Here is a 55,778-nt window from a genome sequence, read left to right as displayed (position 1 = left end):
TAGCCGGGCGGAGCAACGGGGGCCAGCAGCCGGGCGGAAAGTGATTAGTGGATAGTGATTAGTGGATGGCCGGGATAACCGCCGGCGGATGCCAGATCAGGCTCCGGCGCGCGCCACCGCGATCCACTAACCACCAATCACCAACCACGCGCCGAAGGCGCTCAACCGCGCAGCTTGCGGGTCAGGGCCTCGACGTCGCGGGCGATCTGTTCGTCCTGGGCGATCAGCTCTTCAATCTTGCGGACGCCGTGCAGGACCGTGGTGTGGTCCCGCCCGCCGAAGCGACGACCGATGTCCGGATAGGAGCGGGTCGTGTGCTGCTTGCACAGATACATGGCGATCTGGCGCGGGCGGGCGACCGAACGGGTGCGGCGCTCCGACAGCAGGTCGGCCTGCTTGAGGGTGAAGTGATCGGCGACGGTCTTCTGGATCTCGTCGACGGTGATGCGGCGCTCCGGGCCGCCGCGCAGGGCCGAGCCGAGCAGGCCTTGCGCCTCATCGACGGTCAGGGCCGACAGGCGGGTGGCGGCGACGGCGGCCAGGGTGTTCACGGCGCCTTCCAGCTCACGCATCGAGCCGGGGGTGCGATCGACCAGATGCTCGAGCACGTCGGGACGGACCTCGCCCGAGACGACGCCCAGCTTCGACAGGGCCTCGATGCGGTTGCGGGCCACGGCCAGCTTGAGCGAACGATCCGCCGGCTCGACCGGGCAGGTCAGGCCCGAGGCCAGATAGCTGCGCAGGCGCGGCTCGACCTCGGTCAGGGCCATCGGCGGCTTGTCGGCCGAGAGGATGATCTTCTTGCCGTCCTCGATCAGGGCGGTCAGCGTGGACAGCAGCTCTTCCTGGGTCGAGGCCTTGCCGCCGACGAACTGGACGTCGTCGATCAGCAGCATGTCGGCCGAGCGCAGGCTGTCCTTGAAGGCGGCGGTCGAGCGGTCCTGCATGGCGCGCACGAAGGTCGACAGGAAGCGTTCGGCGGTCAGGTAGACCACCCTGGCGTCCGGACGCAGGCGCTGGGCCTCCCAGGCGATGGCGTTCAGCAGGTGGGTCTTGCCGTAGCCGTAGGGGCCGCAGAAGAAGATGGGGTTGAAGTGGCCGTCGGCCCAGGCGGCGGCCTGACGGGCGATGGCCAGGGCGAAGGCGTTGCCCTGTCCTTCCACGAAGCTGTCGAAGGTGAGGCGGTCCTGCAGACCGGCGGCGCGCACGGCGCGGGCGCCGTCGGCCACCGGGGCGACCGTGGCCATCGGCATCGAGGCGTTGGGCATGGCCACGACATTGCCCGACATGCCGGCGATCGGGGCCGGGGGCGCGGCGCGGCCGGCGGCGACCTGGGAGGCCGGGGCGACCGAGCCCATCTCGGCGCGGCAGCGGACATCCAGACGACGGGCCTGCGGGTCGAGGCCGAGCCACAGCTCGTTCATGCGGCGCAGGGCGTTCTTGCGCACCCAGTCACGGGCATAGGCGGTCGGGGTGACGAGGATCAGCTGACCCGAACCGTCCACGCGCACGGCGGACGGCGCGATATAGGAGCTGAACGCCCCCTCGCCGATCTCACCGCGCAGCCGTCCGGCCGCCTCGGTCCAGATACGATCCGGATCCGTCATCCCCGCCATCATTGCGCTCCCCATCATCGGTCAGCCACCCGCCGCAAAAATCCATCACGCGACGCCCTTCTGAACCGGCTGATGCAGGGACGACTTCTCCGGCCCGGTGCAGCGGTGTCGCCGCCCGGATGGGGTCGTTCTCTCGATCAGACGGCTCACGCCGGTGCAGAACAGGGTTCCGCGCCGTCTTCATCCGTGTGGGGATGGAAGTGCGTCAGCCCCTTGAACTTACGCCCGGCGAAGGGCGGGTCAACGCTGATTCGAGACTCATTTTGCAGTTAAAATTGTTGACTCCGGCAAGTGCCGTCACAGCCTTGGGAAATCCGGATTTCGCCACAGAGGCGAGCGCCGTTCGGCGTGAAACCGGTTACCGGCGCACGCGCAAACGGCGAGGGAGCTTGCGCGCCCTCGCCGTTGAAATCGCTGATATTTACCATGACAGGCCCGTAAAAGGCCGTCCGGCGCCCGAAAATCAGGCGGCGGTCATCTTCTTCAGCTGCGCGGCCAGGCGCGAGACCTTGCGCGAGCCGGTGTTCTTGTGAACGACGCCCTTCGACACGGCGCGCATCAGCTCCGATTGAGCCTCGACGAAGGCGGTCTTCGCGGCGCCGGCGTCGCCACCGGTGACCGCTTCCTGGAACTTGCGCAGGAAGGTGCGGACGCGGGTGCGGCGCGCCTTGTTCACTTCGGTGCGGGCAGCGATCTTGCGGATCGCTTTCTTGGCGCCGGGATTGTTGGCCATCAGTCAAACCTTCGAACGGAAAACGCCGCGGAGCTCACGTCCACGGCGTGCGGAAATCTCAAGAGCGCGCGGCTATAGCGGAAAGGGTCGGCCCGGGCAAGCGGGACTCTGACTCGTTTTGCGGGAGACCTCATCCCCGCCGCCAGCGTTGCAGGTGGTCCAGCACATCGGCGACCAGCTGGTCGCGGGTGAAGCCGGTGACGTCGCGGGCGCGACCGGCGTCGTCCGAACGCGCGGACAGCCGCCACTCCATCACCCGACGTCCCTCGGGCGCATCGGCGGCGGTCAGGGCCGGGCGCGGACGACGAACGGCGCCCAGCCGATAGTGGAAGGCCCGCCCCCCGGCCACATCGACCGTCAGCGAGACGCCGTCCCCGTCGACCGCGACATCGGCGGCCAGCCCCTCGACGAGTAGGCCGTCCCGAACGCCCCCGAGCGCCGGAACGCCGGCGCGGGCCAGCTGGCGGTCGATCTCCTTGCGCGAGGCGGGCGAGAAGATGCGCTTGAGCTGCTCCGGCAGGGGCGGCGCCTCGGTCTCCAGGGTCCGCCCCGCCACATCGGCGTTCATCTGGCGCACCAGCCCGATCGCGATCAGGATCATGATGACGGTGAATGGCAGGGCCGCCACGAGCGTGGCCGCCTGCAGGGCGCCCAGACCGCCCGCCAGCAGCAGCAGGGCCGCCACCAGTCCCAGCAGCAGACACCAGTAGAGGCGCTGCCATTTCGGCGTCTCGTCCGCCCCGCCGGAGGCGATGGTGTCGATGACCAGGGCTCCGGAATCGGCCGAGGTGACGAAGAAGACCGCCACCAGCATGATCGCCAGGGTGGAGGTGACGGCGGCCCCGGGCAGCTGTTCCAGGAAGTGGAACAGGGCGGTCGACAGATCGGCCGTCACCGCCTGCGAAATGGCCCCGGCCGCCGCCCCCATGTCGAGGCTGATGGCGGTATTCCCGAAGACCGTCATCCAGAGGAAGGTGAAGCCCGCCGGCACCAGCAGGACGTTCAGGATGAACTCCCGCACCGTCCGCCCGCGCGAGATGCGGGCGATGAACATGCCGACGAAGGGCGACCAGGCGATCCACCAGGCCCAGTAGAACAGGGTCCAGTCCGCCATCCACGCCCGCGGCTCGTAGGCGTACAGGGTGAAGGTGCGCTCGAAGAAATGGTCGAGGTAGAAGCCGAAATTCTGGACCAGGGCCTTGAACAGGAAGCCGGTCGGCCCGACCGCCAGCACGAAGATCATCAGCAGGACGGCCAGGGTCAGGTTCAGCTCGGACAGGCGGCGGACCCCCTTGCCCACCCCGCTGAGCACCGACAGGGTCGCCGCCGCCATGACCACGGCGATCAGACCGACCTGCACCCAGGCGGTGTTGGGAATGCCCAGCAGATAGGACAGGCCGCTGTTCATCTGGGACACGCCGAAGCCCAGCGACGTCGCGATGCCGAAGGCCGTGCCCCAGATGGCGAAGATGTCGACCGCATCGCCCAGCGGCCCGTTCACCCGCCGCCCCAGCAGGGGCGACAGCCCCGACCGCAGGGTCAGGGGCAGGCCCTTGCGGTGGGCGAAGAAGGCCAGGCTGAGCCCGACCAGGGCGTAGATGGCCCAGGCGTGGACGCCGTAATGGAAGAAGGTGATGCCCATGGCCTCGCGGGCGGCGGCGAAGGTGCCGCCCTGTTCGGCGGGCGGGCTGATGAAATGCTGGATCGGCTCGGCGACCCCGAAATACATCAGGCCGATGCCCATGCCGGCGGCGAACAGCATGGCCAGCCAGGACAGGTAGGGAAAATCGGGCTCGGCGTCGTCGGGCCCCAGCCTCAGCCGCCCGGTCGGCCCCAGGGCCAGCACCAGCACCAGGCCGACGAAGCCGGCGACGGCGGCGATATAGAACCAGCCGAAGGTTTCGATCACCCAGGATTGGGCGGCCTGGAAGATCCGGTCCGAGGTGCCCGGGGCGATCAGGGCGAGAAGGAGGAGCAGCCCGATAATCAGGCTCGCCCCCCAGAAGACGCGGGGGTTCATCTTGGCTTTGAGCATGGAGCTCAAGCGTCGCCGTTGCGGGAGGGTTCCCGGGGGCGGGTGAAAAGAGGATGGGGGACCGTCAGAAGTCGGCGAAAGCCGCCTCGTTGACGGTCACCTCCTCGACCATCCTGACGGTCACGCCCAGCCCGCGATCCTTGAGCAGGTCGCACAGGGCGTCGCCGTCGACCAGATCGATGGCCGGCGCGCCGTCCCGGGTCGCCTCGCGCCGGGCGTCAGCCGTGAAGGTCCCCGTCGTGATGATCAGCCCCTTGTCCGTCCGCCCAACCATGGCGCCCCGGAAGTCCCGCACCGCCCCTGCCCCCACCGAGCCCGAGTAGCGCTTGCACTGGAACAGGACGTGGAAGGACAGCAGATTGACGCGCAGCACGCCGGTGCCGTCGATGCCGCTGTCGCCAGACTTGCCGGTCACCTCGACCTTGATGAAGCCAAACTCGCGCAGGAGGCGCTGGCAGAGGCGTTCGAAGGCGGCGGGGTCGAGCGCAAGCAGGAGGGCCATGAGCTGGTCCTTCCATTCGCCGGACGCGTCTCCCCCGCAACGCTCCCGGGCTCCGGCGCCTGGTCCCGGGCCTCGCGGACCTTTCGGCTGTAGCTGCCTGAACCTGCCGGATCGTCTCGGCGAACTCGGGCGGGGTAACGACCGCGCCTGCGGGCGTCAGGGTCCAGACGCCGCGCTGGCTGTTGTCGACCACGCCCGCCAGCTTGAGCCAGCTGCGGGCGAAGCCCAGCCGCCGGGCCACGGCCAGCTCACTGAACTTGCCCACCCGGACGGCGAGCACCTCCTCGCTGAGACCCATGTGCTGGGCCACGTCCTCCAGCATCTAGGCATTGCTCATCGACCGGCCATGCGCCTTCAGCCGCTCGATCATCGGCCACATGAAGGCTTCTGGGGGGGGGGGGGGGGGAGGTCGGTGATGGTGGCCATGATCTACCCTTCCGTTACGACGCGCACTTCTCGGCGAAGGTCCCGTCCGGACGCGGGACGCCAACCTCAAGCACGAGCAGAGCGAGTTCGCGTTAGCTGGTTATCGGCAACTCGATCTGCTTCATGATCCGGTCCGTTTCGAGCAGGACCTTGATGATCTTCTGATAGTGGCCGGTGTCGTCCCAAGACAGTGCCCGACCGCGTCGGTCCTTAAGCCACTTCTGGGCGGGCTGATATCCGCCGATCAAAAACCTCCATGAGATCTCAGGCACGGCGTCGAAATACTGCTCCGGGTTGATGTATACCCTGCCACCCTCGAACTTGGGATAGCCCGCCGCGACGACGTCGTCGCCATCGCCATGATAGGGATAGGGCGTCTCTCCGATGGCGGGCGTCTCCATAAGGTGGAGGCGGCGCAGTTGCTCGCCCTTATCGCTGACGTGGCGGAATACGTCCGGCGACGGCGGATAGGGGATGCGCGGGAAGTCGATCTTGAGGAACTCGGCATAGGTCGCGCGATAGTCTGGCGAGTGCAGCACGCCATAGATGTAGTCAAACACCTTGACCTCGCTGGGCCGAGCGTCGCCCGTCGCGGCGCGGAAGTCGTCGTCCGGCCCCGCCTGATCAGAGGGGTCTATTCCAGCGCCCGTGCAGATGGCGGTGTAGAGCTTGGGCTCGAGGTTGATACGGCGTTGCTCAAACGTCCCCTGCCGCGCGTCGCGCGTGGGATAGACATATAGCGGGATGGCATAATCTTGGCCTTTGTTGCCGAGATAGAAGGTGCCGTGGCACGCGATCTCATCGGTTACCAAGGCATAGGAATAGTCGTCGGTCACCGTCTGCCGCATTGTCATCAGTGACATATTGTCATGGTCGATAAGGTGACTGGTCAAGGCCAGCCTCGCATCGCCGCGCGGAATGATGCGGTTAACCGCCTCGACAGGATAATAAGTATAACGACGATCAAATACTCGATAATTGACGGGTCGAATGGCGTCAGGCCGGAACGGGACGAAGTTCGCGCGCTGTTGCTCGATGCGCCAGTCTTTGGTCTCCTCGATGCCATACTTAGACAACAGGGCCGAGCCATCCAGCGTCGCCATGTCCGCCACCATCCTCCGCACAGATTCCGTCTCGAAATGCCGCTTCACCAGTAGCGGGTCCTTACGGAATTTGACGCCCGACGATTTGAGAATCGAGGCATCGCCGAGCGAAAAGCTGTGTCGCGCGTACTGCTTGATCCGCTTCGACAGCGGGCGGAAGAAATTAAATGGAAGGGGATGGACCTCGACGCGGCCCTCGTCGCGATCAATTGTCCTCAGGAACAGCTCTTCGCCCTTTTGCGCGCGCGTACCCCAGAGCTCGTTATAAGTGACGGTAGCATCGGCAACGCTGTCGCTAGTCTTCACCGCCAAGATGACCGAAACGCCGACTTGGATGTCGAATACGTTCTCGTTTCCACGCCCCTCCGGCGCTCGCTCTTCCCTCAGTGCGCTGCCATGCAGGTCGAGTATGTGGATATGATCAAACGCTTTCAGCATGTCATGGCGCATAGCGCGATGGATTATGCCGTCAATATAGCTGTGATTGGTGATAAACCCCACGACGCCATATGAATTATTTTCAATGAAATATTGCGCTAGCCTCATGAATTTAACGTAATCGTCCGATAGTGGTTGGACATTTTGCTCATTAAGATCACGTTTGTACTGCGCAGTAAGGCTATTTATCCACTGACCGTGGTTGGAAGAACTAACAGAATACGGTGGATTTCCAATTACGCACATTATTGGTGCTTGGCGCTTCACTTCACTCGCCCCGCGCGCTTCCTCTGCCAGCGGCGGGAAGAAGAGATCGCGGACCTCGCGTTCGGCCGGCTCAAGAGAATTAGTGAGCCAGACCGATAGACGTGGCGGCTTGGCGCTGGGTCTATAGCCGCTCTCGGTCAGCTGCATGTCCAGCTTCAGGTGGCACATGGCGTAGCTGGCCATTAGCAGTTCGAATCCGTGCAGACGGGGCAGCAAATCCTGTTCGACATAGCCGGACCATTTACCCGGCGCGCGCTTCTTAACTCGGTCGGAAATCAGCTGAACCGCCTTGGCTAGGAAGGTGCCGGTGCCGGTGGCGGGGTCCAGGACCTGAACCTTATGGACCTCGCGCTTCTCGGTGACCGGCTTGCCTTTCTTGTCGTTCTGGCCGGTGTCCCAATCAATCATCACCTTGGACGTGTCGGCTAGGCCGTCGGCCAAGCCGAACTCTGTTTTCAGCACGTCATCCACCGCGCGGACGATAAAGTCGACAACCGGCTCGGGCGTGTACCAAACGCCACGGCTCTTGCGCTTCTTCGGGTTATAGGCGGCCAAGAAGTCTTCGTAGAAGTGAATGAAGGGGTCGTTGCGAGCCGTGAATTTGCCGAAGTCGCGGAAGAGGGACTGCGGGTCACTGGCGCGCATGACCTGAACCAGATCATCGACGATGTAGGTCAGGCGTTTGGGTAAGCCCGGACCGGCGACGTATTCGAACAGGCCCTTGAGGAAGGGGTTTGAGGCGGGCAGTTTCTCAAGCGCCTCCTGACGACTGAAGGTGGTCAGGTCGTCGTCGTGGAAACGGGCCGCGAACATGCCGTAGGTAATCGTTTCGGCGTAGATGTCGGCGAACTCGTCAGGCTCCAGCGCAGGCAGGAGGTTGGCCTTGAAGCTCTTGAACTGTCCGCCGAGGCCGGAGCGGTATTCGGGATCTTCGGCCAGCGCGATGCCAATCTCGTCCTTGATGATCGCCGCCTTGGCCGCCATGATTTCAGCCAGCCTGGCGGCGGATCGGATACTGATCGGCTTCTGCTCGGCAAACAGCCGAAGGTGCCGCTCCAGCTCTTCAAACTTCTCCGGATTGGGCTGGAAGCCCATGAGGAAGTCGGCGATTGAGACAAAGTGGATCGGCTCTCCGTCGCGGATGAACTCGAAGTCCACGCCGTTGGTGTAGAGCAGGTTCGGATAGGCCTTCTCGTACCGCTTGCGCTGTTCGATCGAGTAGCCTTTGAGCTTGATGACGTCCTTGTCGATGTCCTTGGCTTCGGCCCAGCCGATGGGCACACCGTCGCGCTGGAACATGAAGTCGGGCATGCCGCCTTCCGACTGTTTAGGCTCATTGATGACCGTCAGCGCCGGATCGATGCTCTGGAAAAGCTCATTGAGCGCAGGGCGGTAGCTATGCTCGGTGGCTTGGCCGCTTTGATACTGCGCCTGCACCTTCGCCAAATACTGATCTATCTGCATTTCTTCCGCCCCCACGAGCTGAGCACACATTAGCACGCAGCTAACGCCACTTGGCTTAGTTCGCCCGGACGTTGCAAGCGGGGTCTGCGGGTTTGCGCCTGGGGCCGGCGCCCCTCCACCCCGCGGCGCCCTGCGGGCGTCGCGCGGTCCCCTCCCCGTCGCGGGGCGACGGGGAGGAGACGGGGCGCGCTTACTGGCCCGTGAAGCTCGGCTTCCGCTTTTCGACGAAGGCGGCCATGCCTTCCTTCTGGTCGTCGAAGGCGAAGAGGGAGTGGAACAGGCGGCGTTCGAACTGGACGCCCTGGGTCAGGGTCGTTTCCAGCGCGGCGTTGACCATTTCCTTGTTGGCCATGACGGCCAGCGGGCTCTGGCTCGCGATCTTCGCGGCGATCTTGCGGGCCTCGGTCAGGAGGTCGTCGTGGGGGAAGACGCGGCTGGCGAGGCCGGCGCGCTCGGCCTCGGCGGCGTCCATCATGCGGGCGGTCAGGACCATGTCCATCGCCTTGGACTTGCCGACCAGGCGGGTCAGGCGCTGGGAGCCGCCGATGCCGGGGGCGACGCCGAGGTTGATCTCGGGCTGGCCGAATTTGGCCTTGTCGCTGGCGATGATGAAGTCGCACAGCATGGCCAGCTCGCAGCCGCCGCCCAGGGCGAAACCGTTGACCGCGGCGATGATCGGCTTGCGGAAGCGGGTGACGCGGTCGTGGCCCAGGGCGAAGAAATTGCCCTTGTACATCTGGGCGTAGGACTGGTCCGCCATCTCCTTGATGTCGGCGCCGGCGGCGAAGGCCTTGTCGCCCGAGCCGGTCAGGATCAGGCAGCGGACGCTGTCGTCATGCTCGACCGCATCGAGGACGTCGGCCAGGTCCTTGAACAGGGCCGAGTTGAGGGCGTTCAGCGCCTCGGGCCGGTTCAGGGTGACCACCGCATAGCCGTCGTCGTGACGCTCGATCAGGAGGTTGGCGTAGGTGTCCATCGGTTGAGCTCCGGCGGCGAAGAGTGGTGGCTGAAAGTGGTTAGTGGCTAGTGGTTAGTGGATGACGGTGCAACGGTCGATGAGCCCGGCTACCCACTAACCACTGTCCACCAACCACTGGCCGGGCTCCGCCCTTGTTGGCGTGGATCACCGTCTCGGCAGAAGCGCCAGGGTCAGGGCCGCGCGGAGCAGCTCGGCGATGACCACCAAGGCCAGCAGGGCGTTGGCGGCGATGACCGCCAGACGCGCGAAGCCCTGTCGCTCGAAGAAGATGTCGGGCCGCCAGCCAAACCCTGCGGCCAGGACCAGGGCGCCTGCGGCGGCCATCATCATGACCATGACGGCCATCAGGGAGACGTGGCTGGCCTTGAGCGCGGCGTTCAGGGTCGGTCCGTCGTCCAGCGCGCGCATGCGTCGACGGAACAGCCAGCCGATCAGGCCCGTCGCCACCACCTCGGCGACAACGACGGTGGCCAGCGCCCCCAGGAACGAGAGGATCATCGGGAACAGGTGACCATCCCGCATCACATTCAGGAAGTGGGCGAAATAGGCACCCCAGACGAGGACGCCGACGATCAGGCTGATCCAGAGGTGGGTCTTGCGCATGGGCGGGGCGGCCTTGGGTGGTGGATGGTCGGGGTCGGACGATAGCGGATGGGAGGTGATTGGTGACTGGTGATTGGTGGTTGGGTGGGCCCGACGTCCAAAGATCAGAGGACGATCCAAGCGGCCGCAATCACCAATCACCCTTTCCCAGCCGCCATCTCCGCCAGTTTCAGCACCGTGTTCCAGTTCCGCCCCGTCCCCATGCCGAGCATGCGGGGCGTGGCCTTTTTGAAGATCTCGGAGCCGCCCTGGCCGTTGGGGAACCAGAACCAGAGGACGCCGTCGACGGCCTTGACCGCCTCGCCGTCGCGGCACAGGGCCTGGACCGCGTCGAGGGCGCCGGGCCTGATCCCGTCCTTCATGACCATGGCCACGACCTTGGCCGGATGGGCGACGGCCTCCTTGGGGAAGGGATTGGCGGCGATCAGCTTTGACCACTGGTCGGGGGTACGGACCATGGCGACGATCTTCAGGCCGAAGGTCTTCTCCATCGCGGCCTCGATGTCGGCCTCGAGCCGGTCGGTGGCGAGAGCGCTTTCGACCACGAGATTGCCGCTGGCCTGAAGGGTGCGGGGGTTCTTCAGCCCCATGGCCTCGGCCATGGCCCGCTGCTCGCCGACGGGCGCGCGGACGCCGCCGGTGTTCATGCCGCGGAAGAGGATGATGCGGTGCATGGGGCGCCCTCTGGCGGTGGTGGGACGGGCTCGAAGATCTCGGACTGGAAGTGGTTAGTGGCTAGTGATTAGTGGATCGCTGGATCAGCTGTCGCGCCTGATCATTTCGCACCGGCGCTCGCGGCCGCCACCCACTAATCACTAGCCACTTCCCCGTCACCGCTTCTGGCAGGACGGGCAGTAGAAGGTCGAGCGGCCGGACTGGACGATGCGTTTGACGACGCCGGTGCAGTCTTCGCCCCGGCAGGGCTCGCCCTCGCGGCCGTAGACGTCGAAGCGGTGCTGGAAATAGCCCTGTCCGCCCTCGGCGTTGGCGAAGTCGCGCAGGGTCGAGCCGCCCGCCTCGATAGCGTCGTTGAGGACGTCGCGGATCCTGGCGGCGAGGATTTCGAGACGGGGTTTCGACACCCTGCCCGCCGCGGTCAGAGGCGAGATGCGGGCGCGGTAGAGGGCCTCGCAGACATAGATGTTGCCCAGACCGGCGACGAGGCGCTGGTCCAGCAGGCTGACCTTGATGTTCTGTTTGCGCCCCGCGAACACCTCGGACAGGTGGGCGCCGGAGAAGGCGTTGCCGAGCGGCTCGGGCCCCATGCCCGCGAACCACGGATGGGCCTCGACCTGATCGGTGGGGATCAGGCCCATGAAGCCGAAGCGGCGGGCGTCGGCGAAGCCCACGCGGTGGGTCGCGCCGTCCTTCGTGGCGCAGAAGCTCATGTGCTCATGCTTGCCGGCGATGGGGGCGGGCTCCTCGAACTCGCCCAGCTGGCGGCCGTCGAGGGTGAAGCGGCCGGTCATGCCGAGGTGGGTGACCCAGGTCTCGCCGGTGGACAGCCGCATCAGCAGATATTTGGCCCGCCGGTCGATCCGCTCGACCACCGCGCCGTCCAGCCGTTCCGGGAAGCGGTCGGGGAAGGGGAAACGCAGGTCGGGCCGGTTCTGGCGCGTGCGGTCCAGCCGGGCGCCCTCCAGCACCGGCTGCAGTCCGCGGCGGACGGTCTCGACCTCGGGAAGCTCAGGCATGACGCCTGCCTAGACCAGCCCGACGCCTGTGGGAACGGGGGTCGGCCGCATTCAGGGCGGGGCCGGACGAACCTCAACCGCAGCGACGCGAAACCGCCACAGGACCGCCGTCGGCCCTTCGCGCCGCCGACAAACGAGTCAGGCAGGCAGGGTCCGGGGACCATCAACATCGGGCAGGGCCATGAGCCGCACGATCACCGCCGTCCGCTCGCTGGTCGCGACGGGCTTCGGACCACGCCTGCGCGTCCGGGGACGCCGGAGCCACGACGCCGTATTCGCCGCGCTGTTCATGACGGCGCTGGCGACGGTGTGGTTCCTGACGGCGCCGACGGCCGATCTGGCGGTGAGCCAGATGTTCCATGTGGCGGGCGAGGGCTTCCCCCTGTCGCAGGCCCCGCTGCTGAAGCTGCTGCGCAGGTCGTCGTCATGGACACTGGCCCTAGCCCTGCTGGTCGCCCTGGGCGGACTGGCCCGGGCGGCCTGGATCGGGGGCTGGAGCGGTCTGGGCGCGGCCCGGCGCAGCTGGTGCGCGCTGGCCGGACTGGCGCTCGGCCCCGGCCTGCTGATCAATCTGACGCTGAAGGAATTCTGGGGGCGCCCCCGGCCGGTACAGATAGTCGAGTTCGGCGGCGACGCTCCCTATGTCCCCGTCTGGCAGATCAGCGACTGGTGCCGAAGCAACTGCTCCTTCGCCTCCGGGGAAGGCGCCTCCGCAGCCTGGCTGGCGGCCGCGGTCCTGCTGTTGCCGTCGCCCTGGCGCGACCGGCTGATGGTCCCGACCCTGATCTATGCGACCGCCCTGTCCCTGAATCGGGTGGCGTTCGGGGGGCATTTCATCTCGGACATTGTCCTGTCATGGTCGCTGACGGCGCTGGTGATGAGCCTGCTCCACGTCTGGATGGGGCGACGGACGACGTCGGGGATACAGCAATGGGGCCAGACGGTCCGCACATGAGGGCGCGCCGCCTCGCGGTCGTCGTCTTCCTTCTGGCGGTCATCGGGGTGACCGTCCTGCGGCTTCAGGGGCTGGAGGCGTCCCGCGCCGGGCTGGCCGTCGACGAGGCGCAGTACTGGATCTGGGGCCAGTCACCGGCCTGGGGCTATTTCTCCAAGCCGCCGCTGATCGGCTGGCTCGCCGGGGTGGCGGACCATCTGTGCGGGGGCGGCGAGGCCTGCGTCCGGCGGCCGTCCACCTTCGCCTGGGCCCTCACGGCGGTTCTGGTCTGCGCGGCGGCCCGCATGGTCTACGATCTGCGCGCCGCCCTGTTCGCGGGCTGGGCCGCCCTGCTGGCCCCCGGCGCCGCCTTTTCGGCCCGCATCCTGTCGACCGACGCCCCTCTTCTGACCCTGTGGAGCGCGGCCCTGCTGGCGGTGCTGAAGCTCAGGGCCGGCGGCGGATGGCGATGGGCGATCATGCTGGGCGGGGCGCTTGGACTGGGCGTGCTGGCGAAATACGCCATGCTTTATGCGATCGGCTGCCTCCTGCTGGCGGTGATGTTCGACCGGAAGACCCGACGCGGCCTGCTGTCCTGGAAAGGAGCGGCCGCCCTGATGATCGCATCGGCGATCGTCGCGCCCAATGTGATGTGGAACCTGGATCACGGCCTGACCACGCTGAAGCATACGGCGGGGAACGCCGGCGCCGACGGCCTGAGCCCCGACCTGATGGAGGCCCTGACCTTCCTCGCCGCCCAGGCGGCGCTCGCCGGTCCCGTGATGCTGGTCGGCTGGGCGATGGCCGTGGCGGCGACCCTGACCTGGAGAGGACAGGCGGCGGACGGGGTGATGACCGCCTTCAGTCTGCCGATCCTTCTGGCGCTGACCGCGCTGGCGGGGCTGGCGACCGTCAACGCCAACTGGGCGGCGCCGGCCCTGATCGCGGTCTGGATCCTCGGGGCCGCGCGTCTGGAGCGCAGCCGCGCCGGCCGGGTCTGGATGATCGCCGGACTGGTGCTGGGCGCGGCCTTGCAGGCGGCGCTGATCGTCGGGGACGCCCGGGCCGACCAGCTGGTTATCGGCAAGCGGCCGCCCTACGCCCAGGTTCTGGGGGCGGAAGCGATGGCCGATGAGGCGGCGACGGCGGCCCGGCGTGCGGGAGCCGGAACAATCGTGGCGGAGCGCCGGGGCGACGTGGCGCGACTGGCTTATGCGCTCAGGGACAGATCCCTGATCGTGAAGGCCTGGCCCGCCGCGGCAGGGCAGGCGCCGTCCGATCACTTCCAGGCCGAACGCCCGCTGACCGGGCGGGAAAAGGGGCCGGTTCTCGCCATCGCGCCGTGCGCCGACGCGGCGCGGTTCACGGGCTGGACCCGGGTGGAGCCGCTGGGGCCGGTGACGGCGCCGACCGGTCCCGGACGACACTGGACCGCCTGGCTGTTCCGGCTGGAGGGGCCGACCGGGTCGCCGGTCCGGCCCGCGACCTGCCCGCTCCCTGGCCGCTAGTCCTTGTAGACGTCGTGACAGCTCTGGCAGCCGGCGCGAACCACGCCCCACTGGGCGGAGAAGGCGGCGGCGTCCTCCCCCTGCGACAGCTCGGACAAACGGTCGACGGCGGCGGAGAACTCGGCTGCCTTCGCATTGAAGCCGTCGCGATCCGTCCAGACGGCGGGCCTGGCGCCGGTGTCCACGGTGTCCGGATCGGTGCCTTCGGGGAACAGTTCCGGCAGGGTGTGCGCCCAGCGCGCCAGACCGCGCACGGCGCCGCGCTGGCTCGCGGGCGCCTGGCCGGCGTCGATGGCCGCCTTGAGGCCGCCGACGACATTGCCCGACAGGATCATGCCCGCCTGCCGCGCCTTGACCAGGGCCTCGGGCGCGCCCTGGGCATTGGCGGCGCCGCCGAGACACATCAGGCCGACCGCGGTGAGGATCAGGGTTCGTTTCATGGGGCTCCCTCCCGTTTCGCCGACGGTCGGTCGCGCCGCGGACACTGTCAATCGCGAGTCCTCTCGACGGCTGCGTCATTTCGGGCTTAGGTCCGCGCGACATCGGGAGAGGGCCGCATGACGGACGCCACAGACACGCCTGCAACGCCGGGCGGAAAACGCATCGAACTGACGCTGAGGGCCGTGGTCCTGGGCTGTCTGCTGGCGGTGATCTTCACCGCGGCCAACACCTATCTGGGCCTGAAGGTGGGCCTGACCTTCGCCTCGGCCATTCCGGCGGCGGTCATCTCCATGGCCATCCTGCGGGCGTTCCGCACCTCGACCATCTGGGAGAACATGACGGTCCAGACCGTGGCCTCGGTCGGCGGCGCGATGAGCTCGATCATCTTCGTCCTGCCCGGCCTGGTCATGGTGGGCTGGTGGCTGGAGTTCCCGTTCTGGGAGTCGGTGCTGATCTGCATCTTCGGCGGCGTGCTGGGCGTGACCTTCTCGATTCCGCTGCGCCGGGCGCTGGTGGTGGAGGCGAACCTGCCCTACCCCGAGGGCGTGGCGGCGGCCGAGGTGCTGACCGTCGGCTCGCGCGGGGCCGAGGAGAACGAAAGCGCGGTGCGTGAGAACGCCGCCGGCCTCTGGGTCGTGGTGACCGGCGCCCTGGCGTCTGCCGGCTACGCCCTGCTGGTCGCGGGTCGTGTGTTCGCCGGCGAGGCCGCGAAATTCATCAAGCTTCCGGCGGCGCTGGGCGGCGGGGCGACGGGCATCGGCTTCGGCATGCAGTTCGCCCTGCTGGGCGCCGGCCACCTGATCGGGCTGAGCGTCGGTCTGGCCCAGCTGTTCGGCCTGATCCTGGCCTGGTGCATCGCGGTGCCGCTGCTGACCAGCCCGGACTTCATCGCCTGGCTGACGGCGCACAATATCCCGTCCATCGCGACGACCCTGCCCGCGGGCGTCGGCGCCGAGGAGCTGGCCAGCACCGTCTGGGCCCGGGAAGTCCGCTTCATGGGCGCGGGCGTCATCGGCGTGGCCGCCATCTGGACCCTGATCAAACTGGCCGGACCGCTGGTGGGCGGCCTGACCTCGGCCCTGTCCGCCAATGCCAAACGCAAGCACGGCGAGGTGCTGGACCGGACCGAGCAGGACATTCCGATCAACATCGTCGCCGGGCTGTCCGTCGCCTGCCTGGTCGGCATCGCCGCCATCCTGGCGGTGTTCGCGCAAGGCAATCCGACCCTCGCGGGTTCGACCGCCCTGCTGGTCGGCGGCGGGCTGGTCTATGTGATCGTGATCGGCTTCGCGGTCGCCGCCATCTGCGGCTACATGGCCGGCCTGATCGGCTCCTCGAACAGCCCGGTGTCGGGCGTGGGCATCCTGGCCATCGTGGTCGCCTCGGTGCTGATGCTGGGGGTGCTGGCCCTGGCGGGCGTGCCCGCCGATCCGTCGGTGGTGGCCTTCGCCCTGATCGTGACCGCCGTGGTCTTCGCCGTGGCCGTCATCGCCAACGACAACCTGCAGGACCTGAAGACCGGCCAGCTGGTCGGGGCGACGCCCTGGCGTCAGCAGGTGGCCCTGATCATCGGCGTCGTGGCCGGCGCCATCATCATCCCGATCATCCTGAACCTGCTGAACAAAGCCGTCGGCTTCGCCGGAGGCCCTCCGGGCATCGCCAATGACCCGCTGCCCGCCCCGCAGGCGACCCTGATTTCGGCCCTGGCCAAGGGCGTGATCGAGGGCGGGCTGCGCTGGGACCTGATCGGCCTGGGCGCCGCCATCGGCGTGGTGATCATCATCCTGGACGCCGTGCTGAACAAGGCGACCGGCGGCAAGGCCAAGCTGCCCCCGCTGGCGGTCGGCATCGGCTTCTACCTGCCCGCCGCCGTGACCACGATGCTGGTGGTCGGCGCGATCGGCGGCTGGCTGTACGACAAGGCGATCAAGGGCACCCGCTTCGCCGACGTCGGCCGCCGCATGGGCGTGCTGCTGGCCTCGGGCCTGATCGTGGGCGAGAGCCTGTTCCTGGTGATGACCGCCGGGGTGATCGTCGGCACGGGCAAGGAAGCGCCGTTCGCCATGCTGCCGGAAGGTTCGGCCTGGCCGGCCATGGCGGCCGGGATCGCCGCCTTCGTGGTCCTGACCCTCGCGCTCTATACCTGGGTCCGCGGACGGTCGGCCAGGGTTTGAGACAGGGCGGAGGCGAAGGCCTCCGCCGCCCGGCCGGGCCGCCGTTCGCGGTGGCGCAGCAGGTGAAACGGTCGCTCGGGCAGATCGAGCGACAGACGGACAAGCCGCCCGGCCTCGATCAGGGGCTGGGCGGCCAGTTCCGAGATGGCGGTGACCAGACCGCCCGCCATGACGGCGGACAGGATGGCCTCGTTTGACGGCAGGGTCAGGACCGTTCGCAGGTCCGCCGCCGTCACACCGTGGGGCAGGGCCGCCTCGAATTCGCTGCGGGTGCCCGAGCCGCTCTCGCGCAGGGCCCAGTCCTGTCGCGCGAGATCCGGGCCGGTCAGACCACCGCCCCGGACCGCCAGCGGATGCGCCGGGGCGGCGACCACCACCAGCCGGTCAGCATCCAGCCGGGCCTTGTCGAGGCGCGCCGCCTCGACCGAACCCTCGACCAGACCCAGCTCCGCCTCCCCCGCCAGCACAGCCTCGGTGACACGATGGGTGTTGCCGATCGAAAGGTGCAGATCGATGCCCGGATGCGCCCGCGCGAAGGCCGCCATGCGCGGCGGCAGCCAGTAGGCGGCGATGGTCTGGCTGGCGAAGACCCGGACCGCGCCCCGCTTCAGGCCGGCGAGATCGTCGAGCGCCTGACTGGCCGCGCCCGCCGCCGTCAGGACCGCGCGCGCCTCGGGCAGGAAGGCCTGACCGGCCGCGTTCAGGGCCAGCCCCCGTCCGACCCGGTCGAACAGGGGCGTGCCGTGCCGGGCCTCCAGCGCCGCGACCGCCGCGCTGACCGCCGACTGGGTGAGGTTCAGGGTCTCCGCCGCCCGGGTCATGTGCTGGCGCTCGGCGACGGCGACGAAAATGCGGAGCTGTTCGAGCGTCATCCGCTATTGATCACTTTTATCGATCGTTAATTCCAGAACAATCCGTTGGAAAGATCGGTCGACGCGGGAGGACTATTCCGCCATGACGACCGCCGCCGATCCCGTGACCGAGGGGCTCCCGCAGCACGCCCCCCAGCACGCCCCCCTGCGCGGTCCCTCGCGGCTCCTGCCCGGCCTGCTCGCCAGCGCGGTTGTCGCGGCGGCGGCCTTCGGCCTGCAGCACATCGAGGCGGCGCTGTTCGGCCGCGCGTGGGTCGAGGGACTGGTGCTGGCCATCCTCGGCGGCGCGGCGCTGCGGCTGGTCTGGACCCCGTCAGCGCTCTGGACCCCGGGCATCGCCTTCAGCGCCAAGGCCCTGCTGGAGACGGCCGTCGCCCTTCTGGGCGCCACCGTGTCCGGCGCGGCCGTCATGGCCCTGGGCCCGGCGATGTTGCTGATGGTGGCCGGTCTGGTGGTGGCCGCGATACTCGGCGGCTACGCGCTGGGGCGGGCTTTCGGGCTGCCGCCGGCCATGGCCCTGCTGGTCGCCTGCGGGAACGCCATCTGCGGAAACTCCGCCATCGCCGCCGTGGCGCCGGTGATCGAGGCCGAGGGCGAGGACGTCGCCGCGGCCATCGGCTTCACCGCCGTTCTGGGCATCGTGGTGGTCCTGCTGGTCCCGGCGGTGGGCGCGTTGATGGGCTATGACGCCGTCGGCGTCGGCATGCTGGCGGGCCTGACGGTCTACGCGGTGCCCCAGGTGCTGGCCGCCGCGGCGCCGGCCGGACTGGTCGCGATCCAGACCGGCGCCGTGGTGAAGCTGGTGCGGGTGCTGATGCTGGGCCCGGTCTGTCTCGTCCTCGGCCTGATGCGCCCGCGCACGGCAGGACAGGGCCCGCGGCCCCGGCTGCGCCACATGGCGCCGTGGTTCATCGTCGTCTTCCTGCTCCTGCTGGGCCTTCGCTCGGCGGGCGCGATTCCGGACCTGGTCCTGCCGCCCCTGCAGACGGGCGTTATGGCGCTGACCCTGGTCGCGATGGCGGCGCTGGGTCTGATGGTCGATCCCCGCGCGATCCTGCGGGCCGGCCCGCGGGTGGCGGCGGTCGCCGCCCTGTCAGCCCTTATGATCGGCGGCCTGGCCCTCTGCGCCATCGCCGTACTGCCCCGGCCCTGATCCGCAAACCGGCGAAGACCGCTGCTCTGGCCTTTCGGCGCGCACCCCTGTATGAGGCGGCCCGAACCCTTCCCCAATCTGCAATCTCCTTGCAGCGGCGCGGACTTTCCGTGACCGAACACAGTCCGCCCGAGCCTGACATGAACCTGCGCAACGTCGCCATCATCGCCCACGTTGACCACGGCAAGACCACCCTGGTTGACCAGCTTCTGGCCCAATCGGGCGTGTTCCGCGCCAATGAGGCCACGACCGAACGGGCCATGGACTCCAACGATCAGGAGAAGGAGCGCGGCATCACCATCCTGGCCAAGTGCACCTCGGTGCTCTGGAACGGCAAGGCGGGCGAAACGCGCATCAACATCATCGACACCCCCGGCCACGCCGACTTCGGCGGCGAGGTCGAGCGTATCCTGGGCATGGTCGACGGCTGCGTGATCCTGGTGGACGCCGAGGAAGGCGTCATGCCGCAGACCAAATTCGTGCTGACCAAGGCGCTGAAGATGGGCCTGCGCCCGATCCTCTGCATCAACAAGGTCGACCGCGCCCACGCCGACCCGGACCGCGTGCACCTCGAGACCATCGAGCTGTTCGAGGCCATCGGCGCGACGCCGGAGCAGCTGGACTTCCCGCACATCTACGCCTCGGGCCGGAACGGCTGGGCGACGATGGACATGAACGAGAAGTCCGACACCCTGGCGCCGCTGTTCGACCTGATCGTCGACCACGTGCCGCCGCCCGCCGTGGCCGCCAACAAGGACAAGCCGTTCCGCATCCTGAACGTGCTGATCGAGTCCGACCCGTTCCTGGGCCGCATCCTCACCGGCCGCATCGAGAGCGGCAAGGCGGTCCCCGGCATGCCGATCAAGGCGCTGGACCGCGACGGCAAGCAGATTGAACAGGGCCGGATCACCAAGGTTCTGGCCTTCCGTGGCCTGAAGCGCCAGCCGCTGGACGAGGGCTCGGAAGCGGGCGACATCGTCGCCATCGCCGGCATGTCGAAAGCCACCGTGGCCGACACCCTGTGCGCCCTCGAAGTGACCGAGGCGCTGGACGCCCAGCCGATCGATCCGCCGACCATCTCGATGACCGTGGGCGTGAACGACAGCCCGCTGGCCGGTCGCGAAGGCGACAAGGTGCAGTCGCGCGTCATCCGCGACCGCCTGCTCAAGGAAGCCGAGGCCAACGTCGCCATCCGCATCACCGAGACCCCGGGCGCCGACGCCTATGAGGTCGCCGGCCGCGGCGAACTGCAGCTGGGCGTTCTGGTCGAGAACATGCGTCGCGAAGGCTTCGAACTGTCGATCAGCCGCCCGCGGGTGGTCTACCAGACCGGCGAGAACGGCGAGCGTCTGGAGCCGATCGAGGACGTGGTCATCGACGTGGACGACGAGTTCACCGGCGTGGTCATCGAGAAGCTGAGCCAGCGCAAGGCCGAGCTGAAGGACATGGGCCCGTCGGGCGCCGGCAAGACCCGCATCCAGCTGGCCTGCCCGTCGCGCGCGCTGATCGGCTACCAGGGCGAGTTCCTGACCGACACCCGCGGCTCGGGCGTGCTGAACCGCGTGTTCAGCCACTACGAGCCGCACAAGGGCGCCATCGAGGGCCGCCTGAAGGGCGTGCTGGTGTCCAACTCGGACGGCGAAACGGCGGCCTATGCCCTGTGGAACCTGGAAGAGCGCGGCGTGATGTTCGTCGGCGCCGGCGAGAAGACCTATCAGGGCATGATCATCGGCGAGAACTCGCGTTCGGACGATCTGGACGTCAACCCGATCAAGGGCAAGCAACTGACCAACGTCCGCGCCTCGGGCAAGGACGAGGCCGTGCGCCTGACCCCGCCGCGCCGTCCGTCGCTGGAACAGGCCATCGCCTACATCGAAAGCGATGAACTGGTGGAAGTGACGCCGAAGTCGATCCGCCTGCGCAAGGAAGTGCTGAACCCCAGCTTCCGCAAGCGTCGCGTGAAGGAAGACTAGGCCTCTTCCGACACGGCGGGCGTTTCAGAAGGGCGGGCCGCAGGGCTCGCCCTTTTTGCGTTCAGCCCCAGCATGCCGCGCCAGCCGCCGCTGGTCAGCAGGGCCACATCGAGCAGCGCCAGGGCCAGGGGCGTCGAGGTCGGGGCGGCGATAAAGCAGGGCCGCCATTCCGGGGCGAATTTGGCCTTCCAGGCGCGCAGTCCGGCGAAGCCGTAGAGGGCGCCGCCCTCCTCGAAGACCAGGGCGCCGACGCGGGCGAAGACGGGGGCCAGCCGACGGTTTTCCAGACCCGCCAACGGGGCGCGGCCAAGATCCAGCCAGGCGTAGCCGTTGTCCCTGGCCCACTGGATGGCGTGAATGAACAGATAGTCCATCACCCCCGGAGGCGCGTCCGGGGTGAAGCGCATCAGATCAACCGCCAGACGGTCGCCTCCGGGCATCAGGTTGGCGAAGGCGACGATGCGCTCGCCCTGCCGCACCACGGCGATCGGCGTCAGGGCGAGGTAGTCGGGATCGAAACGCCCGAGAGAGAACCCCTTCTCGACCCCGATATGATGGGTCAGCCAGACATCCGAAACCGCCCTCAGGGCGGCCATCTGGTCGGCTGCAGCGCCCGGGCGGAGCATTTCGAAGCCGGCGCCCTCCCGCTCGCAGCGGTTGACGGCGGTGCGCAGGTTCTGACGGGAGCGCCCCTGCAGGGTGAAGGCGGCGGTGTCGACCAGCGCCTCCTCGCCGATCTTGCGGACCGCGAGGCCCAGGGTGGCGAGATCAGCGAGCGCCGTCTCCTCGACCGCGTAGAAGACGGCCACGCCGCCGTAGCTGTCGGCCAGTTCGGCGAACGCCCAGAGCAGGGGGAGATGCTCCGCCTGCGGCCCGATCGGCTCGCCCATGGTGATCCAGCGCCGCCCCCGGACCCTGTAGGCCAGGAATGACCGGCCGGAGGGGCTGAACATCAGGGCCTTGTCCCGCAGCATGGCCAGCCAGCCGTCCGGCATGACCCCGTCCCCGGCCTGCAGCACCGCCAGGGCGCGCTCAAGCTCCGGGGCGCCGGCCGGACCATGGCTTCGCGCGCCGGGAGCGGAGACCAGCGAACGCCCGGCGATGATCACCGCCAGAAGGGCCAGAACCGCCCCGACCCGGAGGAAGCCAGACACCTCGCGGTCAATCAGCAGGCTCCACCACAGATCATCGGAGTAGGCGACGTCGCGATAGGCGAAGAAGCCGAGCCACAACATGCCCGCGACCACGGTCAGGACCAGCATGACCCAGGACGGCGACAGGGCCTCGAACAGGCGCGAGCGACGGTTGAAGGCGGCGCGACAGGGCGCCAGGGCGGCGGCCAGCACCAGAAGTTCGGCGGCCTCCTCCCAGTCCAGGCCCTTGAACAGCGAAAAGACGGCGGCCACCACCAGAACGATGACGGCGGCCAGCCAGGCCCCGCGACGCCGTCGCCACAGTCCCGCCGACAGAAGGAGCAGGAGGAAGCCGGAGATGCTGGCTCCGAAGTGGGACAGCTCGATCAGAATCGGCGGCAGGACGGCGCGGATATGATCGAGGCGATCCTCATAGGCCGGGGTCACGCCGGAGGTCAGCAGGGCGATGCCCGAGCCGACGCACAGCGCCGCGAAAATGTGCGGAGACACCTCGAACAGGAGGGCGGCCGCCCGCCCGATCAATCTGCCCGCCGTGGCCCGGTTTACCTTGAACATGGCCCAGATAGACCCGAAACCGGCCAATGGCGGCAAGCCCAAGGTCATTTCGGGGCGCCCGAAACAAACAGAAACATGCCGTGTTTGCCTTTTCGAGCGGGCCGCCCTGCCCGCGTAACCAAGGCTGACACCATGCGAAAGACCGCGCTTCTCACCGGCGTCGCCGGCCTGTTCCTGATGACCGCTCCGGCGTTCGCCCAGGACAGTACGGCCCCGCAGACCCCTGCCTCGCCCCAGGCGGCCGAACAGCCCCGCACCCTTCAGCTTCAACCCGGCGCGGCCGTGAACGGTTCGGACGGCGCGCCGATCGGCACGCTGGAAGGCGTTCGCAACGGCGCCTCGGGCCAGGAACTGACCGTGCGCGGCGCCGACGGCGTGCTGCGCGGTGTTCCGACCTCGGGCGGTGTTGAACAGGACGGCGACGGCGTGAAGGTCGGCTGGACCGCCGAACAGTTCTCGGCGGCGCCCGCCATCGACGCTCCGGCCGAACCGGCCATGCCCGCCGAACCGGCCACCCCGCCCGAAGCGTCGCCGCCGGTGACCGCGCCGGAGCCGCCGACGCCGGCCGAGCCGACGCCCCCGTCCTCGCCGGAACCCGCACCGGGCGAGGGTCAGACGTCCCCGGACGCCTGATTCACGACCGATCCAAAAGGAAAGGGCGGCTCCGCAGGGAGCCGCCCTTTTTTTTCAGTCCGGCATCACCCGAAGGATCAGCGGCGCTTCACCAGTCCCAGCAGGAACAGCAGCAGGATGGCGCCGAGGGTCGCGACGATCGTCGAACCGATCCAGCCGCCCCACGAGAAGCCGAGGGCGTTCGCGATGAAGCCGCCGATGATCGCGCCGACGATGCCGACAATCAGGTTGGTCAGCAGGCCGTGGTTGCGGCCCATGATCTGTTCGGCCAGCCAGCCGGCGATGATGCCGACGATAATCCAGAAGATGATGGTCATTTCTGCCTTCTCCAAAAAGCAACGCTAGGCCCCGGAAACGCCCGTCCGCCGGGCGGGTTGCCTCGAAGTTCGGGGAACCCCGATTTTCGATACTCCCCCGAGGGGCGAACACGGCACGTCCCTTGCCGCGTGGAGGGCGATCCGTCCCGCTTCGGGACAGGCGAACCATCAGGGAAACCGGGCCATGGCTTCGGACATTGATCTTCATCTCGGGCGCCGGCTGCGCCGCCGCCGCCGCCTGCTGGGCCTGACCCAGCAACAGCTGGCCATGCAGGTCGGCATTCGCTTCCAGCAAATCCAGAAATACGAATGCGGCGCGAACCGCATCTCCGCCGCCCGCCTTTGGCAGCTGGCCGAGGCCCTGGAGTCGCCGGTCAGCTATTTCTACGACGGACTGGAAGAGGCCATCGAACGTCGCGAGGCCGCCAGCCAGGGCGGGGAGATGTTTTCCCGCAAGGAAACGCTCGACCTGATCCAGGCCTACTATCAGCTGGACGAGAAACCGCGTCGCCGGCTGCTGGACCTGGCCAAGTCGCTTCACGTCGAGGACACGGCCGCCTGATCCGTTGCCCGGCGCATTGCACGGCGCCGGAGGGTGACATGAGGGCGGGGCGTGAGTATCCCGCTCGTCATGACCGAACACGAGCGTTTCATCATCGAACTGGCGCAGGCGGCCGCGACCGTCACCCTGCCCTTCTTCCGCTCAAACCTCGGACATGAGGACAAGGGCGGAAAGGCCGGCTTCGACCCGGTGACCGAGGCCGACAAACAGGCCGAGGCGGCGATCCGAAAGCTGATCGCCGAGCGCTATCCCGACCACGGGGTGATCGGCGAGGAATACGGCGAGGACCGGCCCGACGCAGAGTTCGTCTGGGTTCTGGATCCGGTGGACGGCACCCGCGCCTTCATTTCGGGCCTGCCGCTGTGGACGACACTGATCGCGCTGCGGGAGCGCGGCAAACCCACCGTCGGCGTCATCGCCCAACCCTATCTGGACGAGATCTTCCTGGGCGGCCCGTCAGGGGCGCGCCTGATCCGCAGCGGCGGCGAGACCCCGCTGAAGACCCGGTCCTGCGCGCAGCTGACCGCGGCGACCATTTCGACCACCGACCCGGACATCTTCAACGGCGCCGAACTGGGCGCCTGGACCCAGGTGCGCGCCGCGGCCCGGCTGGCCCGCCTGGGCTGTGACGCCTATGCCTACGCCATGCTCGCATCAGGTCATATGGATCTGGTGGCCGAGACCAGCCTGAAACCGTGGGACTGGTCGGCTCTCGTCCCGGTGATCGAGGCGGCCGGCGGCAAGGTCGTCAACTGGCGCGGCGGCGCGCCGGGCGACAGCGGTCAGATCCTCGCGGTCGGCGACGATCGCCTGATCGACCAGGCGCTGGTGACGCTGCGAAGAGCCGCCGTCTAGCTGAAGGGCCGGCGGCGGGCCGCGCGGCCGGACCGGCTCACGCCGCCGACGGTTCGGGCTCGGATGACGGCGAGATGTCCCCGGCCGGGGCGACGACCGGCGTCAGATCCTCGACCGGCGAGACATAGGTGGCCATGGCGTCAAACTCATCGAGGAAGACCGCGCGCTTGTCGTCGGTCTCCATGATGATCTCATGTTTGGCGCCGGGCACCTCGACGTAACGACCACGCCCCAGACGGCGGGCGGCCCATTTGTTGGTCTGCTTCCAGACCCGGTCATCCTCGGCCGACTGCACCACCGCGACCGGGATGCGGACGCCCTTGAGCGCCTTGGGCTTCAAGGACCGTTCTCCGACATCCAGTCCGAAGGCCAGCCAGCCCCAGGTGGGACCGCCGACCGCGAGATGGGGACAGGCGAAGAGCTGCTGCCGCCACTGTTCGTAGCGGGTCTCATCCGTCGTCAGGGCGTCCTTTTCGAACGTGTGGTCGAAGGGATCATCCGGGTCGTCGAGCACATAGTCGCCAGCCTTGCCGTGGCGCAGGTTCCACCGCACCGCCAGCTTGACCGACCACATCGAACGCTTGCCCGTGCGGATACGCAGCATGGGGCTGGACAGAATGGCCCCCGAGAACCGGCTTTCGCCGTTCTCGAGCGTCATCAGGTTCAGGGCGCCGCCCATCGAATGGCCGACCATGATCCACGGCTTGGGCGCCCGCGCCTCGAATGCATCGAGAAGGCGGGCGTAGTCATCGAGGAACTCCTCGACCGCCCGGGCGTGCCCTTTCAACCGATCGGGCAGCAGGCGGGCGGACAGGCCCTGTCCGCGCCAGTCATGAGCGAGGACGCACCAGCCGCGCGCCAGGAAGTTGCCGATGACCTCGAAATATTTCTCGATCGGTTCGGTTCTACCCGGGCTGAGCACGACCGTGCCGCGCGGCTTCCTCGCCACCAGGGCCGACGGCGTCCAGAAGGCGGCGCGCAGGCGCAGGCCGCCCGCGCCACGGAACCATTCTCCCTCGCCTCCGGGAGGCGAGGAAGCGCCCGGAACGCCCATCAGGGGCGCATTGGCGGCATAGGCGGCGGCTCGGTTCACTCAGGCTTCCTGAACTTCAAGGTCATGCGGTCGCTTTCCCCGATCTCTTCATACTTCGCACGATCGAAGCCCGGGTCCGGCGGCGAACCGCGCGGCGCGGTCAGGCGCTGCGGCGGCAAGGTGTCCACTCCGAAGGGATGATCCTTGGTATCCCTTTCATTCGCGTTGACTTCCGAAGCGGCGACGAAGGCGAAACCGGCTTCCGCGGCCAGTTGTCTGACAAACGCTTCCTGGACGTATCCGTTCGCGGCCACCGGGTCCTGATCCTCTTCAGGCCCGAGACGGTGTTGTTCGACGCCGAGGATCCCGCCCGGCCGCAGGGCGGCCCAGGCGTCGGCGAAAGCCTTCTCGGCGATGCCCGCGGCCATCCACGCATGGATGTTGCGCATGAACAGCACCAGGTCCGCCGTCCCCGCCGGAGCGACAGGGCCGGAGGTGGGGCCGAAACTGGACAGTTCGATCTCGCCGTAAAGCCGCCGGTCGTTGGCGAACCGCTGCTGGAACGCGCCCATGAGCTGGACCTGGGCCGGATCAGCGCCCGGCCCCGTCTGATAGCCGGCGGCGATATAGTGCCCGCCGCCTTCGGCCAGATAGGGGGCCAGAATTTCGGTGTACCAGCCGCTGCCGGGCCAGAAGTCGACCACCACCATGCGCGGTTGCAGACCGAAGAAACGGAGGGTCTCCATCGGATGGCGGGCCCCGTCCCGCCAACGGTCCTGGGCGCGCCACGGCCCGGCGACCGCCCACTCGAGAGACCCTTTCGGCGGTCCGTTGGGCGTTTCAGCCGGTTCGGCGGTCTGCTCCTTGCGGCCGCAGGCGGCCAGGCCGACGAGAGCCGAGGCGGCGACGCCGGACAGTATGCCCCGACGGGACAGGTACGGTCGCAAACCCTCGGTCAATTTCGTCATGCACGGCCCCCGCGGAGCGGTCGGACCGCCACCGGAAGGCAGGGCTTAACCCTGTTCCCCCGTGGGGTCAAAGCCGGGATGGCGCCCCGCATCACCCTACTCCGGCTTGCGGAATCGCAGGGTCATCCGATCGCTTTCACCGATCGCGTCAAAGGCGGCGCGCTCTTCCGCGGTCAGGGGCGTCGGCCGGTCGTTGGCGTTGCCGTCGCGCGGCGCGCTGACTCGGGTGGGCGGCAGGGTCCAGACGCCGAAGGGATGGTCGTGATCATCGGCCGGATTGGCGTTCAGTTCGCTGCGCGCCTCCAGGATGAAGCCGGCGGCGCGGGCGGCGTGGATCACGTAGCTCTCGGACACATAGCCGGTCGGGGCGGTCTGGTCGGGGTTCAGACCCTCGGCCCCGCGATGCTGTTCGATCGCCAGCACCCCGCCCGGCTTCAAGGCCTTGAAGAAGGCTTCCATGTAGGGGGCGGTCCGCTCGCTGCGGTGCCAGTTGTGAAGCGCCCGGGCGACCACCACCATGTCGGCGGTCCCGTCCTCGACCCCCATGCCCTCCAGAGGCCGGTTGACGGCGACGTAGCGTCCGCCCGTCGCGGCGGCGTAGGGCTCGAGGATATTACGCCACCAGCCGGCGCGGCCCGGCTCGATTTCGACGACCGTCAGGTTGGGCCGCAGCCCCCAGAAGGTGAGGGTCTCGAACGGATGGCGGGCGCCGTCGCGGGCGCGGTCGGCCTCCGGCCGGCTGGACGAGGCCACCGCAGCCTGCAGTGCGGCGTCTTCCTGCAGCTCCGGCGGCGCCATGGCCGCGCGTCGGGCGGCCCGCTGGGACGGGCTCTCGTCCAGCGACGGGAGCGGCGGAAGGGTCTGGGCGACGACGACCGTCGGCATCAGCAGGGCGGCGGCGGTCAGGACGACGAGGCGCATCGGAATTCCCGGAGACTTGCAAGGAGGCGCGACCCTGACCGGCCAGGACGGCAGGGGCAAGGCGCCTCGCGCCCGACGCGACAGGATCACGCGGTCTTGACGTCCGGACCGGCCTTCCCATCTGAACGAACGAGGCCGCCGATGTCGGGGCCTCCGGAACGCGCGGGGCCGATCACGGGCCGCACGATCCGAACACCCACACCGGTCCGGGCCAAAACCGCGGGACCGGACAACCTTGCTGATCCGCAGGAGGATGACCCATGCGTACCTATGATTTCTCGCCGCTGTACCGTTCCGCCGTCGGCTTCGACCGTCTGGCCACTCTGCTGGAAAGCGCCGCGCGCACCAGCCAGGAAAACGGATGGCCGCCCTACAACATCGAGACCACGGGCGAGAACGCCTATCGCATCGAGATCGCCGTCGCCGGCTTCAAGGCCGACGAGCTGAACATCGAGGTGAAGGAGAACCTGCTCACCGTCACCGGCCGCAAGACCGCGAATGACGACACCGCTCCGGAACGCACCTTCCTGCACCGTGGCCTGGCCGAACGCGACTTCGAGCGGCGCTTCCAGCTGGCCGACTATGTGGTGGTGAAGACCGCCGACCTGTCGAACGGCCTGCTGTCGATCGAACTGGCGCGGGAGCTTCCCGAGGCGCTGAAGCCCCGCCGTATCGAGATCGGCGGCGGATCGAAGCTGATCGAGGGCAAGAAGACCAAGGCGGCGTAAGCGTCGCCATATCTGAAACGAACCCCGGGGGGCGGCGCTCAGGCGTCGCCCCTTTTTTCAGGCCTTGAGGGCGGTCTCGAGTCCCTTGGCGCCGAACGTCGCCGCGCCCCGCAGCTCGGCCTGACGCAGGCAGGCGCCGTGCAGGACGGCGCGATTGAGCGCAGCGTCCGTCAGATTGGCGCGCTTCATGTCCGCGCCCGACAGGTCCGCGCCCTTCAGGGTCGCGCCGGTGAGGTCCGCGGGCATGAGCCGATCGGCCGCGATCATCAGCGGCCCCATCTGCGCCTCGCGCAGGTCGGCCCCGTCCAGCCGGGCGCGGGCGAGGCGCGCGCCGCGCAGGTCCGCCCCGCGCAGATTGACCGAGCGCAGATCGGCGCCTTCCAGATGCGCCCCCTGCAACTGCACCCCGCCCATGTCGAGACCGTAGAAGACGGCGCCCTTGGCCGACAGGGCGGTCAGATTGTAGCCGCGGATCGACTTCAGGGCGCGCAGGTCGACGCCGTCGAAAACCGAAGGCTGACCCGAGGCGCCGCCCGTTTCGCACCACAGGGCGTGCTCGGACAGCATTTCCGCGGCGGGCATCTTGCCGACCGGTTCGCCCGAAGACCGGTCGTCGGTCAGGGCCCCGGCCATATCGGCCCCGTCGGTGCGCCACATGGTGGCCGTGACCCCGACCAGCACGGCGTCCCGAAGATCCGCGCCGGTCAAATCCGCGCCCGACAGGTCGGCGCCCGCCAGGTTGGCGCCCTTGAAACTGGCCTGTTTGAGATTGGCCCGGACCAGTTTGCAGTCCTTCATCACCGCGTCCGAAAAGTCGGCGGCGACGGCGATGACGCCGGTCAGCTTGGATCGCTCCAGATTGGCCCCGGCGAGGCAGGCCCCCTGCGCGGTCGTGTCCCGGACCGAGCGGGCCTCGACCACCCGGAAGCCGAGGCGGGAGTCAGCCGCGGCGATAGTGCCTTCGCGAAGATCGGCCTCGAACAGATCCGCGCCGGTCAGGTCCGCGCCCCGCAGACAGGCGCCCCGCAGATCGGCGCGACGGAGGCTCGCATCGCGCAGCACGGCGTCCTGCATGTCGGCGCCGAAGAAGGTGGCGTTGTCCAGCCGGGCGCCGGTCAGGTCGCAGTCGATCAGGCAGGCGGCGGCGAAGTCGGCGTCGGCCAGGTTGCGTCCCGCCAGCGACAGGCCGCTCAGGTCCATCCAGGCGAAAACCGCCCGGGCGCCGCCCGGCTTGGCCTGCCACAGACGGTCATGCCGGACGCAGATGGCGTCCAGTTCCTGCTGGGTGATCCGCCGCCGTGCGGCGGGGGTTTGGGCGTGACTCCCCGACATTGCCCCGAAATGGCACGTCGGCCTTAAAAAAATGTGTGTTTCTAGGCGCCTGCGGGGGTCTGGAGCGTCAGCAGACCCTGCTCTTCCAGAGCGTCGGCCAGCTCGCCCGGCCCGATCCACAACCGGGTGTAGCCGGCCTCGCCGAGTCGCTTCAGCTCGGTCGACAGGTCCGCCCGGGACGAGGCGGCGAAGCGGGCGTCGAAGCCCTCGCCGGTCTCGCTGACACGGACCATGGGGCGGCCGGTCTCGACCCGATGCAGGTAGCCTTCGTAGAGAACGGCCGCCTCGCGGGCGAGGAGGCCCGTCTCGACGGTCAGCCCGGCCTTGGTCAGGCGCTCGATGCCCCGGCCCGAAGCAAAGGGCGAGGGATCGACCGCGGCGACCACGACCCGGGCCACGCCGGCATCCATGAGGAAGTGCGAGCAGGAGGTGCGGCCGGACGACCGCGCGCCGCAGGGCTCCATGGTCACATAGGCGGTGGCGCCTTTCGCCTTCTCGCCCGCCGCCGGAACGGCCTGTTCCTCGGCGTGCGGCCGTCCGCCGGGCGCGGTGGCGGCTTCGGACACGATCTCGCCGTCCCGAACGATGACGCAGCCGACGGCGGGATTGGGCCAGGTCTGGCCCATCCGCGCCTTGGCCAGGGCGATGGCGCGGCCCATGAAGCGGATGTCGTCGGATTCCTGCTGCGCGGTCGGCATGAGGTCAGGCTCCCGGGATCGGCGGCAGAGCCGTGGCGCGATCGGCGTCCAGATAGCGCGCGGCGGTCGGCGTGAGCGATCCGTCCAGCTCGATCTCCAGCGGATTGCCCGTCGGGATCTCGACGCCGACGATCTGGTCGTCCGGCACGGCGAACAGATGTTTGACGATGGCGCGGAGCGAGTTGCCGTGGGCTGCGATCAGCACATCGTCCCCGGCCTTCAGCCGCGGCGCGATGTCGGCGTCCCAATAGGGCAGCACACGATCAAGCGTGGTCTTCAGGCTTTCCGTGTCCGGAATGTCCTTGCCCGCGTAGCGGGGGTCCGCGGTGAAATCGAACTCGCCGCCAGGGGCCAGCGGGGGCGGCGGGATGTCATAGCTGCGGCGCCAGATCTTCACCTGATCCTCGCCGTGCTTCGCGGCGGTCTCGGCCTTGTCCAGGCCCGTCAGGCCGCCGTAGTGGCGCTCGTTCAGACGCCAGTCCTCGACCACCGGCACAGCCTTCAGTCCGGCCGAATCCAGCGCCAGGGCGCCCGTCCGCTTCGCCCGCTTGAGCACCGAAGTGAACATGACCGCGGGGTGGAAATCGGCTCCGGCGATCAGTTCGCCGCCCTTGCGCGCCTGCGCCTCACCCTCGGCGGTCAGGTCGACATCGACCCAGCCGGTGAAGCGATTCTCGAGGTTCCACTGGCTCTGGCCATGGCGCAGCAGGATCAGGCGGGGCATGCAGGTCTCCGGACTATCGGCTTCCGGGGGTAGGCCCGGGGTCTCGAAGGGTCAAGCTTTCCACCGCGCCCGGAGTTCCGTCACGTGTCGCACCCATGACGGCGTTCACGCGTTGTTGCGGCTCCCGAGCGCCGGAGGCTATCAAGGCGCACCTTCGCCGTGACCGAACCGGTCCGGCACTCCAAGGATACCCCATGCTGAAGCCCCGCGCCGACCTTCGCCCCAATACCGCCGAGTACGAAACCACGCCGCTGGTGAAGGCGACGGGCTTCCGTGAGTACGACGCGCGCTGGGTGCTGGAGAAGGAGATCAATCTGCTGGGCATCCAGGCGCTGGGTCTGGGTCTGGCGACCTATATTCACGAGATCGGCCAGACGCCGAAAATCGTCGTGGGCCACGACTTCCGCGGCTACTCCCTGTCCGTGAAACAGGCGCTGACGCTGGGCCTGCTGGAAGGCGGGATGGAGGTCCTGGACATCGGCCTGGCCCTGTCGCCGATGGCCTATTTCGCCCAGTTCGAGCTCGACGCGCCCTGCGTGGCCATGGTCACCGCCAGCCATAACGAGAACGGCTGGACCGGCGTGAAGATGGGCGCCAACCCGCCCCTGACCTTCGGTCCCGACGAGATCGGCCGCCTGAAGGAGATCGTGCTGGAGAACCAGGGCGTGGCGCGCGCCGGCGGGACCCTCACCCGCATCGACGGCTTCCGCGAAAAATACATCGCCGACATCGTCTCGAAGGTGAAGCTGACGCGGCCGATCAAGGTCGTGGCGGCCTGCGGCAACGGTACGGCGGGCGCCTTCGCGCCCGAGGCCCTTCGCCGGATGGGCGCCGAGGTGATCGAGATGGACACCGAACTGGATTTCACCTTCCCGAAGTACAACCCGAACCCGGAAGACCACGCCATGCTCATGCAGATGGCGGCGCGGGTGAAGGAGACCGGCGCGGACCTGGCCCTGGGCTTCGACGGCGACGGCGACCGCTGCGGCGTGGTGGACAACACCGGTGAGGAAATCTTCGCCGACAAGATCGGCCTGATGCTGGGCCGCGACCTGTCGGCCCTGCACCCCGACGCGACCTTCGTCGTCGATGTGAAGTCGACCGGCCTGTACAAGACCGACGAGGTGCTGAAGGCCAACGGCGCCGAGACCGTCTACTGGAAGACAGGGCACAGCTACATCAAGCGCAAGACGGCAGAGCTGGGCGCGCTGGCCGGTTTCGAGAAGTCCGGCCACTTCTTCTTCAACGCCCCGCTGGGCCACGGCTATGACGACGGCATCGTTGCCGCCGGCGCCGTGCTGGCCATGCTGGACCGCAATCCGGGCAAGAGCCTGAGCGAGCTGAAGACGGCCCTGCCGGACGCCTGGACCAGCCTGACCATGTCGCCCCACTGCGACGACGAGCTGAAGTACGAGGTGCTCGAGCGGATCGTGGCCGAGTACAAGGCGCTGGCGGACGCGGGTGGCGAAATCCTGGGCCGCAAGATCGTGGAGGCCATCACCGTCAACGGCGTTCGGGTGCACCTTGAGGACGGCAGCTGGGTCCTGGTTCGCGCCTCGTCGAACAAGCCCGAACTGGTGGTGGTGGTCGAGAGCATGAGGTCGGAAGACGACATGCGCGCCCTGTTCCGCGAGGAAGTGAAGCCGCGGCTGGCGAAGTACGACGAGATCGGCGCGTACAACCAGGAAATCTGAGACGCACGGCTCCGGAACCGGACCCGAACGGGAGACCCTGTGGCCGCAAACAGCCAGCCCGTAGTGATCGTCGGCGGAGGCTTCTCCGGCGCCATGCTGGCTGCACGGCTGGCCGAGGCCGGGGTCGCCTCGACGCTCATCGACCGGTCCGGCCGCTTCGGCCGGGGCGTCGCCTATTCCACGACGTTCGATGGCCACTTGTTGAACGTGCGGGCCAACCGGATGAGTGCGGTCGAAGGGCAGCCGAACGACTTCGTCGACTGGCTGGCCGTCCATGCCCCGGACCGGGCCGATCCCGACGGATTCGCGCCGCGGCGGCTGTACGGCGCCTATCTCGAACACCGGCTGGCCCGTGTGGATGTGGCCCATCCGGGGCGGATCACCCGCATCGTCGGCGAGGCGGCGGCGATCGAGGAGGCCGGCGTGCGACTGGCCGACGGCCGGATGATCGCCGGAGCGAGGGCGGTGCTGGCCACGGGCAATCCGGCGCCGTCGACGGCGCGCCGGCTGTCGGGCGAGCGGATCGTCTCCGATCCCTGGCGTCCCGGCGCGTTGGACCGGATCGGCGAGACGGACCACGTCCTGATCCTGGGCACGGGACTGACCATGGTGGATGTCCTGCTGGAACTGACCGCGGGAGGATGGCGCGGTGTGGCGAGCACCCTGTCGCGGCGCGGCCTGACGCCCCGCGCGCATGGCGATCGCCCGGATGCGCCGGTCCCGCCGACGGAGGCCTTGCTGCACGGCGCCCCCTCGCAACGGCTCCGCGAAGCCCGTCGCCTGTCGGACCAGGCGGGCTGGCGCGGGGTGATGGAAGGGTTGCGCCCGGTCACCGCCGCGCTGTGGCGGGAGACCGATCCGACGACGCGCGCGCGACTGCTGCGTCATCTGCGGCCCTGGTGGGACGTGCACCGCCACCGGATCGCCGGGACGGCCGCCGACCAGCTGGACGCCCTGCGCCGCGCCGGACGCTGGACCGTCGCCGCCGGAGCGGTGCTGGCGATAGAGCCGGCGGCGCAGGCCGTGAGCCTCGCCTACCGGCCGCGCGGCGGGGTCGGGCGGGAAACCCTGACGGGGTCCTGGCTGATCGATTGCACCGGGCCGACGCAGGATCCGGCGCGGGATGCCCTGACGGCTCCGCTGCTGACGTCCGGACGGGCCCGGCTGGAAGCGCTGGAGATCGGACTGGATCTTGACGCCCGGGGGCGGATACGGGCTGCGGACGGGGGCCCCGACCCCCGCCTTCTGGCCCTCGGCCCGCCCGCCCGCGCCGCCTTCTGGGAGACCACCGCCGTGCCCGACATTCGCAAGCGGATCGAGGCCATGGTGAAAACGCTGACGGAACCGCCCGCATGAAACACCTGATCGCCCTCTCGACCCTGCTGGCGCTGACCGGCTGCGACCTGCCGGTGACGACCGCACCGACCGCGACCTCGATGGCGGTCGAAAGCTGCATCCTGCCGTCCAGCCTGCCCGCGCCGCATATGGAGGCTGTGAAACCGGAGGAGGTGGTCGCCGACCGACCGATCCTGTTCCACATGCTGGCCGTGACCTGGATGCCCGAGACCTGCCGCAACGGCGGGGACGGACAGGGAGAGATGGCCTGCTCGGGCCCCAACAGGTTCGGCTGGACCCTGCATGGGCTGTGGCCGAACTCGGACGGGCGGCCCTATCCGCGCTACTGCCGGGCGGCGACGCGGGTGCCGGACGCCACCATCCGCGCCGAGCTGTGCCGCACGCCCTCGGTCGATCTGGTCCAGCATGAGTGGGCCGCGCACGGCACCTGCGGTTGGGACACGCCCGAGGCCTATTTCGCCCGGTCGGCCGCGATGTACGACAAGCTGGCCCGGCCGACACCGCGCGAAGGAATGACCGCCGGACAGCTGCGCGACGCCTTCGTCGCCGCCAATCCGGGCCTGCCGCGCGACGGCGTCTATATCGCCACCACCGACCGGGTGCGGCTGCGCGAGGTCCGCATCTGCAACGACCTGTCCTTCAACCCGCGTTCATGCCCGGGCGGTGAGGTGGGCGCGCCGGACGCCACCGTGCTGACGGTGGAGCCGGTGCGGGACTGACCGGCGACTTCAATCGAAGGGGAGAACGAGATGGCCAATCCGATCAAGCGCGGCTTCAGCAGGCTGACGCAGTTCTCAGGCCGCGACACGCGGGCGGAATTCTGGCCCTACGTCGGCGTGGTGATCGCCATCCTGTTCGTCACGAACTTCATCGTGATGGGCGCGCTGATGGCGACGACCTTCGCGGAAATGGCCGAGTTCGCGGCCCAACACCCTGACGCCTCGACGGTGCACTCGGGCCCCGGCGGCTATTCAGTGCAGATCGACGCCGGACATCCCGAGGCGCCGATTCCGAATTTCGCGCCCTTCTTCATCGGGTTCTCGATCATGGTCCTGATCGTCGTCCTGTTGCTGGCGGCGGCGGTGACGCGCCGTCTGCATGATCGCAACATGGCCGGGTTCTGGGGTCTGATGCCGGTCCCGTTCCTCGCCATCGCCATGACCATCATGCCGATGCTGTTCAACAGCGTGATGGTTGACCCGGAGCCCCGCTTCGACCTGTTCGGCCTGCTGTTCGTGAACAACACCGTCTACATGATCTCCCTGGTCACCCTGGTGATCATACTGGCGCAGAAAGGCACACCGGGGCCGAACCGCTACGGCGCGCCGACGGCGATACCGGAACCGGTCAACGACTGGGGCCGGGCGAGCTAGATCAGCCCGCCGCCTTCACCGCCGCCGAGACATCCGCGACCACCGCCTTGACCAGCGCCTCGTCATCACCCTCGGCCATGACGCGGATCAGCTTTTCGGTGCCCGACGGGCGGACCAGCAGACGGCCCTGACCGGCGAGGCGGGCCTCGGCGTCAGCGATAGCGGCCTTGACGTTGGCGTCCTCCAGCGGCTTTCCGGCGGTGAAGCGAACATTCTCGAGCTGTTGCGGGACCGGCTCGAACTGGCGGGCCAGTTCGCTCATCGGGCGGCCGCTCTCGACCAGCACGGCCAGCACCTGAAGCGCCGACATCAGGCCGTCGCCGGTGGTGGCGTAATCGTGGAGGATGATGTGGCCGGACTGCTCGCCGCCGACGTTGAAGCCGCCCTCGCGCATCCGCTCCATGACGTAGCGGTCGCCCACCTTGGTGCGCTCCAGCGTCAGACCCTCGGCGTGCAACGCGCGTTCGAGCCCCAGGTTGGACATGACCGTGGCCACCAGTCCGCCGCCGGTCAGCAGGCCGCGACGGGCCCAGTCCAGTGCGACCATGGCCATGATCTGGTCGCCGTCGACGATCTGACCCTTCTCGTCGCAGATGATGACGCGGTCGGCGTCGCCGTCCAGCGCGATGCCGATGTCGGCGCCGTGCGCCCTGACCGCCTCGACCAGGGTTTGCGGGTGGGTGGAGCCGCAGTTCTCGTTGATGTTCAGGCCGTTCGGCTCGACCCCCACGGCGATCACGTCCGCGCCGAGTTCATACAGGGTGGTCGGCGCGACCTTGTAGCCGGCGCCGTTGGCGCAATCGACCGCGATGCGGAGGCCCTTGAGCGTCAGCCCCTTGGGGAAACTGGCCTTGGCGATCTCGACATAGCGGGCCTGGCTGTCGTCGATGCGCTTCACCCGGCCGATGCGGTCGGCGTCGGCCAGACCGGAGCCGAGGTCCTCGTCCATCATGGACTCGATCTTCAGCTCGACCTGGTCCGACAGCTTGTAGCCGTCGGGTCCGAACAGCTTGATGCCGTTGTCGAGGTAGGCGTTGTGCGAGGCCGAGATCATCACGCCGATGTCGGCGCGCATCGACCGCGTCATCATGGCCACGCCCGGCGTCGGCAGGGGCCCGAAGGTCCGCACGTCCATGCCTGCGGCGGAGAAGCCCGCGACCAGCGCCGGTTCGATCATGTAGCCGGACAGCCGCGTGTCCTTGCCGATCACCACCAGATGTCGGCGATCATCGGACGACATGAACATCCGCCCCGCCGCCAGGCCCACCCGCAGGGCCACTTCCGGCGTCATCGGATGGGTGTTGGCGCGGCCGCGAATGCCGTCGGTGCCGAAATAGCGTCGCTCAGCCAAGTCCAGTCTTCCTTGCCTCAACGGTCCGCCGTAACCTTGCGAAACCGCTTTTCAGGTGCAAATCCAGAGCGTCGTCGCCTAAACCGACGATGACAGTCAGGGTCGGCTTAGACCCTCCCGCGCCGACGTGCAAAGCGCGCAATTTCGATTTTTCCGAGGGTTTCTCTCATGTGCGGCATCATTGGCGTGACCGGAACCGGTCCGGCGGTTCCCCGTCTGATCGACAGCCTGAAGCGGCTGGAATACCGCGGCTATGACTCCGCCGGCGTCGCCGCCCTGGTCGACGGGAAGATCGAGCGCCGCCGCGCCAAGGGCAAGATCCGCGAGCTGGAGGCCGTGCTGGCCGCCGAGCCGCTGAACGCGACCATCGGCATCGGCCACACCCGCTGGGCCACCCACGGCGCGCCGACGACGGCCAACGCCCACCCGCACAAGGCCGGACGGGTGACGCTGGTCCACAACGGCATCATCGAGAATTTCGCCGAGCTGAAAGCCGAACTGGTGGCCGAGGGGCATGCCTTCGAGAGCCAGACCGACACCGAGGTGGTCGCCCACCTGCTGGACAGCGAACTGGGCAAGGCCAATGACCCGCTGGTCGCCTTCAAGACCGTTCTGGATCGCCTGACCGGCGCCTATGCGCTGGCGGTGCTGATCGAGGGCGAGGACGGCCTGATCCTGGGCGCCCGCCGCGGCAGCCCGCTGGTGGTCGGCTGGGGCGAGGGCGAGATGTACCTGGGCTCGGACGCCCTGGCGGTCGGCCCCTTCACCCAGAAGATCAGCTATCTGGAGGAAGGCGATTTCGTCGCCATCGACCGGAGCGGCGCCCGGATGTTCGACGCCTCGGGCGCGCCGGCGGATCGTCCGATCGTCCAGGTTTCGGCCTCCTCGGCCCTGGTCGAGAAGGGCGAGTACCGGCACTTCATGGAGAAGGAGATCCATGAACAGCCGGACAGCGTCCAGCACACGCTGTCGGAATATCTGGACTTCGTGAACGGCAAGGCCAAGTCGGGCGAGATCGATTTCGCCACGATCGAGCGCATCCAGATCGTCGCCTGCGGCACCGCCTTCTACGCCGGCCAGATCGGTCGATACGCCTTCGAGCGGCTGGCCGGCCTGCCATGCGACGTCGAGATCGCCTCGGAGTTCCGCTACCGCCACCCGGCCCTGACCAAGGGCACGCTCGCCGTGGCCGTCAGCCAGTCGGGCGAGACCGCCGACACCCTGGCCAGCCTGACCTGGTGCAAGGCCCAGGGCCTGAAGACCGCCGCACTGGTCAACGTCCATTCGTCCTCGATGGCGCGTGAGGCCGGAACGCTGTGGCCGACCCACGCCGGGCCGGAAATCGGGGTCGCCTCGACCAAGGCCTTCACCGCCCAGGTCGCCGCCCTCCTCGCCCTTGCGGTGACGGCCGGCGTGCAGCGGGGCCGTATCGATCCGGCGACGGAGGGGGAACTGGTCCGGGCCCTGTTCGAGGCGCCGCGCCTGATCGCGGAGTCCATGGCCATGGAAGGGTCCCTGAAGGACGTCGCGCACGATCTGTCGAAGGCGACGGACGTGCTGTTCCTGGGCCGGGGCGCGATGTTCCCCCTAGCCATGGAGGGCGCGCTGAAGCTCAAGGAGATCAGCTATATCCATGCCGAGGGCTATGCCGCCGGCGAGCTGAAGCACGGCCCGATCGCCCTGATCGACGAGGAGACCCCGACCATCGCCCTGGCGCCGCTCGACGATGTGTTCGAGAAGACCGCCTCCAATCTGCAGGAGATCGCCGCGCGCGGCGGCCCGGTCATCATGATCGCCCCGAAGGGCGCGCCCGACCCTCACGGCGCCGGCATCCGTCGGGTTGACGCCCCGGACTGCCATTCGCTGATCGCACCGCTGATCTACGCCATCCCGGTACAGCTGCTGGCCTACTATACGGCCGTGCAGAAGGGCACCGACGTGGACCAGCCGCGCAACCTGGCGAAGTCCGTCACGGTCGAGTGATCGCTTCTTTGACGAAATGCGTTAGGGTCCCCGACCCTTCTGTTCAGGATACCGCATGACCACCCAGACCCGCCGCCTGCGCAAGGCCGTGCTGCCCGTCGCAGGCCTCGGCACCCGCGTTCTGCCCGGCACCAAGACCACGCCCAAGGAACTGCTGAACGTCGTCGACCGGCCGATCCTGAGCTACATCGTCGAGGAGGCCCGTGAGGCGGGGATCGAGCATATCGTCTTCGTGACCGGCCGCTCGAAGGGCGCGATCGAGGACTATTTCGACCACCAGATCGAGCTCGAGGCCCAGTTGGCCGCGAAGGGCAAGACCGAAATCCTGGCCATGATGAACGCCGAACTGGCCCAGGCGGGCGAGATGAGCTTCACCCGGCAGATGCAGCCCAAGGGGCTGGGCCACGCCGTCTGGTGCGCGCGGGACATCATCGGCGACGAGCCGTTCGCGGTCATCCTGCCGGACGTGATCGTCGATGGTCAGCCCGGCGCGCTGAAACAGCTGGCCGACGTCTATGCCGAGATCGGCGGCAACGTCATCGGCGTGGAGCAGGTGCCCGAGAGCGAGACCCACAAATACGGCATCGTCGATCCCGATGGACGGGACGGCAATCGCATCCACATGCGGGGCATGGTCGAGAAGCCGGCCAAGGGCACGGCGCCGTCGAACCTGTCGATTTCGGGCCGCTACATCCTGCAGCCGGAGATCTTCGACATTCTGGAGACCCAGGAGCGGGGCGCCGGCGGCGAGATCCAGCTGACGGACGGCATGGCCCGGTTGATGACGGAGCAGGCTTTCACGGCGGTCGAGTATGCCGGCGTGACCCACGACTGCGGCGACAAGATCGGGCTGCTTCGCGCCAACGTGGCGCTGGCCCTGAAACGACCGGATCTGGGCGCCGCGGCCCGGGACGCGATCAGCGCGCTTCTGGTCTGAACCTGCGCTCGAGGGTTCTGTTCGCCCCGTTGCAGCTATAGGCCGAGGCGTTCGTGACGCCGATGTCGGGCGTCAGAACACCCCCCTGCCGGCTGCACAGCGCGGACTGTTCGGCCAGCTTCGCATCCGCGCGCGGCAAGGACGACGACGTGGCGCACGCGGTCAGCGCGCCCGCCGTCAACAGAACCGGTAACCACTTCATCGGCGCACTCCCTTTTCCGGAGAGCCTATGTCGGGCTGCAAGGCGCCGCAACCCACACGCGAGTCCGGGCCCCGCGCCAGATTGCCGCGAGGCCGGTCTCACCGGGAGGCGGGACCAAGGGCGGGATCAGCCGCCCGGAGCGCGCGCCGTGCCGCCGCGGATCTCGCAGACATTGTCCAGTTGAGGGCGACCGGTCTGGCTGCCGGTCGGGGCCAGAATGCCGCCCCGCGCCTCACAGTCGGCGGACAGCCGCTGCTCCTGCGCGACGTAGCTGTTGACGCCGCCGCCCGTCGAGCAGGCGGCCAGCGCGAGGCCGAGGAGCACGGGGGCGACGATAATCGAGGTACGCATGGCCTTCTCCTTTGTTCAGGACAATGTGGCGGCCGGTTTCCGGTTCCGTTCGACCGCTTCGACCAGCCGGTCGAGATCGGCGGGTGCGGACAGACGATGGTCCCCCCCGGCCACAAGGTCCAGCGTGATATCGCCGCCCTGCAGGCGTTCGGTAAGCTCGACCTGATGACGCCATGGGACGACATCGTCCTTACGCCCCTGAAGGATTTGCACCGGCGTCGTGATGTCGATGACGCCGTCCAGCAACAGCCACTGGCGGGCTTCCTCGAACATGTGGCGGGTCAGGACATACTCGCCCAGCCCTTCCTCGGTGATCAGGGCCTCGCCGTCGCGGACGATGGCCTGACGGATATGATCGGCCAGTCCCGGCCACATCAGCCGCTCGGTGAAGTCCTGCGCCGGATTGACCAGCACCAGTCCGGCCACCCGCTCCGGTCGGGCAATGGCGGCCAGCAGGGCCACCCAGCCGCCCATAGACGACCCGACCGGGATCACCGGACCCTCAAGGCTGTCGATCAGGGCGATGGCGTCCTCGCGCCAGCGGCCGATGGTGGCCTGACGCCAGTCGCCGGACGAGGCGCCGTGGGCGAAATGGTCGTAGCGGACATAGTTCCAGCCCCGCTCACGCGCCGCGGCGTCCAGCGCCAGCGCCTTGGTTCCTTCCATGTCGGAGCGGAAGCCGCCGATCCAGATCACCGTCGGACCGGCGCCGGACACCCGCTTCAGGGCCAGGGTTTCACCGTCGGGGCGGGTCAGGTGTTCGACATCGTCCATGGCGGTTCCTCTCGCGAAAACGTTCGAGGACTGATAGCGAACCCTGACTGTCCAAGCGAAGGCTGAATGCGCGTGTCCGACCCCAAGGTCCTGTTCGTCACCTCCAACCGCATCGGCGACTGCGTCATCTCCTCCGGCGTGATCCGCGAGATCGGGCGCCAGATCCCGGGCGCGAAGATCACCGTGGCCTGCGGTCGTCCGCCCGCGCCCTTCTTCCGCAATGCGCCGGGCGTCGAGCGGACCATCATCCTCGACAAGAAGAAGATGGCCGGACACTGGGTCGACCTGTGGAAGCAGGTCGTCGGCACGCGCTGGGACATGGTGGTCGATATCCGCGGCTCGGCCTTGTCCTACCTGATCCCGGCGAAGCGGCGGGTGATCTACAACCGGTCGTGGGAGACCGGCCTGCGCAAGGTCGAGATGGTGTCGCGCCTGATGGGCTCGCAGACGCCCCTGAACCCGGAAATCTGGCTGGACGATCAGGCGCGCGCCGAAGCCGCCGCCGTCATCGACCCGCAGCTGGCCGGCGGCGCCGGACCCGGCCCGATCCTCGCCCTGGCCCCCATCGCGCACCAGCCGGGCAAGAGCTGGCCGGCGGACCGCTGGGGCCGGCTGGTCGAGACGCTGAAGGCCGATCCGCGCTTCGACGGCTGGCGCTTCATGCCTGTGGGCGGGCCCGGCGACCGGCCGCCGGCGACCCCTGCGCTGGAGGCGGCGGGCGAACGCGGGATCGACTTCGTCGGCAAGGGCGACATCCTGGCGTCCGCCGCCGCCATCGACCGGGCGGACCTGTTCGTCGGCAACGATTCCGGTCTGATGCACGTGTCGGCGGCGCTGGGCGGGCCGACGCTGGGCCTGTTCGGCCCGACCGAGTGGTGGCTGTACGGCCCCTGGGGTCCGAAGACCCGCACCGTGGCCTCCAACGAGACGCGCGGCCAGTTCGCCCCCATCGAGGACCTGACGGTCGAGCATGTCTATGCTGCGGTGCTGGCGCTACACGCCGACTTCATCGCGGCGGCCAAGCCCGTCACGCCTTGAAAATACGGGGTTTGAGGCTCATATAGGCCACCCGAGGGGAACGCCGCGATTTATCGCGCGCTTCTTCTCGTCAGAATCTCAAACGTCTTCGACCACATAAGGAAACGACGCCCATTCGCCGTCCGATGCAAACGCCGCCCGTGAAAGACGGGCCGCCCATCAACCAGGAAATCCGCGCCACCCGCGTTCTGCTCATTGACCAGAACGGCGAAAAACAGGGCGTGATGCCGCTGTCGGCCGCGCTGGAGGCCGCCGAGGAGGCGGGTCTGGATCTGGTCCAGATCGTCGCCAACGCCGACGCCCCGGTCTGCAAGATCCTGGATTACGGCAAGCATCGCTTCCAGGAGCAGAAGAAGAAGGCGGAGGCGCGCAAGCGTCAGAAGGTCGTCGAGCTGAAAGAAATCAAGCTCCGTCCGAACATCGACACCCACGACTATGAGGTGAAGGCCAAGGCCATGCACCGCTTCTTCGACGAAGGCGACAAGGTGAAGGTCACCCTGCGCTTCCGTGGTCGTGAAATGGCGCACCCGGAACTGGGCATGAAGCTGCTCAACAAGGTGCAGGCCGACTTCGACGAAGTGGCCAAGGTCGAATACGCCCCGCGTATGGAAGGCCGCCAGATGATCATGATCCTGGCGCCGCGCTGAGCCGGACGATCCGGTCCTGAACCTGAAACGCCCCGGCTGCCGCCGGGGCGTTTTTGCATGTGCGGGGGCCGCGCTTGCCTGCCCGATACATCCCAGTGATATGGTGGCGTTCTCACGGGGGTTGAAACGCCAGATGATCGTCCGTCACTTCATCGCAGCCGCCTGCGCGGCGCTTCTGGTCGGCGCAGGCGCGCCCGTCGCCGCCCAGGCCCCGGCAAGCCCGCCGCCGCTCACGGCCTATGCAGCCCTTCCCGTGATGGAAAGCCCCGCCCTTTCGGCCGACGGCGGGCGGCTGGCCTATATCGACCGGACCGACGGCCAGGCGAGCGTGGTGGTCCGCGATCGTCTGACCGGGGAGGTCACCGCCAACGTCGCCATCGGCGACCGACTGGTGCGCGGCGTGTTCTGGGCCTCGCCCAACCATGTCGTGCTGCGTACGACAGTGCTGGACCAGACCCCGTTCGGCTACGGCGAATACCAGCTGATGGACGTGGTCAATCTGGACACCGGACGGGCCGCCCGGGTTCTCAACGAAGCCGAGCGCCGCACCTTCCCCATGATCTGGGGCTCGTCACGCGGGACCTACAACGGGCAGCCGGTCCTGTATGTGAACGGCGTCGGCGAGGTCGCGCGCGGCGGCTATGCGATGAACCTGTACCGGATTGATCTGGACAGCGGGCGAGGCCGGATCCAGGAAGAAGGCGTCGAGAACCTGCAGGGCTATCTGCTCCGCCCGGACGGGACGATCGCCGGCCGGGAAATCTACAACTCGGTCGACGGCCGCTGGCGGCTGGAAGCCCGCACCGGATCCGGCTGGCGCGAACTTCAGTCCACACGCGCGCTTCTGGACCCGCCGTCGGTCCTCGGCTTCGGTCGCGACCTGACGACCCTGGCCATCGCCGGCGAAGACGCCGACGGCCTGGGCGTGGTGAGCCAGATCGACCTCCAGGGCCAGCCCGCCGCCGAACCGATCGTCCTGCCGTCCCGACCCAACCAGATCATCCGCAACACCCAGTTCGGCATCGTGGGACTGGGCTTCTACGGAGAGGCGCAGGAGTACGGCTTTCTGGAGCCCGCCCTGCAGGCGCGGTGGGGCCAGATTCGCCAGGCCTTCGCCGGCAAGCAGGTGACGCTGACCTCCTACAGCGATGACTTCAACCAGATGGTCCTGTTTGTGGAAGGCGCCGGCGAGACCGGCGCATTCTATATTTTCGACGCCACGACCGGACGGATGTCCCTTCTGCGTCGCGCGCGACCCGACGTTCCCGCCGCCTCGCTGGCCGACCGCCGGGCGGTGACCTACCCGGCGGCGGACGGCCTGGCGATTCACGGCTACCTGACCCTGCCCTCCGGCCGCGAGGCGCGCGGCCTGCCGCTGATCGTCCTGCCCCACGGAGGGCCTCAGGCCCGTGATGAGGCCGGCTTTGACTGGTGGGCCGAGGCCCTGGCCTCGCGAGGCTATGCGGTGCTGCAGCCGAATTTCCGGGGCTCCGAGGGCTACGGCAACACCTTCATCGAGGCCGGCTACGGCGAATGGGGCCGCAAGATGCAGACGGACCTGTCCGACGGCGTTCGCTGGCTGGCGGGACAGGGCGTGATCGACCCGGCCCGGGTCTGCATCGTCGGCGCCAGCTATGGCGGTTACGCCGCCATGGCCGGGATGACCCTTGATGCCGGAGTGTACCGTTGCGGCGTGGCCGTGGCCGGCGTGTCCGACCTGCGGCAGATGCTGCGGTTCGAGGAGAGCGAAGGCGCGCGCGGCCGCCGCAACCCGGCGATCCGCTACTGGAATCGCTTCATGGGCGGAACCGGCTCCGGCGACGCTTCGCTGGACGCGCGCTCGCCGGCCCAACTGGCGGATCGCCTGTCCGGCCCCCTGTTGCTGATCCACGGCCGCAACGACACCGTGGTGCCGTTCGAGCAGAGCACCCTGATGCAGACCGCTGCCCGCGCCGCCGGCAAGCCGGTCCGGCTGGTCGCGCTGGAAGGCGAGAACCACAACCTCTCCTATTCCGCGACACGGCTGCAGATGCTGCAGGAACTGGTTGCCTTCCTGGAAACCAACAATCCCGCGAACTGAGCGCCGGCGCTTGCCCCGGAGACGCGTCAACGGTTAGTTGCGCCGTCGCGCGCGTTTCTCGCCGCAGGGGGAGTTCTGTCTTGTCGATTCGCATTCCGGCGGCTCTGGCCGTCGCACTCACGCTCGCCGTCCACACAGCCGCCACGGCCCAGACCCCCGCGCAGACCCCGCCTCCGCTGTCGGCCTACGGCGCCCTGCCTGCGGTCGAGCACGCCCGTGTCTCGCCCGGCGGCGACCGGCTGGCGCTGGTCACCGTCGCCGGCGACGACCGCGTCCTGGTCGTTCTCGATCCCCACGCGGGCCAGATGCTGGGACGCATCGAAGTCGGTCTGGCCAAGGTGCGCGACCTGACGTGGATCGGCGAGAACAACCTCATGATCACCACGACCAGCACCCAGTCGCTGAGCGATCTGGGCGGCCGTCGAGGCGAACTGCGGCTCGGTCAGATCTATGACATCGAGCGGCGGCGGCTGGTTTCGGTCCTGCAGAACGCCTCCGGGGTGAGTCCCCTGCTCGCCGGCGCCGTCGAGGTCCGCCGACTGCCCGAAGGCGAGGTCGCCTTCGTTCGCGCCTTCAGCTTCGGAACCGAGCGCACCAGCCTCTACCGACTGGACCCCGCCAGCGGACGCGGCCGCGAGGCGGTCCGGCTGGGCGATGAGATCCGGGGCCTGGTGCTGGACGCCGAAGCCCTGCCGGTCGCCGGATCGACCTATGTGCAGGCCTCCGGCAGGTGGGGCCTGGGCTTCTGGAACGGCCGCAGCTTTGATGAAGTCTGGTCAACCACCGCGCCGCTCGACCCGCCCTACATCATGGGCCTCGGACGCGATGGGCGGTCTGTTCTGGTCTCGGCCCGCCGGGACGACAACCGGACGAACGCCGATGAGAACGGGTCGGCGGTTTACGAGGTGAACGCCGACGGCGCCTGGACCCCGATGCCCCTCGGCGGGCGGGTCTATCCGCTGTACCACCCGGTCACCGAAGCCCTTTTCGGCAGCGCCCGCTCGACGGACAACGGAACGGAGTATCGCTTCCTCGACCCGACGGCATCCACGGCGTGGACCACCGTCGCCGGGGCGCTTGACGGCCGGTCGCCCGACCTCGCCGACTGGAGCGACGACATGCAGACCGTCCTGGCCTACACCTCGGGGCCGGGCGACTCCGGCTCCTATCATCTGATCGATCTGGAGCGCCGCACCATGAATGTGGTCGGGCAGGCCTACCCGTCGATCACCGGCGACCTGGTCGGCACAGTGACGCCCATCGAGTACGCCGCCGCCGACGGCCTGAAAATTCACGGCTACCTGACCCTGCCGCCCGGCGTGGCCAGCCCGCAGGGACTGCCCCTGGTCGTTCTGGCGCACGGCGGTCCGGCCTCCCACGATACGATGGGATTTGACTGGTGGGCCCAGGCCACGGCCTCCCGCGGCTATGCCGTTCTGCAGGCGAACTTCCGCGGCTCAACCGGCTATGGGCAGGCCTTCCTGGAGGCCGGCTACGGTGAATGGGGGCGCAAGATGCAGACCGACCTGTCCGACGGCGTCCGCTACCTGGCCGCCCAAGGCGTGATCGATCCGGCGCGTGTCTGTATCGTGGGCGCGAGCTACGGAGGTTACGCCGCCCTGGCCGGGCCGACCCTTGATCGTGGGGTGTATCGCTGCGCGATCTCCGTCGCCGGCGTCTCGGATCTCCGCCGGATGGTCGAGAGCGAGGCCCGCGAGGCCGGACGCCCCAACACGGAGACGGTTCGCTACTGGAACCGCTTCATGGGCGCCTCGCGGCTGGGCGATCGCGCCATCGACGCCCTGTCCCCGGCTCGACTGGCCGATCAGGCGGATGCGCCGATCCTGCTGATCCACGGCAAGGACGACACGGTGGTGCCGATCGAACAGAGCCGACTGATGGCCGACGCCCTGCGCCGGGCCGGCAAGCCGGTCGAGTTCATCGAACTCCAGGGCGAAGATCACTGGCTGTCCCGCTCGGACACACGACAGAGGATGCTGGAGGAGACCCTGCGTTTTCTTCAGGCTCACAACCCGGCGAACTGAGACTCAGCTTGCCTTGAGCGCCTGCTTCGACTAGAAGCCGCGCCTTCGCGTACCGAACCGCCGGGCGAACAGGCATGCCTGGGCGGTTCCTAATCAGGGTTGGCGTCCATGGGCTCAAGTGGCCTGCAGGCGGCGACCCACTCAAAATGAGAGAGTGAAAATGCCGAAGCTGAAGACGAAGTCGGGCGCCAAGAAGCGCTTCAAATTCACCGCCACGGGCAAGGTCAAGGCCGGCGTCGCCGGTAAGCGCCACCGCCTGATCAGCCACAACTCGAAGTACATCCGCCAGAACCGCGGCACTTCGGTCATGGCCGACGCCGACGCCAAGAAGATCAAGTCCTACATGCCGTACGCCTGATCGGCGCACGCAGCAGACTGATCCAACCGCAACGAATTTGAACGACAGTCCCTCAAGCAGCGAGACCCCGCGGGTCGAGCGGTAGGGACTTCCCGATTAAAGAGAAAACATCATGGCTCGCGTTACCCGGGGCGTTACGTCCCACGCCAAGCACAAGAAGGTTCTGAAGCAGGCCAAGGGCTTCTACGGCCGCCGCAAGAACACCATCCGCACCGCCAAGGCCGCCGTTGATCGCGCCGGCCAGTACGCCTACCGCGACCGTCGCACCAAGAAGCGCAACTTCCGCGCCCTGTGGATCCAGCGCATCAACGCCGCGGCCCGTATCGAAGGCTTCACCTACTCGCAGTTCATCAACGGCCTGAACAAGGCCGGCATCGAACTGGACCGCAAGGTTCTGGCCGCCATGGCCGCCGACGAAGCCGGCTTCAAGGCGATCGCCGACAAGGTCCGTGACGCTCTGAAGGCCGCCTGAGTCCTTCCGATCTGATCGATTGAAATGCGCCCGCTCCGGCTGACCGGGGCGGGCGTTTTCGTATCCACGGGCCGCCGGACGTGACGAATGCGTCCGCGCCCGCTAGACGACTGCCCACAATGACCGATCTCGCCCAACTCGAACTCGACCTGATCAACGCCATCGGCTCGGCGGAGACCGCCGCGGCCGTCGAGGACATCCGCGTCGCCGCCCTCGGCAAGTCCGGCTCCATCTCCGGCCTGCTGAAAGGCATGGGCGCGATGAGCCCTGACGAGCGCCGCGAGCAAGGCCCGAAGATCAACGGCCTTCGCGACCGCGTGCAGTCCGCCCTGGCCGCCCGCAAGGCCGCGCTGGAGGCCGCCGAACTGGACGCCCGGCTGAAGGCCGAGCACGTCGACCTGACCCTGCCGCCGCGCCCGCGCCGGACCGGCAGCGTGCACCCGACCATGCAGGTGATGGACGAGATGATCGCCATCTTCGCCGACATGGGATTCGCGGTCGCCGAAGGGCCGGACGTCGAGGATGACTTCCACAACTTCACCGCCCTGAACTTCCCGCCCAAGCACCCGGCGCGGGAGATGCACGACACCTTCTTCCTGAAGCCCGATCCGGAAACGGGCGAGCGCAAGGTGCTGCGCACCCACACCAGCCCGGTGCAGGTGCGCACCATGATGAGCCAGACGCCGCCGATCCGGATCATCGCGCCCGGCCGGACCTTCCGGAAGGACAGCGACGCCACCCACACCCCGATGTTCCACCAGGTCGAGGGGCTGGTGATCGACAAGGCCATCCACATGGGCCACCTGAAGTGGACGCTGGAGACCTTCGTCGCCCGGTTCTTCGAGCTGGACGGCGTCGACGCCCGCTTCCGCCCGCACCATTTCCCGTTCACCGAGCCGTCGGCCGAGATGGACATCCGTTGTGACCGCTCGGGCGGCGAGCTGAAGCTGAACACCGGCGACAGCTGGATGGAGATCCTGGGCTGCGGCATGGTGCACCCCAATGTCCTGCGCGCCTGCGGCATCGACCCGGATGAGTATCAGGGCTTCGCCTTCGGCATGGGCGTGGATCGTCTGGCGATGCTGAAATACGGCATCTCGGACCTGCGCCCGATGTTCGAGGCCGACACGCGGTGGCTGGCCCACTACGGATTCTCCGCCTTCGCCGCGCCGAACCCGGCCAGCGGCCTGAGCTAATTCCAGAGACGAGAGACGATCATGACCGACACCCCCAAGACCACGACGCTGGAGTCCGTCGCCCAGCAGGATCTGCTCAGCCGCGACGCCTACAGCAAGGAAGCGATCTGGCTCCCGGCCATGACGGTGCAGCACTGGAACGCCGGCAAGATGAGCATCAAGGACAAGACGTTCACTGACTGCCTGATCGAGGGTCCCGGCGTGATCGCCGTGATGAACGGGACGACGTTCGATTCCTGCGCCATGGGCACCACCTCCGACACCCGGAACCTGCTCTACCGCCCCCTGGGCGACAAGCTGGCCGGCGTGATCGGCATGGAGAATTGCACCTTCGTGCGTTGCCGCTTCGCCCAGGTGGGCTTCACCGGCTCGGAAGACCTGCTGGAGCAACTGCAGTCGGGCGTGAAGACCCTGACCGAACTCGCACCCGGAACCGCTTCGTGAAATTCACCCTCTCCTGGCTGAAGGACCATCTGGACACCGAGGCTGACGTCTCGGCGGTCGCTGACGCCATGACCATGGCCGGCCTTGAGGTCGAGGACGTTCATGACCCGGTGGCGGCTCTCGCCCCGTTCAGCGTGGCCAGGATCATTTCGGCCGAACGCCATCCCAATGCCGACCGCCTGCAGGTCTGTCAGGTCGAGACCATCGACGGGATGAAGGAAATCGTCTGCGGCGCGCCGAACGCGCGCGCGGGGCTGACCACCATCTACGCCCCCATCGGCGCCTATGTGCCCGGCCTGGGCGTGACCCTGGTCGAGAAGCCGGTGCGCGGCGTGGTGTCGAACGGCATGCTGTGCTCCGCCGCCGAGCTTGAGCAGCCGGGCGAGAGCGACGGCATCCTCGAGCTGAGCGACGCCCTGCAGGTCGGCACGCCCGCCGCCGGCGTCTTCGGCGCCGAGCCGGTGATCGACTTTGAAGTGACCCCGAACCGGCCCGACTGGCTGGGCGTGGCGGGCATCGCCCGTGACCTCGCCGCGGCCGGTCTGGGCACGCTGAAGACCCCGGCCATCGACCCGGTCGCCGGAAGCTTCGCCTCGCCGATCACGGTGCGCCTCGACGCGCCCGGGATGTGCCCGGTCTTCGCCGGCCGCACCATCCGCGGCGTGAAGAACGGCCCGTCGCCCGAGTGGCTGAAGCGCCGTCTGGAAGCCATCGGCCTGCGCTCGATCAACCGGCTGGTCGATGTGACCAACCTGATCTCCTACGACCGCGCCCGCCCGCTCCACGTCTATGACATCGCCAAGCTGTCGGGCAGCGAGATCATCGTCCGCGCCGGGCAGGTCTCGAAGGAGACCGGCGAGCACGAGCATCTGATCGCGCTGGACGGCAAGACCTACGCCGTTGATCCCTCGATGTGCGTCATCTCCGACGCGGGCGGCGAACGCCCCATCGGCCTGGGTGGCGTCATGGGCGGCGAGAGCACCGGCTGCTCGGACGAAACCGTCGACGTCTTCGTCGAGTGCGCCTGGTTCGACCCCATTCTGATCGCGCAGACGGGCCGGACCCTGGCCCTGACCTCGGACGCCCAGTACCGGTTCGCGCGCGGCGTGGACACGGCCTCGGTCGTGCCGGGCGTCGAGCTGGCGACGAAGCTCATTCGCGACCTGTGCGGCGGCGAGCCGTCGGAAGTGACCGTCGTCGGCCAGGCTCCGGCCGTACCGACCGCCTTCGCCTTCGACCCGGCCCGCGTCGGCTCGCTGACCGGCCTGTCGCTGACGGAAGACCGCATCGCCGGGATCCTGATCGCGCTGGGCTTCGAGGTTGAGCGCGGTTCGCCGTGGTCGGTGACCCCGCCCTCGTGGCGCCGCGACGTGGACGGCCCCGCCGACCTGGTGGAAGAGGTCGCCCGTATCGAGGGCTTCGACCAGCTGCCGGCGACGCCGCTGCCCGATCAGGGCGCGCCGTCGAAGGGGGTGCTGAACCCGCGTCAGGCGCGCGTGCGTCTGGCCCGCCGGGCGCTGGCGGCCATGGGCTATGCGGAGGCCGTCACCTGGTCCTTCACCAAACAGTCGATCGCGGCCCTGTTCGGCGGCGGCGATGACAGGCTGGTGCTGGAGAATCCGATCGCGGCCGATCTGGACTGCATGCGGCCCTCGGCCCTGCCGAACCTGATCCAGGCGGCGGCGCGCAACGCGGCGCGCGGCCACGCCGACGCCGCCCTGTTCGAGATCGGACCGATCTATCTGGACGACCAGCCGAATGGCCAGCGGACGGTGATCGCCGGCCTGATCGCGCCCCGCGCGGCCCGTCACTGGGGCGGCGCGCCGGAGGACGCCCTGTTCCAGCTGAAGGGCGACCTGATCGCCCTGCTGGACCAACTGGGCGCCCCGACCGGCTCGCTGCAGCTGGTCCAGGGGCAGAACCGCGACTGGTGGCACCCGGGCCGCTCGGCCCGCCTGCAGCTGGGCCCGAAGAACATCATGGTCGAGTTCGGCGCCCTGCACCCCCGCGTGCTGAAGGCGCTGGACGCCGACGCCCCCATGCTGGCCTTCGAGATCGTGCTGGACTCGGTCCCCGAGCCCCGGGGCGCCAGGTCCAAGACGCGCGGCAAGGCTGATCTGTCGACCCTGATGCCGCTGACTCGCGACTTCGCCTTCGTGGTCGAGGAAGCCAAGGCCGTCGGCGACCTGACCCGTGTTGTCGCCGGGGCCGACAAGGCCCTGATCGCGGATGTGCGCGTGTTCGACGTCTATCGCGGCAAGGGCGTGGACGACGGCTTCAAGTCGGTGGCCCTGGAGGTCGAACTCCAGCCTGTCGACGCCACCCTGACCGACGCGGAGATCGAGGCCGTCTCGGCCAAGGTCGTCGCCGCGGCGACCAAGCTGGGCGCGACCCTGCGGGGCTGAGCATGGCGTATCTGACCCGCCGCCTGAGGGCGGCGGGTCAGTTCCCCGACAGCGACGTCGAGCGCCGCGCGTGTGCGTGGGACGCTCCATGGCAATCTCTCGTTAACTTTACGGCCCCAAGGCTGACGCAAAGCCCGGCGACGGTGGGTTGAACGCCCCGCGTGAGCCGGGCGGACCATCCCGACCCCGGAGCCCAGCCCATGCACCGCCGCCAGTTGATCTTCTCGGGCCTCGCCGCCTCCGGCGCCGCCGGCCTGTCCGCCTGCGCCAGCACCGGCCCGAATGACCCCAACTACCCGATCCGCTCGGACGCGACCGCGCCGACCTATACCTCCGACGAGCTGATCGCCGCCGGGTCGCGCGAACTGGGCATCGCCGCCGAGGCTATCGGCGGCGCCATCGAGCGGGTCTTCGCCGATCAGGGCGGCGCCCCGACCGCCTATATCGCGGGCGAAGAGGGCGCCGGCGCCGCCGGTGTCGGCCTGCGCTATGGCCGCGGCGCCCTGCATATGAAGGACCTTTCGGCCTCGCAGGAAATCTTCTGGCAGGGCATCTCGATCGGCTGGGACGTCGGCGGCAACGGCAGCCGGGTCTTCACCCTCGTGTACGGTCTCTACTATCCGGACATGATCTATCGCCGGTACCCCGGCGTGGAGGGCTCGGCCTACCTCGTGGGCGGTCTGGGCGTGAACTACCAACGCGCCGACGGCATCGTCCTGGCCCCGATCCGCACCGGCGTCGGCCTGCGTCTGGGCGCCAACGTCGGCACGATGTCCTACAGCCGCCAGCGCAACGTTCTGCCGTTCTAGACCGCCATGCCCAGGGCGGGGGCCATCGTCGCGGTCGCCCTTCTGGCGCTGGCGGGTTGCCAGCGCCCGCCCCCGCCGACGGACATCACCAGCCTGTTGAGGGCGCAGGGCTTCGACTTCCTCGACACGCCTGAAGTGACCATCAGTCCGATCTGCTCGGTGGATGTCGGCCGGACGCGATACGATTTCTTCTGGTACGAGTGGCGTCAGCGGCCGGAGGACGCCCCCGGCGCGGCGCTTCATGCCGCCCACCGCCTGATCCAGCTCGGTGACGGCCGGACCTACGACGGCCACTACGGCAGCCTGCAGCCTGAAGACCGTCCAACCTGTCGACCCGATCATCGCGAACTGGTTTTCAGCGCGAGCCCGGATGATGTGAGGAACCACGGCCTCCCGACAAACACCACGATCACCGTCGGGAAGGACGGCCTGCCGGGGCAGATTCTCGTCAACGGTCAGATCTACATTCGCGACCGCTAGGCCGCCGCGATCATCGCCTCGAGGCCCTCGCGCCAGCCCGGATATTTCGGCCGCCAGCCCAGCTCCGCCTTGGCCTTCGCGTTCGAGAGGCGTTTGGAGTCGCGATAGAAGCGGCGCATGGCGTCGGACACCGACGGGTCGTCCAGATCAACCTCGGGCGGCAGGGGAAGGCCCAGCCGTTTCGCCGCGCCCTCGATGACCACATCCGCCGCTGACGGTTCGTCGTCGCACAGGGTGTAGGCCGCCTCCGGGTGGGGGCGGGCCATGGAGGCGAACAGGCCGGATACGGCGTCGTCGACATGAACCCGATTGAACACCTGTCCCGGCTTGCGGACGATCCGGGCCGTGCCGTCGCGCAGGCGATCCAGCGGCGAGCGCCCGGGGCCGTAGAGGGCGGGGAGGCGGAACAGCTGCACCGTCAGCCCCATGCCCCGTCCGGCGTCCAGCCAGTCCCGTTCGGCCCGGACGCGCCGGGCGCCTTCGAGCGAAGCCGCGTTCAGCTCATCGTCCTCGAAGGCCCAGCCGCCCGCGCGGTCGCCATAGACGGCGGTGGAAGAGATATAGCCGATCCAGTCCGGCCAGGCGCCCGAGGCGGTGATGGCGGGGATGAGGGCCTTCAGCCCCGGACAGCCGTGACCGTCCGGCGGGGCGGTGACCAGCAAAGCCGATGCGCCGGCGACGGCTTTCGCCAGCGCCGCTTCATCCGCCGGATCAACGGCGCCGATCTCCTCGGCCTCCAGCGCGGCGCGGGTCCCGGGATCGCGGGAGGTGGCGACGGCGCGACCGCCCTGGCGGACGGCCTCCAGCGCCGCGGCGCGGCCCAGCCAGCCGCCGCCGAAGACCAGCAGCGAAACGGGCGAAGCGGCGTCGGACATCAGACCTCAGGCGGAACGGGCGTGGTCGGCGGCGCCGCTGGAAACGGTGACGCTTTCGCTCTTCAGCGCTTCGGCGCGCTTCCCGTTCCAGCTGGAGACGCAGGGAATCTTGCTGCGGTCGGCGCGGTCGGCATAGCGGCGGGCGATTTCTGTCACGTCCTGCATCAGGCCTTCGGCGAGGGTGATGGGCTTGAGGCCCAGCTCCCGGAACTGGTCATTGGCCACGACCAGCTCGTTCTCGTCGGCTTCCTGGCGCGGATTGGGCACGTTGTGGACCTCGGCGCCGGTCATGCCCGCCACCATGGCCGCCAGGTCGCGGACGCGGCGGCTCTCGGTCATCTGATTGAGGATCTTCACCCGTTCACCTGACTTCGGCGGGTTCTTCAGGGCCAATTCGACGCAGCGGACGGTGTCCTGGATGTGGATGAAGGCGCGGGTCTGGCCACCCGAGCCGTGCACCGTCAGCGGATAGCCGACGGCCGCCTGCATCAGGAACCGGTTCAGCACGGTGCCGTAGTCGCCGTCGTAGTCGAAGCGGTTGATCAGCCGCTCGTCCTGCCGGGTTTCCTCGGTCTGGGCGCCCCAGACGATGCCCTGGTGCAGGTCGGTGATCCGGACACCGTCGTTCTTGGCGTAGAACTGGAACAGCAGAGCGTCCTGGGTCTTGGTCATGTGGTAGATCGAGCCCGGGTTCGGCGGGAACAGGATTTCCTGCTCGGTCGGGCCGAAATCGGTGTCCACCGTGACCTTCAGATAGCCCTCGGGGATGCGCAGGCCGGCGGTCGTGTAGCCATAGACCCCCATGGTGCCCAGATGGGCCAGGTGCACGTCGCGCCCGCTCTCCACGATGGCGGCCAGCAGATGGTTGGTGGCGTTGAGGTTGTTGTCGACCGTGTACAGCTTGTGCCGTGCGGACTTCATCGAATAGGGCGCGGCGCGCTGTTCGGCGAAGTGGACGACGCTGTCGGGTTTCCAGTCACGGATGAGGGTGACGAGGCGATCGAATTCCTTGCCGACCGTCATGTTCACGAACTCGATGGTCTTGCCCGAGACCTCTTTCCAGGCGGCGATGCGTTCGCCCATCGTCCGGATCGGGGTGAGGGACTGGACCTCCAGCTCGTTGTCGATGTTCCGGCGACTGAGGTTGTCGACGACGCAGACGTCCCAGCCCCGCGCCGACAGATGCAACGCCGTCGGCCAGCCGCAAAAGCCGTCACCGCCCAGAACCAGTACGCGCATCGTCATCCTCGTCATTACCTGACGCCCTGCCTACCGGAAGCGGGCGGGTCGTCAAAGCGTCGCCTTGGCGCAGCCTCACCGGCGTGGGCGGGACTTCCAGTCGGCCCGGCTCTGCCCCCAGGCGTCGACCGTGACGTCCGCGAAGGGCGGCGGCAGGCGCGTCGGCCCCAGATTCCGTGAGCCGACCCGCGCCGCAAGGCGCTGCGACGGCGTATTGTCCGGGTCGATGCAGTGGATCACATCCGCCCAGCCCAGAACGTCAAAGGCGTAGTCG

Annotated in this window: 51 protein-coding genes and 1 pseudogene (1 of these 52 running past the window's edge); 26 read left to right on the top strand and 26 right to left on the bottom strand. The window is 68.4% G+C overall.

Translation table 11 applies throughout. The features are described 5' to 3' along the window. Nucleotides 1-161: 161 nt before the first annotated feature. The 10 genes and pseudogenes from dnaA to mutM form a co-directional block, all read right to left on the bottom strand. On the bottom strand, nt 162-1,634 hold the full coding sequence (gene dnaA, locus ACLQ7T_RS02560) for a chromosomal replication initiator protein DnaA (RefSeq protein ID WP_420477988.1): 1,473 nt from the start codon (nt 1,632-1,634) through the stop codon (nt 162-164). A gap of 445 nt (nt 1,635-2,079) precedes the next feature. Further along, on the bottom strand, nt 2,080-2,349 hold the full coding sequence (gene rpsT / locus ACLQ7T_RS02555; protein ID WP_420470365.1) for a 30S ribosomal protein S20: 270 nt from the start codon (nt 2,347-2,349) through the stop codon (nt 2,080-2,082). Between the two features lie 130 nt (nt 2,350-2,479). Beyond that, entirely contained in the window at nt 2,480-4,384 is a 1,905-nt protein-coding gene (locus ACLQ7T_RS02550; protein ID WP_420477987.1) for a BCCT family transporter, read from the bottom strand. Nucleotides 4,385-4,448: 64 nt separating this feature from the next. After that, nucleotides 4,449-4,886: a restriction endonuclease gene (locus tag ACLQ7T_RS02545; RefSeq protein WP_420477986.1), complete on the bottom strand. Its 438-nt coding sequence runs from the start codon at nt 4,884-4,886 to the stop codon at nt 4,449-4,451. A gap of 196 nt (nt 4,887-5,082) precedes the next feature. Further along, a pseudogene (locus tag ACLQ7T_RS02540) lies at nt 5,083-5,184 on the bottom strand (hypothetical protein); the annotation flags it as partial. A gap of 220 nt (nt 5,185-5,404) precedes the next feature. Further along, nucleotides 5,405-8,584 carry a type ISP restriction/modification enzyme gene (locus ACLQ7T_RS02535; RefSeq protein ID WP_420477985.1) on the bottom strand — a complete coding sequence of 1,060 codons (3,180 nt, stop codon included), beginning with the start codon at nt 8,582-8,584 and terminating at the stop codon, nt 5,405-5,407. Nucleotides 8,585-8,774: 190 nt separating this feature from the next. Beyond that, nucleotides 8,775-9,560 (bottom strand): enoyl-CoA hydratase-related protein, encoded by a 786-nt coding sequence (locus ACLQ7T_RS02530; RefSeq protein ID WP_420477984.1) that lies wholly within the window; start codon nt 9,558-9,560, stop codon nt 8,775-8,777. Between the two features lie 147 nt (nt 9,561-9,707). Then, entirely contained in the window at nt 9,708-10,166 is a 459-nt protein-coding gene (locus tag ACLQ7T_RS02525) for a hypothetical protein (protein ID WP_420477983.1), read from the bottom strand. Nucleotides 10,167-10,303: 137 nt separating this feature from the next. Continuing rightward, the gene (locus ACLQ7T_RS02520; protein ID WP_420477982.1) at nt 10,304-10,840 is read right to left on the bottom strand and encodes a DUF1697 domain-containing protein; all 537 of its coding nucleotides are present in this window, start codon (nt 10,838-10,840) and stop codon (nt 10,304-10,306) included. Between the two features lie 156 nt (nt 10,841-10,996). After that, nucleotides 10,997-11,860 (bottom strand): bifunctional DNA-formamidopyrimidine glycosylase/DNA-(apurinic or apyrimidinic site) lyase, encoded by an 864-nt coding sequence (gene mutM, locus ACLQ7T_RS02515; RefSeq protein ID WP_420477981.1) that lies wholly within the window; start codon nt 11,858-11,860, stop codon nt 10,997-10,999. Nucleotides 11,861-12,041: 181 nt separating this feature from the next. Here mutM and ACLQ7T_RS02510 point away from each other — a divergent pair, with 181 nt between their 5' ends. Next, complete coding sequence (locus tag ACLQ7T_RS02510) at nt 12,042-12,815, top strand: phosphatase PAP2 family protein (RefSeq protein WP_420477980.1); 774 nt, start codon at nt 12,042-12,044, stop codon at nt 12,813-12,815. Next, nucleotides 12,812-14,302, top strand: a complete 1,491-nt coding sequence (locus tag ACLQ7T_RS02505) for an ArnT family glycosyltransferase (RefSeq protein WP_420477979.1) — start codon at nt 12,812-12,814, stop codon at nt 14,300-14,302. The genes ACLQ7T_RS02510 and ACLQ7T_RS02505 overlap by 4 nt, the downstream gene beginning before the upstream one ends. Here the strand turns inward: ACLQ7T_RS02505 and ACLQ7T_RS02500 are convergent. Continuing rightward, complete coding sequence (locus ACLQ7T_RS02500) at nt 14,299-14,742, bottom strand: c-type cytochrome (RefSeq protein ID WP_420477978.1); 444 nt, start codon at nt 14,740-14,742, stop codon at nt 14,299-14,301. The two genes, ACLQ7T_RS02505 and ACLQ7T_RS02500, sit on opposite strands and share 4 nt — an antisense overlap. A gap of 117 nt (nt 14,743-14,859) precedes the next feature. Between ACLQ7T_RS02500 and ACLQ7T_RS02495 the strand changes: the two genes are divergently transcribed. After that, nucleotides 14,860-16,917, top strand: a complete 2,058-nt coding sequence (locus tag ACLQ7T_RS02495) for an OPT family oligopeptide transporter (protein WP_420477977.1) — start codon at nt 14,860-14,862, stop codon at nt 16,915-16,917. Here ACLQ7T_RS02495 and ACLQ7T_RS02490 read toward each other — a convergent pair. Further along, nucleotides 16,881-17,789 (bottom strand): LysR substrate-binding domain-containing protein, encoded by a 909-nt coding sequence (locus ACLQ7T_RS02490; RefSeq protein WP_420477976.1) that lies wholly within the window; start codon nt 17,787-17,789, stop codon nt 16,881-16,883. The two genes, ACLQ7T_RS02495 and ACLQ7T_RS02490, sit on opposite strands and share 37 nt — an antisense overlap. A gap of 82 nt (nt 17,790-17,871) precedes the next feature. On the opposite strand from ACLQ7T_RS02490, the gene ACLQ7T_RS02485 reads away from it, so the two are divergent. After that, nucleotides 17,872-18,942 carry a YeiH family protein gene (locus ACLQ7T_RS02485; protein ID WP_420477975.1) on the top strand — a complete coding sequence of 357 codons (1,071 nt, stop codon included), beginning with the start codon at nt 17,872-17,874 and terminating at the stop codon, nt 18,940-18,942. Between the two features lie 140 nt (nt 18,943-19,082). Further along, on the top strand, nt 19,083-20,915 hold the full coding sequence (gene typA / locus ACLQ7T_RS02480) for a translational GTPase TypA (protein ID WP_420470585.1): 1,833 nt from the start codon (nt 19,083-19,085) through the stop codon (nt 20,913-20,915). Here the strand turns inward: typA and ACLQ7T_RS02475 are convergent. After that, nucleotides 20,912-22,624 carry a GNAT family N-acetyltransferase gene (locus ACLQ7T_RS02475; protein WP_420477974.1) on the bottom strand — a complete coding sequence of 571 codons (1,713 nt, stop codon included), beginning with the start codon at nt 22,622-22,624 and terminating at the stop codon, nt 20,912-20,914. The genes typA and ACLQ7T_RS02475 overlap by 4 nt on opposite strands. A gap of 132 nt (nt 22,625-22,756) precedes the next feature. On the opposite strand from ACLQ7T_RS02475, the gene ACLQ7T_RS02470 reads away from it, so the two are divergent. Then, nucleotides 22,757-23,257, top strand: coding sequence for a superoxide dismutase (locus ACLQ7T_RS02470; RefSeq protein ID WP_420477973.1), 501 nt, complete (start codon nt 22,757-22,759; stop codon nt 23,255-23,257). Between the two features lie 77 nt (nt 23,258-23,334). On the opposite strand, the gene ACLQ7T_RS02465 is transcribed toward ACLQ7T_RS02470, so the two are convergent. Further along, on the bottom strand, nt 23,335-23,574 hold the full coding sequence (locus ACLQ7T_RS02465) for a GlsB/YeaQ/YmgE family stress response membrane protein (protein ID WP_420477972.1): 240 nt from the start codon (nt 23,572-23,574) through the stop codon (nt 23,335-23,337). A gap of 184 nt (nt 23,575-23,758) precedes the next feature. On the opposite strand from ACLQ7T_RS02465, the gene ACLQ7T_RS02460 reads away from it, so the two are divergent. Next, entirely contained in the window at nt 23,759-24,136 is a 378-nt protein-coding gene (locus ACLQ7T_RS02460; protein WP_420470381.1) for a helix-turn-helix domain-containing protein, read from the top strand. Between the two features lie 69 nt (nt 24,137-24,205). After that, a complete protein-coding gene (hisN, locus tag ACLQ7T_RS02455) occupies nt 24,206-24,991 on the top strand; it encodes a histidinol-phosphatase (RefSeq protein ID WP_420478005.1) in 786 nt (261 codons plus the stop codon). 37 nt (nt 24,992-25,028) lie between these two features. Here hisN and ACLQ7T_RS02450 read toward each other — a convergent pair whose 3' ends face one another. The 3 genes from ACLQ7T_RS02450 to ACLQ7T_RS02440 all read right to left on the bottom strand — a co-directional run bounded on the left by ACLQ7T_RS02450 (nt 25,029) and on the right by ACLQ7T_RS02440 (nt 27,913). Then, nucleotides 25,029-26,084 (bottom strand): alpha/beta hydrolase, encoded by a 1,056-nt coding sequence (locus tag ACLQ7T_RS02450; RefSeq protein WP_420477971.1) that lies wholly within the window; start codon nt 26,082-26,084, stop codon nt 25,029-25,031. Further along, on the bottom strand, nt 26,081-26,992 hold the full coding sequence (locus ACLQ7T_RS02445) for a class I SAM-dependent methyltransferase (RefSeq protein ID WP_420477970.1): 912 nt from the start codon (nt 26,990-26,992) through the stop codon (nt 26,081-26,083). The genes ACLQ7T_RS02450 and ACLQ7T_RS02445 overlap by 4 nt, the downstream gene beginning before the upstream one ends. A gap of 96 nt (nt 26,993-27,088) precedes the next feature. Further along, nucleotides 27,089-27,913, bottom strand: a complete 825-nt coding sequence (locus ACLQ7T_RS02440) for a class I SAM-dependent methyltransferase (protein ID WP_420477969.1) — start codon at nt 27,911-27,913, stop codon at nt 27,089-27,091. 260 nt (nt 27,914-28,173) lie between these two features. Here ACLQ7T_RS02440 and ACLQ7T_RS02435 point away from each other — a divergent pair, with 260 nt between their 5' ends. Beyond that, entirely contained in the window at nt 28,174-28,641 is a 468-nt protein-coding gene (locus ACLQ7T_RS02435) for an Hsp20 family protein (protein WP_420477968.1), read from the top strand. Nucleotides 28,642-28,698: 57 nt separating this feature from the next. Here the strand turns inward: ACLQ7T_RS02435 and ACLQ7T_RS02430 are convergent, their stop codons facing one another. Genes ACLQ7T_RS02430 through gpmA form a run of 3 tightly spaced genes read right to left on the bottom strand, consistent with a single transcriptional unit; the run spans nt 28,699 to nt 31,395 of the window. Then, the gene (locus ACLQ7T_RS02430; protein WP_420477967.1) at nt 28,699-29,973 is read right to left on the bottom strand and encodes a pentapeptide repeat-containing protein; all 1,275 of its coding nucleotides are present in this window, start codon (nt 29,971-29,973) and stop codon (nt 28,699-28,701) included. Nucleotides 29,974-30,014: 41 nt separating this feature from the next. Next, nucleotides 30,015-30,671 carry a bifunctional diaminohydroxyphosphoribosylaminopyrimidine deaminase/5-amino-6-(5-phosphoribosylamino)uracil reductase RibD gene (gene ribD, locus ACLQ7T_RS02425; RefSeq protein ID WP_420477966.1) on the bottom strand — a complete coding sequence of 219 codons (657 nt, stop codon included), beginning with the start codon at nt 30,669-30,671 and terminating at the stop codon, nt 30,015-30,017. A gap of 4 nt (nt 30,672-30,675) precedes the next feature. Then, complete coding sequence (gene gpmA, locus ACLQ7T_RS02420) at nt 30,676-31,395, bottom strand: 2,3-diphosphoglycerate-dependent phosphoglycerate mutase (protein ID WP_420477965.1); 720 nt, start codon at nt 31,393-31,395, stop codon at nt 30,676-30,678. 194 nt (nt 31,396-31,589) lie between these two features. On the opposite strand from gpmA, the gene ACLQ7T_RS02415 reads away from it, so the two are divergent. The 4 genes from ACLQ7T_RS02415 to ACLQ7T_RS02400 are packed head-to-tail and all read left to right on the top strand — an operon-like array spanning nt 31,590 to nt 35,818. After that, complete coding sequence (locus ACLQ7T_RS02415) at nt 31,590-33,089, top strand: phosphomannomutase/phosphoglucomutase (protein WP_420477964.1); 1,500 nt, start codon at nt 31,590-31,592, stop codon at nt 33,087-33,089. A 39-nt stretch (nt 33,090-33,128) separates the two neighbouring features. Further along, a complete protein-coding gene (locus tag ACLQ7T_RS02410) occupies nt 33,129-34,445 on the top strand; it encodes an FAD/NAD(P)-binding protein (RefSeq protein ID WP_420477963.1) in 1,317 nt (438 codons plus the stop codon). Beyond that, nucleotides 34,442-35,164, top strand: a complete 723-nt coding sequence (locus ACLQ7T_RS02405; protein ID WP_420477962.1) for a ribonuclease T2 family protein — start codon at nt 34,442-34,444, stop codon at nt 35,162-35,164. Before ACLQ7T_RS02410 ends, ACLQ7T_RS02405 begins: the two co-directional genes overlap by 4 nt. A gap of 30 nt (nt 35,165-35,194) precedes the next feature. Further along, nucleotides 35,195-35,818 carry a DUF805 domain-containing protein gene (locus tag ACLQ7T_RS02400; protein ID WP_420477961.1) on the top strand — a complete coding sequence of 208 codons (624 nt, stop codon included), beginning with the start codon at nt 35,195-35,197 and terminating at the stop codon, nt 35,816-35,818. A 1-nt stretch (nt 35,819) separates the two neighbouring features. On the opposite strand, the gene glmM is transcribed toward ACLQ7T_RS02400, so the two are convergent. Then, a complete protein-coding gene (gene glmM, locus ACLQ7T_RS02395; protein WP_420477960.1) occupies nt 35,820-37,169 on the bottom strand; it encodes a phosphoglucosamine mutase in 1,350 nt (449 codons plus the stop codon). Between the two features lie 168 nt (nt 37,170-37,337). On the opposite strand from glmM, the gene glmS reads away from it, so the two are divergent. Together glmS and galU are read left to right on the top strand one after the other, a co-directional pair. Then, entirely contained in the window at nt 37,338-39,152 is a 1,815-nt protein-coding gene (gene glmS / locus ACLQ7T_RS02390) for a glutamine--fructose-6-phosphate transaminase (isomerizing) (protein WP_420477959.1), read from the top strand. A 55-nt stretch (nt 39,153-39,207) separates the two neighbouring features. After that, on the top strand, nt 39,208-40,089 hold the full coding sequence (gene galU, locus ACLQ7T_RS02385; RefSeq protein WP_420477958.1) for a UTP--glucose-1-phosphate uridylyltransferase GalU: 882 nt from the start codon (nt 39,208-39,210) through the stop codon (nt 40,087-40,089). A gap of 328 nt (nt 40,090-40,417) precedes the next feature. On the opposite strand, the gene ACLQ7T_RS02380 is transcribed toward galU, so the two are convergent. Both ACLQ7T_RS02380 and ACLQ7T_RS02375 read right to left on the bottom strand, forming a co-directional pair. Beyond that, nucleotides 40,418-40,642 carry a hypothetical protein gene (locus ACLQ7T_RS02380; RefSeq protein WP_420477957.1) on the bottom strand — a complete coding sequence of 75 codons (225 nt, stop codon included), beginning with the start codon at nt 40,640-40,642 and terminating at the stop codon, nt 40,418-40,420. 15 nt (nt 40,643-40,657) lie between these two features. Further along, nucleotides 40,658-41,416, bottom strand: coding sequence for an alpha/beta fold hydrolase (locus tag ACLQ7T_RS02375; RefSeq protein WP_420477956.1), 759 nt, complete (start codon nt 41,414-41,416; stop codon nt 40,658-40,660). A gap of 66 nt (nt 41,417-41,482) precedes the next feature. Here ACLQ7T_RS02375 and ACLQ7T_RS02370 point away from each other — a divergent pair, with 66 nt between their 5' ends. The 11 genes from ACLQ7T_RS02370 (at nt 41,483) to ACLQ7T_RS02320 (ending at nt 53,390) form a co-directional block, all read left to right on the top strand. Next, nucleotides 41,483-42,454: a glycosyltransferase family 9 protein gene (locus ACLQ7T_RS02370; RefSeq protein WP_420477955.1), complete on the top strand. Its 972-nt coding sequence runs from the start codon at nt 41,483-41,485 to the stop codon at nt 42,452-42,454. Nucleotides 42,455-42,579: 125 nt separating this feature from the next. Beyond that, a complete protein-coding gene (infC, locus tag ACLQ7T_RS02365; RefSeq protein WP_420470400.1) occupies nt 42,580-43,101 on the top strand; it encodes a translation initiation factor IF-3 in 522 nt (173 codons plus the stop codon). A 133-nt stretch (nt 43,102-43,234) separates the two neighbouring features. After that, a complete protein-coding gene (locus ACLQ7T_RS02360) occupies nt 43,235-45,181 on the top strand; it encodes a S9 family peptidase (RefSeq protein WP_420477954.1) in 1,947 nt (648 codons plus the stop codon). Nucleotides 45,182-45,261: 80 nt separating this feature from the next. After that, nucleotides 45,262-47,226, top strand: coding sequence for an alpha/beta hydrolase family protein (locus ACLQ7T_RS02355; RefSeq protein WP_420477953.1), 1,965 nt, complete (start codon nt 45,262-45,264; stop codon nt 47,224-47,226). A gap of 160 nt (nt 47,227-47,386) precedes the next feature. Further along, nucleotides 47,387-47,584, top strand: coding sequence for a 50S ribosomal protein L35 (gene rpmI, locus ACLQ7T_RS02350; protein WP_003166435.1), 198 nt, complete (start codon nt 47,387-47,389; stop codon nt 47,582-47,584). Between the two features lie 112 nt (nt 47,585-47,696). Further along, nucleotides 47,697-48,056 carry a 50S ribosomal protein L20 gene (rplT, locus tag ACLQ7T_RS02345; protein WP_420470402.1) on the top strand — a complete coding sequence of 120 codons (360 nt, stop codon included), beginning with the start codon at nt 47,697-47,699 and terminating at the stop codon, nt 48,054-48,056. A gap of 119 nt (nt 48,057-48,175) precedes the next feature. After that, nucleotides 48,176-49,252 (top strand): phenylalanine--tRNA ligase subunit alpha, encoded by a 1,077-nt coding sequence (pheS, locus tag ACLQ7T_RS02340; protein ID WP_420477952.1) that lies wholly within the window; start codon nt 48,176-48,178, stop codon nt 49,250-49,252. A 21-nt stretch (nt 49,253-49,273) separates the two neighbouring features. After that, nucleotides 49,274-49,696, top strand: coding sequence for a hypothetical protein (locus ACLQ7T_RS02335; protein ID WP_420477951.1), 423 nt, complete (start codon nt 49,274-49,276; stop codon nt 49,694-49,696). Beyond that, nucleotides 49,693-52,101, top strand: coding sequence for a phenylalanine--tRNA ligase subunit beta (gene pheT, locus ACLQ7T_RS02330; protein ID WP_420477950.1), 2,409 nt, complete (start codon nt 49,693-49,695; stop codon nt 52,099-52,101). Before ACLQ7T_RS02335 ends, pheT begins: the two co-directional genes overlap by 4 nt. Nucleotides 52,102-52,301: 200 nt before the next feature. Then, nucleotides 52,302-52,910: an EipA family protein gene (locus tag ACLQ7T_RS02325; RefSeq protein ID WP_420477949.1), complete on the top strand. Its 609-nt coding sequence runs from the start codon at nt 52,302-52,304 to the stop codon at nt 52,908-52,910. Between the two features lie 6 nt (nt 52,911-52,916). Next, the gene (locus ACLQ7T_RS02320; protein WP_420477948.1) at nt 52,917-53,390 is read left to right on the top strand and encodes a hypothetical protein; all 474 of its coding nucleotides are present in this window, start codon (nt 52,917-52,919) and stop codon (nt 53,388-53,390) included. Here ACLQ7T_RS02320 and ACLQ7T_RS02315 read toward each other — a convergent pair. The 3 genes from ACLQ7T_RS02315 to ACLQ7T_RS02305 form a co-directional block, all read right to left on the bottom strand. Then, the gene (locus ACLQ7T_RS02315; protein ID WP_420477947.1) at nt 53,387-54,265 is read right to left on the bottom strand and encodes a Rossmann-fold NAD(P)-binding domain-containing protein; all 879 of its coding nucleotides are present in this window, start codon (nt 54,263-54,265) and stop codon (nt 53,387-53,389) included. The genes ACLQ7T_RS02320 and ACLQ7T_RS02315 overlap by 4 nt on opposite strands. Nucleotides 54,266-54,271: 6 nt before the next feature. Continuing rightward, nucleotides 54,272-55,504, bottom strand: a complete 1,233-nt coding sequence (locus ACLQ7T_RS02310; RefSeq protein ID WP_420477946.1) for an NAD-dependent epimerase/dehydratase family protein — start codon at nt 55,502-55,504, stop codon at nt 54,272-54,274. A 75-nt stretch (nt 55,505-55,579) separates the two neighbouring features. Continuing rightward, nucleotides 55,580-55,778, bottom strand: partial view of a GNAT family N-acetyltransferase gene (locus ACLQ7T_RS02305; protein WP_420477945.1) — the final stretch only. The gene runs 341 nt beyond the window's last position; only the last 199 of its 540 coding nucleotides appear in the window; its start codon lies beyond the right edge, outside the window; the stop codon is at nt 55,580-55,582.

This window comes from Brevundimonas sediminis (assembly GCF_048799765.1).
GTDB lineage: Bacteria > Pseudomonadota > Alphaproteobacteria > Caulobacterales > Caulobacteraceae > Brevundimonas.
Note: the sequence above shows the minus strand (reverse complement) of the source record. Positions and strands in the feature narration are given on the sequence as shown.

Coding starts and splice junctions, on each gene's coding strand:
- ACLQ7T_RS02315 (WP_420477947.1), bottom strand. CDS start 54,265: ATGTCCGACGCCGCTTCGCCCGTTTCGCTGCTGGTCTTCGGCGGCGGC.
- ACLQ7T_RS02550 (WP_420477987.1), bottom strand. CDS start 4,384: ATGCTCAAAGCCAAGATGAACCCCCGCGTCTTCTGGGGGGCGAGCCTG.
- mutM (WP_420477981.1), bottom strand. CDS start 11,860: ATGCCTGAGCTTCCCGAGGTCGAGACCGTCCGCCGCGGACTGCAGCCG.
- ACLQ7T_RS02485 (WP_420477975.1), top strand. CDS start 17,872: ATGACGACCGCCGCCGATCCCGTGACCGAGGGGCTCCCGCAGCACGCC.
- ACLQ7T_RS02415 (WP_420477964.1), top strand. CDS start 31,590: ATGCTGAAGCCCCGCGCCGACCTTCGCCCCAATACCGCCGAGTACGAA.
- pheS (WP_420477952.1), top strand. CDS start 48,176: ATGACCGATCTCGCCCAACTCGAACTCGACCTGATCAACGCCATCGGC.
- ACLQ7T_RS02445 (WP_420477970.1), bottom strand. CDS start 26,992: ATGACGAAATTGACCGAGGGTTTGCGACCGTACCTGTCCCGTCGGGGC.
- rpsT (WP_420470365.1), bottom strand. CDS start 2,349: ATGGCCAACAATCCCGGCGCCAAGAAAGCGATCCGCAAGATCGCTGCC.
- ACLQ7T_RS02525 (WP_420477983.1), bottom strand. CDS start 10,166: ATGCGCAAGACCCACCTCTGGATCAGCCTGATCGTCGGCGTCCTCGTC.
- ACLQ7T_RS02335 (WP_420477951.1), top strand. CDS start 49,274: ATGACCGACACCCCCAAGACCACGACGCTGGAGTCCGTCGCCCAGCAG.
- rpmI (WP_003166435.1), top strand. CDS start 47,387: ATGCCGAAGCTGAAGACGAAGTCGGGCGCCAAGAAGCGCTTCAAATTC.
- ACLQ7T_RS02405 (WP_420477962.1), top strand. CDS start 34,442: ATGAAACACCTGATCGCCCTCTCGACCCTGCTGGCGCTGACCGGCTGC.
- ACLQ7T_RS02465 (WP_420477972.1), bottom strand. CDS start 23,574: ATGACCATCATCTTCTGGATTATCGTCGGCATCATCGCCGGCTGGCTG.
- ACLQ7T_RS02435 (WP_420477968.1), top strand. CDS start 28,174: ATGCGTACCTATGATTTCTCGCCGCTGTACCGTTCCGCCGTCGGCTTC.
- glmS (WP_420477959.1), top strand. CDS start 37,338: ATGTGCGGCATCATTGGCGTGACCGGAACCGGTCCGGCGGTTCCCCGT.
- ACLQ7T_RS02370 (WP_420477955.1), top strand. CDS start 41,483: ATGCGCGTGTCCGACCCCAAGGTCCTGTTCGTCACCTCCAACCGCATC.
- infC (WP_420470400.1), top strand. CDS start 42,580: ATGCAAACGCCGCCCGTGAAAGACGGGCCGCCCATCAACCAGGAAATC.
- ACLQ7T_RS02535 (WP_420477985.1), bottom strand. CDS start 8,584: ATGCAGATAGATCAGTATTTGGCGAAGGTGCAGGCGCAGTATCAAAGC.
- rplT (WP_420470402.1), top strand. CDS start 47,697: ATGGCTCGCGTTACCCGGGGCGTTACGTCCCACGCCAAGCACAAGAAG.
- ACLQ7T_RS02495 (WP_420477977.1), top strand. CDS start 14,860: ATGACGGACGCCACAGACACGCCTGCAACGCCGGGCGGAAAACGCATC.
- ACLQ7T_RS02360 (WP_420477954.1), top strand. CDS start 43,235: ATGATCGTCCGTCACTTCATCGCAGCCGCCTGCGCGGCGCTTCTGGTC.
- ACLQ7T_RS02400 (WP_420477961.1), top strand. CDS start 35,195: ATGGCCAATCCGATCAAGCGCGGCTTCAGCAGGCTGACGCAGTTCTCA.
- ACLQ7T_RS02500 (WP_420477978.1), bottom strand. CDS start 14,742: ATGAAACGAACCCTGATCCTCACCGCGGTCGGCCTGATGTGTCTCGGC.
- ACLQ7T_RS02475 (WP_420477974.1), bottom strand. CDS start 22,624: ATGTTCAAGGTAAACCGGGCCACGGCGGGCAGATTGATCGGGCGGGCG.
- ACLQ7T_RS02510 (WP_420477980.1), top strand. CDS start 12,042: ATGAGCCGCACGATCACCGCCGTCCGCTCGCTGGTCGCGACGGGCTTC.
- ACLQ7T_RS02530 (WP_420477984.1), bottom strand. CDS start 9,560: ATGGACACCTACGCCAACCTCCTGATCGAGCGTCACGACGACGGCTAT.
- ACLQ7T_RS02430 (WP_420477967.1), bottom strand. CDS start 29,973: ATGTCGGGGAGTCACGCCCAAACCCCCGCCGCACGGCGGCGGATCACC.
- hisN (WP_420478005.1), top strand. CDS start 24,206: ATGACCGAACACGAGCGTTTCATCATCGAACTGGCGCAGGCGGCCGCG.
- ACLQ7T_RS02325 (WP_420477949.1), top strand. CDS start 52,302: ATGCACCGCCGCCAGTTGATCTTCTCGGGCCTCGCCGCCTCCGGCGCC.
- ACLQ7T_RS02460 (WP_420470381.1), top strand. CDS start 23,759: ATGGCTTCGGACATTGATCTTCATCTCGGGCGCCGGCTGCGCCGCCGC.
- ACLQ7T_RS02490 (WP_420477976.1), bottom strand. CDS start 17,789: ATGACGCTCGAACAGCTCCGCATTTTCGTCGCCGTCGCCGAGCGCCAG.
- gpmA (WP_420477965.1), bottom strand. CDS start 31,395: ATGCCCCGCCTGATCCTGCTGCGCCATGGCCAGAGCCAGTGGAACCTC.
- galU (WP_420477958.1), top strand. CDS start 39,208: ATGACCACCCAGACCCGCCGCCTGCGCAAGGCCGTGCTGCCCGTCGCA.
- ACLQ7T_RS02520 (WP_420477982.1), bottom strand. CDS start 10,840: ATGCACCGCATCATCCTCTTCCGCGGCATGAACACCGGCGGCGTCCGC.
- ACLQ7T_RS02380 (WP_420477957.1), bottom strand. CDS start 40,642: ATGCGTACCTCGATTATCGTCGCCCCCGTGCTCCTCGGCCTCGCGCTG.
- dnaA (WP_420477988.1), bottom strand. CDS start 1,634: ATGATGGGGAGCGCAATGATGGCGGGGATGACGGATCCGGATCGTATC.
- ACLQ7T_RS02545 (WP_420477986.1), bottom strand. CDS start 4,886: ATGGCCCTCCTGCTTGCGCTCGACCCCGCCGCCTTCGAACGCCTCTGC.
- ACLQ7T_RS02505 (WP_420477979.1), top strand. CDS start 12,812: ATGAGGGCGCGCCGCCTCGCGGTCGTCGTCTTCCTTCTGGCGGTCATC.
- ACLQ7T_RS02440 (WP_420477969.1), bottom strand. CDS start 27,913: ATGCGCCTCGTCGTCCTGACCGCCGCCGCCCTGCTGATGCCGACGGTC.
- typA (WP_420470585.1), top strand. CDS start 19,083: ATGAACCTGCGCAACGTCGCCATCATCGCCCACGTTGACCACGGCAAG.
- ACLQ7T_RS02470 (WP_420477973.1), top strand. CDS start 22,757: ATGCGAAAGACCGCGCTTCTCACCGGCGTCGCCGGCCTGTTCCTGATG.
- ACLQ7T_RS02375 (WP_420477956.1), bottom strand. CDS start 41,416: ATGGACGATGTCGAACACCTGACCCGCCCCGACGGTGAAACCCTGGCC.
- ribD (WP_420477966.1), bottom strand. CDS start 30,671: ATGCCGACCGCGCAGCAGGAATCCGACGACATCCGCTTCATGGGCCGC.
- ACLQ7T_RS02310 (WP_420477946.1), bottom strand. CDS start 55,504: ATGCGCGTACTGGTTCTGGGCGGTGACGGCTTTTGCGGCTGGCCGACG.
- ACLQ7T_RS02320 (WP_420477948.1), top strand. CDS start 52,917: ATGCCCAGGGCGGGGGCCATCGTCGCGGTCGCCCTTCTGGCGCTGGCG.